Raw genomic sequence first — 57,671 nt, forward strand, 5'->3', positions numbered from 1 at the left:
TCTAAAGTAGTTTGAAACGCGAAATAGTTGGCCGGCCAGGTTGGCAATAGTCCATAACCTATCCTTGAATCTTTTAGGCCGTCGTCAATGAGTTTGTCAAAATGATTTGAAAATGAAGAAGTATTAAAATCACCGATGATGATAAGGTGCTGGGCAAAGGTGCTGCGGTTGTTCACAATATAATGCAACTGTTCATTACGGCTTTTAAAGGCGTAGTTGCTAAGCGGAGCATCAGGATGCATGGCAATAATGGAAACTGGTTTTTTATGGAGTTCAAAATTGCCCACAATGGAAGGTTTGCTAAGGGGGCTAAATACTACTACATCAGATTTCATTTCAATTTTACTCAGTAGGGCGATGCCAAAATTATCAGATCGCGGCAGTAGTTTTTTATAGCGATACTTCTCAAGTATGGGCTTTAAGTTCTTTTCCCAAAACGGATTGAATTCCACTAAGGCAAGAATATCAGGATCTTCCTTTAAAATATAGTTTTGTACCGCATTAAAATCTGTATTGCCAGACCATAAATTAATACTTCCTATTTTTAAATCCGCTTGGTCTGTTGCTTCAACAGGATCCTGATGGAAATAGTAAGGATAGAGAAAGCCAATGTTCCAAAGGAGTGTGACGGTTAATAAAACGACGGCCAATCTTTTTTTCTGAAATAAGAAAAGAACTACCAGCAGTAGTAAAAATGCCGCGAGCGCGTATTGTAGTTTATAATGGGAAAAAAGATCAAAAAGCCAGTAGGTTGAAATTAAATTGGGCAAAACCGACAATACCCAAACAGCAATAATGCAAATCCATACGAACTTTATTAAATAGGATTTCATCATATAATATAGTTTAAGCCTAATGTAAACTTATGAATATCTGATTCCTAATGATAACTTCCAAAGAAAAATAAAATTGAAAAAAAGCTTTTGCGGCTTAAAACCTGGGCGTAAAAACGTCCAAAACACGCTATATTTAGGGTTAATTGGATCATTTTTGACCTTTAGCTTTCGTAATATTAATACTTGGATTCCCGCAAAATTCTATGTTCTAAACCTTATTTTTGCAAATGATTTTGGGGTTTATTTGGTAGAAAAAACTTCAAAAGTATGTTTTTGACTGAATTTCTAAAAATGATGGTTTCCAAGTAATTTTTAATCGAAAAACGCGCTGATTTTGATACACGCTTTTTACGTCACGCATGCGATCTGACCTATTTTCCGAAATAAAATTCCGGTCAAGTTTAATAAAAATAGTAAGATCAATAACAATAACAATACATAGAAATTGATATCAAAAACCACCATAGACAATGTGTTTGAAGCCGCCCGGGTAGAGGAGGTGATTGGTGATTTTGTACAGTTAAAAAAATCAGGCAGTAACTTTAAAGGCTTGAGTCCTTTTAGTGATGAGCGCACCCCCAGTTTTATGGTTTCTCCCGTAAAGCAAATCTGGAAAGATTTCTCAAGCGGAAAAGGGGGTAATGCGATTGCGTTCCTTATGGAGCATGAGCATTTTAATTACCCGGAAGCCATTAAATATTTGGCTAAAAAATACAATATAGAAATTGAGGAAACTGAGCAGACTGATGAGCAAAAAGAAGCGGCAGATGAGCGCGAGAGCATGTATCTGGTCAGCGAGTTTGCAAAAGACTATTTTCATAAAATTCTTCTAAACGCTGAAGAGGGCAAAGCCATAGGGCTTAGTTATTTTAAGGAGCGCGGTTTTACGTTAGAGACGATCAAGAAATTCCAGCTGGGCTACTCGCCAAATATCTGGGACGCTTTTACCAGTGAGGCGCTGCGAAAAGGCTACCAACTGGAATTCCTGGAAAAAACCGGGCTCACGATCGTAAAGGACGATGCTTCAACAGGTTCAGCGACCAAGCAGTTTGACCGTTTTAAAGGTAGGGTGATGTTTTCCATACAATCGCTTTCCGGCAGGGTTTTGGGTTTTGGGGGGCGTATTTTGACCAATGAAAAAAAAGCGGCCAAATACCTCAACAGCCCAGAAAGTGATATTTACCATAAAAGCAAAGTGCTTTATGGGATCTATTTCGCCAAGCAAAGCATCGCAAAAGAAGATAACTGTTACCTCGTAGAAGGATATACTGATGTGATCCAGATGCATCAGCTGGGCATCGAGAATGTCGTGGCTTCCTCGGGAACCGCGCTCACCCCAGAGCAGATTCGACTTATTAATCGCTTAACGCCAAATATCACCGTGCTTTTTGATGGTGACGCGGCCGGGCAGCGTGCTTCCCTGCGCGGTATAGACCTTATTCTTGAACAGGGGATGAACGTAAGGGTGTGTTCCTTTCCGGAAGGGGAAGACCCTGATAGTTTTTCAAAAAATAATACCCTGCACGAAGTACAGGAATATTTAAGTGAAAATTCCAAAGATTTTATTCAGTATAAAGCTTCATTGCTTGTAGCGGAAGCGCAAGGGGATCCTATCAAAAAAGCCGGACTCATACGCGATATGGTAGAGAGTATAGCTAAAATTCCAGATACGATCAAACGGGAGATTTACGTGCAGGAATGCGCCCGGATTATGGATATTAAGGAAGATGTCCTTTTTAATACCCTGGCCCAGATCAGAAATAAGGAAAGTAAGGGTGGTGAGCCTAAAAGCGCTGCTAAACAGGGCAAAACCATGGAAGTGGTGGCTAAAGAAAAGGTTGAAAAAATTGACCGCCAGTATGTACTGGAGCGTAAAATAATCGAGTCTTTATTACTGTATGGTTCCCACAAAGAAACTTTTGAAGATATCGTAATACAGGAAAACGAGGCCGGCGAACTTGTTGAAAAACATATAGAATTGGAACTCTTCGTTTATGAAAAAATCTATCTGGAACTGCAACAGGACGAGATTGAATTTGCTAACGATACATTTAAAGAACTCTACTCAAAAATCATGGATTCACTCAATATAACGCGTGAGGATTTTAAGATCGAGGAATACATCAATAGTCTTGAAATGAGCGAGTCTAGCGAAGTATCAACTATTATAATGGATTATGACAAGTACCACCTTCATCGCTGGGATGCCCATGAAATTTATGTCAAGTTAAAAGAACAGACCATAAGTCAGTATGTGATGCAGACTATTCTGTACCTTAGAAAGTTCTACATCAATGAGCGTATTCTAAAATTGCTTGAAAACGTAAAAGCTGCAGGTAGCAGCAGGGAAATTATGGAAGAAGTGATGGATTATAAAAAGCTGGATAAGATCATTTCTGAAAAACTGGGAAGTACGATTTAACCTCGCAATATCCAGTTGCAGTGCATAGAATCAATAGAATTAAATTGAACAAAAAAGTTCAAAAAAGACAATTTAAAGCGCTTTTTCAGACCTAAACCCCCTACTTTTAGGGACAATTTGGTTAAAAATATCAAGCGAAATTAAAGGTCTGAAGTTTGCAACAACCGCGCCTGCTGAATCAATTCTGCCAAACTACCTGCATCCAGTTTACGTAACAAACGTGTTTTATAGGTGCTTACCGTTTTCTCGTTAATATCAAGTGACTGTGCGATATCTTTGTTCCGTTTGCCGGAAGAAAGCATATTGAGCACTTCGGTTTCACGACTGCTCAATCGTTTGTAACGATAAGCAATATTGTTTGAACTGTTCTCATTTTTGGCGAGCATGCTTGAAAGCTCTGTATTGAGATAAATACCACCCTTATTGACCTGCATGATGGCCGTTCGTACGGTTTTTATGGGCGCAAGTTTCCCCACATAGCCCATGGCGCCCGCTTTGATAGCGCTCAGTGCATACATTTCTTCAGGATGCTGGCTAAAGATAAGTATCTTGATACCGGCGAATTTTCTCCGTAAGGCCTTTATACTTGAAAGACCCTGTAAATTAGGGAGGTCAAGCTCAAGAATCAGTAGATCAGGAACTGTCTTCTCCAGTGATGCGTTGAGGTCTTTGCCATCTACTACAACATTTGAAATTATAAAATCATCATCGCTTAGAATGTGCTGTAAGCCTTCTTTGACGATGGGGTGATGGTCTGCTATTGTAAGTTGGTACATTGGAAATTTGAACTTCGGTAGAGTAAATATATCTGCTTTCTACCAAAGCACATAAAAATTCATAATATGTTCGGCATACTTACAATTTTATGCGTTTAAACGTAATTTATTTAAGATTTTTGGGAATTTCGCATACTGGAATGGGAAGCATTTTATGTTTATTGGCCCTATTAAACCCTGAATAAATTTCGAAAATGGTTCGTTGTCTGTCTTTAAAGTCCCCTGCGTTCATGCCTTTTTCCTGCATTTTCATGGCCCATTCCAGTTCGTCATAACTTGCACCTATCTGGTCTTCGTCACTGCGATCATCTTTCCACAGGCCATCAGAAGGTTTTGCAACTTGTATTGTTTCGGGTACGCCCAGTGCTGCGGCAAGTGCATACACTTCAGACTTCATAAGGTCTGCAATAGGGCTAAGGTCTACGCCGCCATCGCCATATTTAGTATAAAAACCCACTCCAAAATCTTCCACTTTATTACCGGTGCCGGCAACAAGGTAACTGTGAAGGCCGGCGAAATAATACAGGGTGCTCATGCGCAGGCGGGCACGGGTATTGGCCAGGCTAAGATTAAGGGTTTCATTTTCCTGAGTGACGGGAAGCGCCATTTTAAACGTCTCAAAAGATTCCGTAAGGTCCACCCGTACGTTGCTTACATTCGCAAAGCGCTTTTTAAGCTGCTCAATATGCTCCTGGCCGCGGCTTACATGCGATGGTGGTTGATGAATAGGCATCTCCACGCACAAGGTGCGCAGACCGGTCTTTGCACAAAGGCTAGACGTAACCGCGCTGTCTATGCCGCCGCTTATCCCCACAACAAAACCGCTTACATTAGCGTTTGTGGCATAATCCTTTAACCAGTCTACAATATGATCGATCACTTTTTCAGTTTGCATAGAATCCTTGTTTTTAAATAGTATGACTACCTTTGCGGCGCAATTAAGAGATGTGAATTTACAAAAAACTAAAATGTATAGGGAGCAGGGAATGCCTAAATGCGCCTTTATTATGCTTTTTGCTGTTCTGCTGGCAGTTTTTTTTCAAAGCTGTAAAAAAGATGCGCAAATTCCAGAAGCTATCGCATCTATACCCATGCATCTTCAGGTAAAACGTTTTGATCAGCGTTTTGCGCAGGCAACGGCAGATAGTATACCCCGGTTGATAAAACAGTTTCCTTACCTTTTCCCTGAACAATATGACGCTGCGTTCTGGCAGGCCAAAATTGAGGATACCATTCAAGTCGCGCTCAACCGTGAAGTAGCGAAAAGCTTTCCAGATTTTGAGGCTCAACGTGCAGATCTGGAGACGCTCTTTAAACATATTGAATATTATTACCCTAAAACCCCTTTGCCCACCGTGGTCACGGTAACTTCAGAAGTGGATTATCGCAATCCCGTGATTTTAGCGGACACCTTGCTTATTGTTGCGCTAGACAATTATCTGGGAAGCGAGCATGAATTTTATGGCGGGATTCAAAAGTACCTCACGCAGAACTTTAGAAAAGAGCAAATAGATGTTGCTGTAGCTTCCGCTTTTGCGGAAAAAATACTGGGAAGCAGACCACGGGGAAGACGTTTTCTTGATGAAATGATCTTTCAGGGAAAGCGACTCTATCTTATGCAGCATTTGCTTACACTTAAAGATAAGGCAGCTGTCATGGGTTATACGGAAGAACAATGGCAATGGGCACAGGAAAATGAGGTGAATATCTGGACCTATTTTGTGGAAAACGAACTTTTGTTCAATACAGATGGCGAACTTCTAAACCGTTTTATAAATCCGGCGCCTTTTTCAAAATTCCAGATGGAATTTGACCGGGAATCGCCGCCGCGCCTGGGCAGGTTTATAGGCTGGCAAATGGTGAATGCCTATGCCGAAAAAAAAGACATAGCGCTGCAGGAATTGATGCAGCTATCAACTGATGAGATTTTTAATAACGCAACATACAAACCACGTAAATAATGGCTAAAATCATAAAAACGCAGATCAATATAAATGTAGACCTTGATGAAAACAGGGTGCCAGAAACTATTTCCTGGACCGCAGAAGATGGCGGCGTAAAAATGGAACCTGCCAAAGCGATGCTGCTTTCCCTCTGGGATCACAAAACGCAGGAGGCTGCGCGAATAGATTTATGGACGAAGGATATGCCGGTAGATGAGATGAAAAAGTTTTTCCACCAGACGCTTGTGGGTATGACCCAGACATTTCACCGCGCGACAAATGATGATAAAATGACTGCGACGATGCAGGATTTTTGCGATTATTTTGCAGAAAAACTGGAACTGAAGAAGAGTTGAAAAAACGTATCGTGTATACTGTTTGTAGCTAAAACAATGTATAATCTACATTTTAAAATAATGAAAACGTCAAACTTTATAGCATGAAACTCATCTTCATTTATAACGCAAACTCTGGTAAGCTGAATCTTTACAAGGATATTGCGCATAAGATTTTTAGTCCGCAGACATATCCCTGCAGTTTGTGCGCAATAACTTTTGGGGTTCTTAAAGAGGAAGAAAACTGGAAGAAATTTAGGGAGCAATCGGCTATTACAATGGAATTTCACCACATTGATGAATTTACCTCAAAATACCGTTCTAAATGGCTGAGAAAGTTCGATTTTCCGGTGATTTTAGCTGAAAATGGGGAGAATTTAGAGATTTTTGCTTCTAAAGAGGAATTGGATGCGCTGAAAGATTCTGGGGAGTTGATAGCATTGATTGAAGAAAGGGCAACTACTGTAGAATGAAATTTGTATGCTGTAGATTGAATAGCGTAAAAATGTTTTGACCTTTAGGGTACAATATACAGGTAACGTTATGGAGTTTTCAAATGTTTTTCTAACTCCAGTTTGTGTTGCATACGCGCTATAGAAAAATCTTTAGATCTATCATCAAGAATTTTAATCAATATAAGATCGATCGAAATTAGTTTATGGAGGTTTGCTGAATGTATAGTAGTGAACTCTGATTTATTAATCAAGATATAAAGGAGATCGATTAATTTTTCAAGATGTGCCGGGTGTATTTCTTTTAATTTCTCGTTTAAGTCCCGTGGAGTTGCATTAATAAGTTCTTCAATAGAAAAATCGAAATTGATATTCAAAATCGTATCGATTTCATTGAAATTATCCTGAGGAATTTTAGAACTGGCCCCGGTGATTTTCTCAATTAAGGTTTGGAGAACTAAAGAAAGCCTCTGAATCTCACGTTGTATATAATCTTTTTCATATTCCAAAGTGTCGCTTTTCTAACTTTCAAACGAAGAAAAATTGTACTGTATGTTATAAAATATTTTGGTTTTATCCAATGCATTTTACATTATTCAAAACCTGTAAGCTGCAACATTGAACCTGCAACGAAAGTTACTCCTTCATTCCTTCATTAATCCCATCAATGTAAGCTAGAATTTCATCCCGGCCTGTAGTATTTGTAGCGCTGCTCACAAAATAATTTGGCATTTCCAGCCAGACGCCTTCTAGTAATGTCGCTTTATAGACTTCAATATTGCGCTTCAAAGCCATAGGTTTCAACTTATCAGCTTTTGTGAAAATAATGGAAAAAGGGATTTGGTGCTCGCCCAGATATTCCATAAACTCGAGGTCTATGGGTTGGGGTTCATGACGGCAGTCAATCAATACAAAAGCAGAAATCAACTGCTCGCGCTGTTCAAAATAATTGGTTATGAATTTCTGAAATTCTTTCTTGGCCTTTTTGGAAACGCGGGCATATCCATAACCAGGTAAATCTACCAGAAACCAGTTTGAATTAATGGTAAAATGATTGATAAGTTGGGTTTTTCCTGGTCTTCCCGATGTTTTTGCAAGGTTTTTTCGCTGGGTGAGCATATTGATCAGGGAAGACTTGCCCACATTGGAGCGGCCTATAAATGCGTATTCCGGTAAGCGCTGCTGCGGGCATTTATCTACCTTAGAGTTGCTTATGAGAAATTCAGCCGATTTAATCTGCATCGATAGGTTTTAAAAGGAATAAAATAGGTTTAGGAGCTAATAATTACGCTCCTTGAGCCAATTATGAAGAATTTCGTTAAACTCGTTTGGTCGTTCCATCATCGCGGCATGACCGCATTTGTCTATCCAATAGAGGTTAGAATCTGGTAAGAGTTTATCAAAATCCTGTGCAACCTCTGGTGGGGTCACATTGTCATTTTTTCCCCAGATTATACAAGTGGGCGTATGCATGCTGGGCAAATCATTTCCCATATTGTGGCGAATCGCGCTTTTTGCAATTGCAAGTGTCTTTACAAGTTTGTTGCGATCATTGACCACGGCATAGACATCGTCCACGATTTCTTTAGTGGCCACTGCAGGGTCATAAAAAACATCTTCTGCTTTTTTCTTGATGTACTCGTAATCCCCGCGCTTGGGATAGCTTTCGCCCATGGCATTTTCATAAAGGCCAGAGCTGCCCGTAATGACCAGCGCCTTCATGTTTTCGGGGTACATTTTTGTGTGGTAAAGACCTATATGACCACCAAGGGAATTTCCCAAAAGAATCACTTTTTCAAGTTTTTTGAACTTAAGAAAGTCGTTGAGGTACTTTGCGAATGTTTTGACACCCGTTTTAAGGAGAGGGGTAGAATAGATGGGCAACATGGGGATCACCACTTTGTAACCCTGCTGGGAAAAATAAGAAGTAACGGAATCAAAGTTGCTCAAACTACCCATTAGCCCGTGTAGAACCACGATAGGTGTGCCTTCACCAACTTCTATGTACGTGTATTTCTTTTCCTTTTTTAAATCGTGAGTCATATGCGGTGAGCGTCAAGCTTAGTCACAAATATAGACATTTACACTAAATCGCACCGCAGTACAAACTACTTAAAAAGAATAGTTTTTTAAAATACTGTAATTGAAATAGTAGGCAATCGCCTGACCCTTAAAAAATAGAATTTTAGGGATGAATAGCGATCTTTTTAAAATAAGATAGCCCGCTCTTCTCCACTTTTTACCACACGTCTGATTACTGTAGATCCAGACTTTGTGAAAAGTAGCGGTATCTATATCCTAGAGGGAGCTGCGACCTTCTTTGACTACGGAATAATGTCAAAAACCTAATTTGTTGATAACTAAAAGATAGTCAACAAGTGACGTCATTTATCAACAAAGTGGGTAAAAGTGGTAAAATGTGGTAATAATTTCTCTATATTTGAATTTGTAACGGTCAAAAGCTAACCCCCTCTTGCTCAATATAACAGGAACATATGAATGCAAAATGGACGCTAAAGGTAGGCTAATGTTGCCTACTGCGCTCAAAAAGCAGCTCGCTCCAGAGCTTCAGGATGGTTTTGTGGTAAAACGAGCGGTTTTTAATTCTTGTTTAGAGTTGTATCCCATGGCACAGTGGGATTTATTGATGCAGCGCATGAATAAACTCAACCGTTTCAATAAAAAAAACAACGACTTCATAAGGAAATTTACCGCCGGGGTAAAAATTGTAGAAATAGATACCGCAGGGCGTTTGCTTGTTCCTAAAGACCTTGTTGAATTTGCCCAACTCGAAAAAGAGATTGTTCTTTCCTCAGCCATAAATATTGTAGAAATATGGGATAAAGAGAGCTATGAGAACATCATTGCTGCCGGTGGGGAAGATTTTGAAAATCAGGCTCAGGAAGTTATGGGCGATATAATGGAAATACCAGATGGATTATCATAACCCTGTACTGCTGCATGAAAGTGTGGACGGCCTGGCGATAAAGCCAGATGGCGTCTATGTGGATGTCACCTTTGGTGGTGGTGGGCACTCGCGTGAAATATTAAAGAGATTGGGCGATAAAGGTAGATTGTATGCCTTTGACCAGGATCGTGATGCGTTGTTGAACAAAATCGATGATGATCGTTTTGTGCTTATAGGAGAGAATTTTAGGCATATGAAGCGTTTTTTGCGTTTTAATGGAGCGGGTAAAGTTGACGGTATTTTGGGGGATTTTGGTGTTTCCTCACATCAGTTTGATGTGGCAGAACGTGGTTTCTCAACGCGTTTTGAGTCTGATCTTGATATGCGTATGGATCAGACCCGCCCGCTATCTGCTTTTGAAGTCGTGAATACGTACGGTGAGAAAGAACTGGGCAGGGTTTTTATAGACTATGGCGAACTGCGGAACGGGCCTAAAATAGCCCGTACGATCATTTCAAAGCGTAAAGAAGAACCTGTAAAAACCTCTGAGCAACTTAAAGAATTGCTTGCGCCGTTTTTGCCCGTTAACCGGGAGCATAAAATACTGGCACAGGTTTATCAGGCGATTCGGATTGAGGTCAACCAGGAACTGGAAGCGCTTAAGGAATTTTTACAACAAACCGAAGGCGTGCTCAAAACAAATGGCCGTCTAAGCTTGATCTCCTATCATTCGCTCGAAGATCGATTGGTGAAACGCTATATCCGTAATGGATTGTTTCAGGGAGAACCGGAAAAAGATATGTTCGGGCACTTTGAGGTTCCTTTTAAAAAAGTTGGGAAGCTCATTGTGCCAGGTAAAAAAGAAATAAAAGAAAACAACAGGGCGCGCAGCGCAAAATTGCGCATCGCAGAAAAGGTTGATAATAAAGACAACAATTAATAATAATAACAGTATAACAGCAATAGCAAGTAGGATTTGAAAAACGGCATTTACCACATATTGAAAGGCAAATTTTTGGTAAGCGATGACGCTATGAAAAACTGGCGCATGATCATATTTCTTTCCGTTCTGGCAATTGTTATGATTGCAAGTTCGCACCGCGCAGATCGCAAAGTGCATCAAATTGCTGAATTGAATACAGATGTTAAAGCCCTGCGAAGCGAGTTTGTAGATACCCGCTTACAGGTACGTCGTCTTATTATGGAAAGTGCCGTAACGCGTAAAGTTGCAGATCAGGGATTGCGTCCACCGCTTGTACCACCTAAAAAGATAAGAGTAAAGAAGAATAAAGCCCAGTAGGGCAGCTATATGGCAATAAGTGAAAAAAACATATTGAACCGTATGTACCTGGTCGCCGGGGTGCTTTTTCTTGTCGCTGTCGCAGTGGCCATAAAGCTCGTCGACATACAGGTAGTAGATGGTGATAAATATCGGGAACTTGCTGAAGAACGTACCGAGCGTATGTTTACCATTCCGGCAAACCGCGGGAATTTGTATGCTGGTGATGGTAGCCTGCTGGCAACTTCAGTGCCTAAATATGATATCCGCTTTGATGCCCTGGCACCTTCCGATACTGATTTTGAGGAAAATATAGCGGCATTGGGTAAAGGACTTTCTGGTGCCCTGGGAAGGGAATCGTCGTACTACGTAAACCTCATGCGCAGGGCGCGGGCAAATAAAAACAGATACCTGCTAATCACACGCAACCTTGGTTATTCGCAGTACATGAAAGTGAAAAACCTACCTCTTTTCAACAAGGGGCCATACAAAGGCGGTATCATTACAGAGCAACATATAGAGCGGGAGCATCCTCTCAATAAAATGGCGGAACGCACCGTGGGTTACGAGCGACGTGATGAGAATGGTTACTATACACGTGTAGGGCTTGAAGGGGCTTTCGGTACGTATCTGCGTGGAAAAGAAGGCAGAAGGCTTAAACAGCGTATCGCCAAAGGCCAGTGGAAGCCTATGGGTCTCAACAATATAGTAGAGCCGGAAGATGGTTATGACGTGATCTCTACAATAGATGTGAATATTCAGGATGTGGCGCACCATGCACTGCTGGGAACGTTAGAGAAATTTGAGGCAGAACACGGTTGTGTTGTGGTAATGGAGACTAAAACCGGTGAGATCAAGGCAATATCTAATTTGGGCCGCACCAGTGATGGCACCTATTATGAAGACCGCAATTATGCCGTTTATGAATCGCACGAGCCAGGTTCTACGTTTAAGCTCATGGCACTCGCAGCGGCTCTTGATGATAAAGTCATTGATAGCAGTACGGTAGTGGATACCGAAAACGGCCGTGTAAAATTTTACAATCGTACCGTTTATGATTCCCACTGGGGCGGCTACGGAAAAATTTCAGCTGCGAAAGCTTTTGAACTTTCTTCAAATACTGCTTTTGCAAAACTCATCAATGAGAGTTATAAGGACAATCCAGAACGGTTTATCAGAAGCCTTCAGGATATGGATATTGATCATAAAATAGGTCTTTCCATAAAAGGGGAGGGCAATCCACATATTCCCATTCCCGGCGATAAAGACTGGTACGGTACCACCCTGCCGTGGATGGCATTTGGATACGGGGTTTCCCTGACGCCATTACAGATCCTTACGTTTTATAACGCTATAGCAAACGATGGGGAGATGGTAAAACCACGCTTTATCCGTGAGATTAAAAAGTGGGATGCTTCCGTAGAAAAATTTGATAAAGAAGTAATAAATCCGCAAATCTGTTCGCAGGAAACTATTGATGAGGTCAAGGTGATGATGAAAAACGTTGTGGAACGCGGTACAGCATCCAATATTTATTCGCCCAACTTCTCAATGGCCGGAAAAACGGGAACCTGCCAAACGGAATACTGGATAGAGGGAGGTAGATATATTGCCTCATTTGCAGGTTATTTCCCCGCTGAAAACCCTGAATATTCCTGTATCGTGGTGGTTCATAAACCCAACAAAAAACTAGGCTATTATGGTAATGTGGTCGCTGCACCGGTTTTTAAACAAATTGCCCAGAAAATCTACAGTGATACACCGCTCGTTGATGAGGTAGAATTGCCCAAAGTAAACACGACCGCCGTAGATCAGGATTATGAAGCATATTACAAAAAAGTGCAAAAGGGGTACGCCACGGTGCCAAATGTAAAAGGAATGAGCGGTATGGATGCAGTTTCCCTTTTAGAAAACATGGGCCTTAAAGTTCATTTTAAAGGAACTGGAAAAGTAGAGCTACAATCCCTAATACCGGGTGAAAAAGTAGCTAAAAACCAACAAATAACACTGCAATTGTCATGAATATACTAAAAGACATATTGTACAAAGTTACCCTTGATTCTGTCGTAGGGAGTACTATCGTGGCGGTCACTTCTATTCATTATGACTCACGACAAGTCGGTTTGAATGACGTTTTCGTAGCCATTAAAGGTACACACAGTGATGGACACGATTATATAAAAAAGGCAGAAGACGCCGGGGCGATTGCTATTGTTTGTGAAACCTTGCCAAAGCGTTTTGTAAATGGGATTACCTATATAAAGACAAACAATACGCACAGTGCGCTGGCGATCATGGCGGCCAATTTTTATGAACATCCTTCAGAAAACCTGAAACTGGTGGGAATTACCGGTACTAATGGTAAAACGACCATCGCTAGCCTTTTGCACCGTCTTTTTGCTGATGCAGGTTATAAAACGGGACTGCTTTCCACCGTGAAAATTGTTGTTGGCGATACAGAACATAAGGCAACGCATACCACGCCAGATCCACTTGTGATCAATAAATACCTAAGCGAAATGAACGCTGCCGGGGTAGAATTCTGCTTTATGGAAGTGAGTTCGCACGGTATCCATCAGAAGCGCACCGAAGGTTTGCATTTTGCCGGCGGAATTTTTACCAATCTTACGCATGATCACCTGGATTACCATGACACCTTCGCAGAATATCGCGATGTTAAAAAAGCATTCTTTGATAATTTGCCCAAAACTGCTTTTGCACTGGTAAACGTAGACGATAAGAATGGTCAGATTATGGTGCAAAATACCAGGGCTAAAAAAGTGACCTACGCATTAAAATCATATGCTGACTATAAAGCACTGATTTTAGAAAATCAATTTTCTGGCTTGCTGCTCAAAATTAATGGCAATGAAGTCTGGTCAAAGTTGATAGGCACTTTCAACGCGTACAATCTTTTGGCCATTTACGCCACGGCAGATTTGCTGGGTCTTGAGGAAATGGAGGCCCTCCAGCTTATTAGCGGACTAAAAAGTGTGAGTGGCCGGTTTCAATATTTTATTTCTGAAAGAAAAATTACCGCGATCGTTGATTATGCCCATACGCCAGATGCGCTGCAAAATGTGTTGGAGACCATAAATGACATTCGTACAAAAAACGAAGAACTTATTACCGTTGTGGGTTGTGGTGGCGACCGCGATAAGACAAAAAGGCCAAAAATGGCAAATATAGCCTCAACGCTAAGCACAAAGGCGATTCTCACCAGTGATAATCCCCGTACCGAAAACCCGGAAACCATTATTGAAGAAATGGAAAATGGTGTGGAACCTTTAAATGTAAAGAAAATTCTAAGTATCACAAACAGGAAGCAGGCCATTAAAACGGCTTGCCAGATGGCGCAGGAAAATGACATTATCCTCATAGCCGGTAAAGGCCACGAGACCTATCAGGAAGTAAATGGCGTGCGCAGTGATTTTGACGATTACAAAATAGTAAAAGAGCTTTTAAGCGAACTTAATAAATAGCAGTTTCCGGCAGTTGGCGGAACAATGATTAACACTTATGTTGTACTACTTGTTTGATTATTTAGAGCAGCAATATAACCTGACGGGAGCCAGTCTTTTTGGTTTTATCTCGTTCCGGGCATCCCTTGCTATTCTACTTTCCCTTGCGATTTCTACCATCTGGGGAAAGAGGATCATACTGTATTTACAGCGCAAACAATTGGGCGAATCCATACGCGATCTAGGCCTTGAAGGTCAGGTAGAAAAAGCGGGAACCCCTACCATGGGCGGTCTGATTATTATTATAGCTACGCTGATCCCCGTAGTGCTTTTTGCCAGGCTTGATAATATTTATGTGCTCCTGCTTATAGTCACTACTTTGTGGATGGGAGCTATAGGATTTCTGGATGATTATTTAAAAATCAAGCAAAAAAACAAAGAAGGCCTTGCCGGAAAATTTAAAATCATAGGTCAGGTAGGATTGGGCGTTATTGTGGGCGCAACCATTTTCTTTCATCCGGATATCACGATAAAAGAAGAGATGGCAAATTCAAAAAATAAGCAGGAACTCCTTACCCAGAACAGTGAAGATGAATTTTCTGGAGAAGAAAAATCGCTTACCACCACCATTCCTTTTGTAAAGAACAATGAAGTGGATTATGCCAAGATCGTGAGTTGGCTGGGGGATGAATATGTGAAATATGCATGGCTCATTTTTATACCTATCGTAATTTTTATAGTTACGGCGGTTTCCAATGGAGCAAACCTTACGGATGGTATTGATGGGCTGGCGGCAGGATCTTCGGCAATAATTGTATTGACGCTGGGACTTTTTGCATGGATTTCGGGTAACATTATATTCAGTGATTACCTCAATGTAATGTTTATACCGCGTACCGGTGAAATGGTGATTTTCATTACCGCTTTTGCGGGAGCATTAGTAGGTTTTATATGGTACAATACGTATCCCGCCCAGGTTTTTATGGGCGATACCGGCAGTCTTACCATAGGTGGTGTCATTGCGGTAATCGCGATCGCTATAAGAAAAGAATTGCTTATACCCATTCTCTGTGGAATTTTCTTTATGGAAACGCTTTCGGTGGTTTTGCAGGTTAGCTGGTTTAAGTACACAAAGAAAAAAACGGGAGAAGGCAGGCGTATTTTCCTGATGTCACCTTTACACCATCATTATCAAAAACGAGGATTGCACGAGAGTAAAATCGTTGTGAGGTTTTGGATTATTGGCATTTTACTGGCAATTATCACCATTGTAACCTTAAAAATCAGGTAAAAATGGCAAAAAAATTGATCATACTTGGTGGCGGTGAATCTGGGATTGGTGCCGCTTTATTGGGTAAAAAGGAAGGTTTTGAAGTGTTTGTATCTGATTTTGGTAAAATCAAAACCAAGTACAAAGATGTTCTTATAAATAATGCCATTGAATGGGAAGAAGGTGGTCATAGTGAATCCCGAATCCTAACGGCTGATGCGGTAGTTAAGAGTCCGGGGATTCCTGATAAAGCCCCGCTTATCGTTTCGCTTAAAGCGGAAGGAATCCCAGTGATTTCAGAAATTGAATTTGCTTCAAGATATACGAAAGCGAATTTGATCGCGATCACGGGCAGTAACGGGAAGACCACGACCACCTCAATGGTAGCGCATATTTTAAAGGTAGCGGGCTTAAAAAGTATTGCTGCCGGAAACATAGGAGATAGTTTCGCAAGAGGAGTGGCAGAAAAGGATATTGAAAATTATGTGCTTGAAATCAGCAGTTTTCAGCTGGATGGGATCGTTGATTTTGCCCCGCATATTGCAATAATCACAAACATTACCCCAGACCATCTGGATCGGTATGAGTACAAATTTGAAAACTACATCGCATCAAAATTCAGGATTGCGATGAACCAGACCGAAAGTGATTATCTCATCTATGATGCAGATGATACGGTGATCACAGACTGGCTTGAAAAGCATCCCGTCAAGGCACGGCTGCTTCCATTTTCGGTATTAAAAAAAGTAAAAGAAGGGGCTTATTTGGCCAACGATAAAATAATAATAGAAATAGACAATAACCAACTTACTATGTCAACAGCAAATCTATCCATGAAGGGTGTGCACAATACAAAAAACGCAATGGCAGCAGCAACGGCCTCGCGCCTGCTTAGTATCCGCAAGGCGACCATACGGGAAAGCCTGGAAGGTTTTCAGGGTGTTGAACACCGCCTGGAACAAGTTTTAAAGATCAATAATGTTTCCTATATCAATGATTCTAAGGCGACAAACGTAAACGCAACTTTTTACGCGTTGGATAGCATGACCGCACCTACCGTCTGGATCGTGGGAGGGACAGATAAAGGCAATGATTACAAAGACCTTTTTCCACTGGTAAATGAGAAAGTGAAAGCGATCATCTGCCTGGGTGTAGACAACAGAAAGCTGATGGACACTTTTTCCAATATGGTAGATGTGATCATTGAAACGCAGAGTGTGGTAGAAGCCACTAAAATCGCCTACAAATTGGCCAACAAAGGCGAAAATGTTTTGCTTTCACCAGCATGTGCAAGTTTTGACTTGTTTGAAAATTATGAAGACCGGGGCAGACAGTTCAAAGAAGCGGTAAGAAACCTCTAGTCCCACTAACCCCCAAAGGGGGAAGTTTAAAGTAGGGTTTAAAAAATGACCTGAAAATGTAGAAAATCCAAGTTTTCGGAACAAATAATAATAGCAATAAAAATAGTAATACGGAGTACGTGAGCAAATCGTGGAACATCATAACAAATTTAAAGGGAGACCGTGCGATCTGGGCCATAGTGGCTTTTCTTGCACTGTTTTCTTTTTTGCCTGTTTATAGTGCCAGCAGTAACCTGGCCTATTTATATGGGGATGGGGATACCATTGGTTTTTTGGTGCGGCATTTTATGCATTTGGTACTTGGTTTTGCCATAATTTATGGTGTTCACCGCGTGCCTTATCACTATTTTAAAGGATTGTCCATTATCCTGCTACCGGTAATTCTTATTTTATTGATCGTGACCCTGGCGCAGGGAACGACCATAGATGGGGCGAATGCCAGCCGGTGGATACAGGTACCATTCGTGGGGTTCACCTTCCAGACATCAACGCTTGCGGCAGTAGTGCTTATGGTTTATGTGGCGCGTTACCTGTCTAAAATTCAGGATAGGGAAATAACTTTTAAGGAAAGCCTGTTGCCCTTGTGGTTGCCGGTAGGTGTTATGTTGGCCCTTATATTACCGGCCAACTTTTCCACGACCGCCATCATTGCTGCGATGACCTTTACCTTATTATTTATAGGGGGTTATCCGTTAAAATATTTGGGATCTATGTTGCTCGTTGGTTTCTTTTTACTTGCGTTTTTTGTGGTTGCTGCAAAAGCGTTTCCGAAGGCCTTTCCCAACCGGGTGGATACCTGGATGGCGCGGGTAGACAGCTTTACGGATAATGTAGATACTGAAGCAGATTATCAGATTGAAAAAGCGAAAATCGCGATTGCTACAGGCGGAGTCATGGGGCTGGGACCTGGGAAAAGTGTTCAGAAAAACTTTTTACCACAAAGTACCTCAGATTTTATTTTTGCGATCATTGTTGAAGAATGGGGACTTCTGGGCGGTATGACGTTAATGCTGCTCTATTTATTGCTGTTATTTAGGATTGTCATCGTAGCATTTAAATCCCCCAGCGTTTTTGGGAAACTGGTCGCGCTGGGTGTAGGGTTGCCCATTGTTTTTCAGGCGTTGATCAATATGGCGGTTGCGGTAGAATTATTTCCGGTAACCGGGCAAACCTTACCCATGGTGAGTAGCGGTGGTACCTCCATATGGATGACCTGCCTGGCGATAGGCATTATATTAAGTGTAAGCGCAAAACGGGAAGAAATCAGGGCACAGGAAGAAAAGGCCGAAGAAGAAATGAATCCGCTTGAGGTATTGAGTGAAGCGCTGTAATCCCCCTAACCCCCTAAGGGGAATTGAAAATTTGGTCAGTTAATAATCAGTTTTCAGCTGAAATAATAATAGAAATAACAATAATAATAATAGTTTGAAACCCTACAGATTCATCATATCAGGCGGCGGTACCGGCGGGCATATTTACCCGGCGCTGGCAATTGCCGATGGTCTCAAAGTGAAATATCCAGATGCGGAATTTCTCTTTGTGGGGGCACGTGACCGTATGGAAATGGAAAAAGTACCCCAGGCTGGGTATACTATTAAAGGTTTGTGGATCACCGGGATCAAGAGGGAACTTACCCTTTCCAACCTTATGTTTCCATTGAAGTTGATAAGTAGCTTATTGGCTTCGGTAAAAATTATAAAAACGTTCAAACCTGATGTGGTAATAGGGACGGGAGGTTTTGCCAGCGGTCCATTGTTGCAGGCGGCAAACTCTAAAAATATACCCACGCTTATACAGGAGCAAAATTCGTATGCGGGGGTGACCAATAAGTTGCTGAGCAAAAAAGCCAAGAAAATCTGTGTTGCCTATGACAATATGCAGGCATTTTTCCCTAAGGAAAAGATAGTAAAAACGGGAAATCCCGTACGTCAGGACCTGCTTGAAATCAATGATAAGCGAAGAGACGGACAGATAAAATTTAGATTAGAAGAAGGAAAACAAACCCTTTTAGTTCTTGGCGGAAGCCTTGGAGCACGAGCGATCAATGCGTTCGTTTCAAAAAATTTAGACTATATCCTTGCGCAGGGAGTGCAGGTGATCTGGCAGACCGGTAAATTATATTATGAGCAATATAAAGAGAATGACACGTTAGAAAATGTAACCGTGCTGGCGTATATAGATACAATGAATTTGGCCTATGCCGCTGCAGATCTTATCATCAGCAGGGCCGGGGCAGGATCTGTTTCTGAACTTTGTATAGTGGGCAAACCGGTGATTTTTATACCCTCACCTAATGTTGCAGAAGATCACCAGACTAAAAATGCCCAGGCGATCGCAACAAAGGATGCTGCTATTTTACTGGCTGAAAAAGAACTTGAAACGCAGTTCAAACCCATATTTGACGAACTCGTAAAAAATCCGGAAAAGCGCCGAAAATTAGGTGAAAACATAAACAAATTGGCACTTCCCCATGCTACAGATGACATTATTGAGGAAGTGGAAAAGATGATTTTACGAAAAGAATAGAGAATAGAGAATAGAGAATAAAGAATAAAGAGAAGAGAGAGGAAAATAAATTAGAATGTCACTTCGAGTGTTTTCGGTCGGAGCGTTAGCGAAGATCGAAAAAGTATCGAGAAGGAGTTTTTTTGAGTGAAGCGATAGTGGAAATCAAAAATGTATCGAGAAGTGATTTGGAAAACAACATTAGAAAGAACAATAATAAAGTGAACAGCCTGAACCACATAAAAACGTATTATTTCATCGGTATTGGTGGGATAGGTATGAGTGCGCTGGCCCGCTATTTTAAAGCGGCCGGCCATGCGGTTTATGGCTATGATAAAACGCCCAGTACGATAACTAACCAACTGGAAGCCCTGGGGATTTCAATACATTATGAAGATTCGGTTGAGGCGATTCCCGTACATACTGCGGATAAAGAAAGCGTACTTGTTGTTTACACGCCTGCAATCCCTAAAAATCACAAAGGCTTCGCCTATGTCAAAAATCAGGGTTTTAGTATCAAAAAGCGGGCGGAAGTACTGGGGTTGTTGACCAAAGACAAATTTTGCCTGGCCGTTGCGGGAACGCACGGTAAAACGACCACATCAGCAATCCTGGGTCATTTACTGGCCGAAACCGGCGTTCCCGTGACCGCTTTTTTAGGTGGGATCGCAACCAATTATAACAGCAATCTCATCCAGAAAGGCGAAGAGGTCATCGTGGTGGAAGCTGATGAATATGACCGCTCGTTTTTGCAGTTGTATCCTAACATTGCCAGCATCAGTTCTATGGATGCAGACCATCTGGATATTTACGGTGATGTTTCGGTGATGGAAGAAGGTTTTAGGGAGTTTGCCCAGCACGTACAAAAAGACGGAACCCTTTTTATAAAAAATGGACTGGACCTCTCGGGAATTACGGTTGCCGTAGAAGAAAAAGCTGAATTTTCGGCAAATAATGTTACCATAAAAAACGGTGCTTTTCACTTTGACCTGCACTATCCTGACGGGATTTTAAAAGATATTAAAATACAATTACCAGGAAGGCACAACGTGTTCAACGCGGCAACCGCCCTGGCAATGGCCATAAAATATGGTGTTGCGGGTGGAGAATTAAAGTCGGCACTGGGCAGTTTTTCAGGTGTAAATAGGCGTTTTACGTATCGAATCAACAGGGAAGATCTTGTTCTTATTGACGATTACGCACACCATCCCACAGAGATTGATGCGGTGCGGCAATCTGTACGGGAATTATATCCCAACGAGGAGGTTTTAGTGGTTTTTCAGCCGCATCTTTTTAGCCGTACGTGTGATTTTATGGAGGATTTTGCAAAAAGTCTATCCCAGTTTGATGAAGTGCTACTGCTTGATATTTATCCTGCACGCGAAGAACCTATAGAAGGTGTGAACAGTGAATTATTACTGAAAAAAATAACGCTTCCGCGGAAGCGGAAAATTGCCAAAAATGAGCTAAAATCGGCAATAAATGCATCAAAACCGAAGATAATCGTTATGCTTGGTGCAGGTGACATTGGCGTGGAAATAGAAAAATTAACCAAAATACTTACGGCATGAAAGTTAATTGGTTTTACATAAAAATGACTGTTTTAGTCGGTTTTTCGGTGTTTTTGTTCAGTTTTTCGGCCAGAAGAAGCGGTGCGCGCAAGGTGGAAGGGGTACAGGTCAATTTTGAGGCTGGTGATAATCTTTTTATTACTGCCGCTGCGGTTAACAAATTGTTAATACAAAGTAATCAGCACCTTACGGGTCTGGACAAAGAACGTTTAGCTTTGGAAACATTAGAAAAACGTTTGGACAGCAACGCAATGATTGCAAATGCAGATGTTTATCTTACCCTTAATGGCATTGTAGGGGCAAATATTGAGCAACGCAAGCCACTGGCACGTATTGATGCGGCGATACCCTATTACCTGGATAAGACCGGTAGTGCCATGCCATTGTCCAGTAATTATTCGGCACGGGTTCCCATTGTGAACGGTGTGAACAAAGATCAACTGCACGAAGTTTTTCCGCTTTTGCAATATATAAAGAGTGACGCCATGCTTGATAAGCAGATTATAGGCCTTACACGTACTAAAAATGGAGGGTATTTGCTAACGCCCCGGGTGATGGAATATCGTATAAACCTCGGTAAGCCTGAAACATTAGCTTCAAAATTCAATAATTATAAGGCGTTTTATCAAAAAACGTTAAAAGATAAAAGTTTAGAAACATACCGCCTGGTGGACCTTAGGTTCAAGGGACAGGTAGTAGGTACTAAAAAGTAAGTTATGGAAGATAAGGATATAGCGGTAGGACTGGATATAGGCACCACTAAAATCGTAGCAATGGTGGGGCGCTATAACGAATACAAGAAAATGGAGATCCTGGGCATAGGGAAGTCTAAAAGCCTGGGTGTGCACCGCGGTGTGGTGAACAATATTACGCAGACCATACAATCCATTCAGCAAGCTATCCAGGAGGCCGAAAGTGCTTCTGCCATCAAAATAGAAGACGTGGTGGTGGGCATCGCTGGCCAACATATACGGAGTTTACAACATAGCGATTACATAACGCGTGCAAACCCAGATGAGGTGATTGACGGGAAAGATATCGATCTGTTGTGCAACCAGGTTCACAAACTTGTCATGTTGCCCGGGGAAGAGATCATTCACGTGCTTCCGCAGGAATACAAAGTAGACGGTCAGGCCGAAATAAAAGAACCTATTGGGATGTATGGTGGTAGGCTAGAGGCCAATTTTCACGTGGTAGTGGGCCAGGTTTCCAGTATTAGAAATATAGGGCGTTGCGTAAAAAGTGCCGGACTCAATCTGGACAGAATTACGCTGGAACCGCTTGCGTCAGCCAATGCGGTGCTTAGCCAGGAGGAAAAAGAAGCCGGGGTGGCGCTGATTGATATAGGTGGTGGCACCACAGACCTCGCCATTTTTAAAGATGGGATCATTCGTCATACGGCGGTAATTCCCTTTGGCGGAAATGTGATTACCGAAGATATTAAAGAAGGCTGCAGTATTATTGAAAAGCAAGCTGAACTTCTTAAAATTAAGTTTGGTTCGGCCTGGCCAGGGGAGAATAAAGACAATGAGATCGTTTCGATACCGGGTCTGCGTGGTCGCGAACCCAAAGAAATTACCCTAAAAAACCTTTCCAAGATCATCCATGCGCGCGTGGTGGAAATCGTAGAGCAGGTATATCAGGAGATTAAAAACTACGGGCATGAAGAACAGAAAAAGAAACTGATCGCCGGCATTGTATTAACTGGTGGGGGATCGCAATTGAAGCATTTAAAACAACTTGTGGAGTACATCACGGGGATGGATACCCGTATAGGATTTCCCAATGAGCACCTTGCCGGTGACAGCACCTCAGAAACTACGAGCCCACTTTATGCGACTGCTGTAGGCCTTGTCATGAACAGCTTGCAGACAAAAGATGAGAAAAGTAGACGCCCTAAGGAAAAAGAAGAACTTATAGAAGATTTTGAGCAGAAAATAGAAGAAGAACAGGACTTTCAAGAAGATCATCAGGCACCAGAACCCACGAGCCCACGCAAAAGTATTTTTGATAAATGGGCCGAAAAATTCAAGGATTTCCTGGATAATGCGGAGTAGGAAATAAGAGAAAAAGCACAAGGAACAAAGAAAAGTATACTATAAAATAGAATGCGGCTGCTTTTAGGATGTAGAAATACGGATAAAAAGAAGACGTTTTAATCAGTAAAAGAAGATAAAAAATGGATTTTTGCCGTGATTTTTCTTCGGAGTTAGAATAAAAGCAACCCAAATAATAAGAACAGTCAAAACGATTGATTATGAGCAATACAGATTTTGAGAACATTTCGTTTGATCTACCCAAAAACCAAAGCAATGTCATTAAGGTGATAGGCGTAGGCGGCGGGGGCAGCAATGCCATTAACCATATGTTTCAGGCCGGTATCAAAGGTGTAGACTTCGTGGTCTGCAACACAGATGCACAGGCCTTAGAAAATAGTCCGGTACCCATAAAAATTCAGTTGGGCGTAAGTCTTACGGAAGGTCTGGGTGCAGGGGCAAATCCAGAAGTAGGGGAAAAAGCAGCCATAGAAAGTACAGAAGAGATCAAGCAAATGCTTGGTGTAAGTACAAAAATGATATTTATTACCGCTGGTATGGGTGGCGGTACGGGTACAGGAGCCGCTCCGGTTATTGCAAAAATGGCCAAAGAGATGGACGTCCTGACGGTGGGTATCGTTACCATTCCTTTTCAGTTTGAGGGAAAAACACGTAACGAGCAGGCACAGTTGGGTGTTGAAAAATTGCGTTCGCATGTAGATTCCCTTATTGTGATCAACAACAATAAATTGCGGGAAGTTTATGGTAATCTTGGCTTTAAGGCAGGTTTTAGCAAGGCAGATGAAGTACTTGCCACTGCTTCCCGTGGTATCGCAGAAGTAATAACCCATCACTATACACAAAATATTGACCTTCGGGATGCTAAAACGGTTTTGAGTAATAGTGGTACCGCAATAATGGGTAGTGCTCATGCAAGCGGTGGCACCCGTGCCACAGACGCTATTATGAAAGCGCTGGATTCCCCGTTATTGAACGACAATAAAATACGCGGATCTAAAAACGTGCTGTTACTTATCGTTTCGGGAGAGGAAGAGATCACAATTGATGAAATAGGGGAAATCAACGACCACATCCAGGATGAAGCTGGCCATAGCGCAAATATCATTATGGGTGTAGGTGAAGATGAGAGTCTGGGTGACGCTATATCTGTAACTATTATCGCCACTGGTTTTAACGTAGAGCAGCAAAACGAAATCGTAAATACCGAAACAAAAAAAATCATCCATACCCTGGAGGATGAACAAAAGGCACAGCACGAGCTTTCTCCAAAAAAACTGGGAGGAAGTATAAATTTCCCCGCGACCTCAAAAAAGGATGATGAAAAAAAGGAAGATAAAATCGTTAAGCATACCCTGGATGATGCGGTAGATCCTATGGAAATCATGATGCCGTCGCCCAAGAAAGAAGAGCCCCGGGAATTGAAGAAACCAGATTTTATAGCTACCACTTCCGTGATCAGGGATATTATGGTAGAGTATGAAGAAGTATTTGCCCCGCAGGTGCAAGAGCTTTTTATGGAAGAAGAGGATGATGATGACTTTGAGATCGTGAGCATAGATGCACCCGCCCAGGAAGAAGAGGTAATGGATATGTTTGAAGAAGAGGAGGAGCAGTTTACACTTTCTTTTGATATGCCCTTGAACGACAATGCTAACGAAGCAGGAGAAAGAGAAGATGAGGCAGAGATTGTTTATGATCTTGCCGATGATGACCTTCGGAATATAGAGGTTAAAAACCCCATCGAGATCATATCAATGACCGAAGTGGATAGGGAGGGCGAAAAGCGCTACAGCCTAGATGATTATATGGATTTTGAAGAGCAAATGAACAATGCGAAACCAAAAGCCACTGCGAGAGAAGAAGAACCTATGGTTTTTGAGAAAAAAACCATAGCCCCGCAAAAGGAAGAGGATACCGAAGAAGATAAAGATGAGGATCCCATGAACAGTCCTATCTCAAAGTTAATGAGCGAGCGCGCGGCAGAGCGTAGACGTATGCTAAAAGAATTCAATTATAAATTCAGTAATAATCATACTCGCATTGATGAAATAGAAAGACAGCCAGCGTATAAAAGAATGGGCGTGAATTTAGACGATAAACCTTCTGGTCACTCAAATATTTCCAGAACCTCTTTAAGTTCAGATGAAGATGGTATCAAATTGAGAAGCAATAATTCTTTTTTGCATGATAATGTAGATTAAAGAAGGAAAACATAGTAGAAAATCACTCATTTTCTATTTACGTTTTTTCCTTAGAAAAGCATATCTTCGCACTCCGAATTTAAAATGAAGGCCATGAGTTTGCAGACCAGTATAATGAGCGCAATGAAAGAAGCCATGAAGGCCAAGGATCAAAATGCCCTGACTTCATTGCGTGCCATCAAGTCTGAAATTTTAAAGGCGCAGACCGAAACAGGATCTAAGAAAGAGATCTCTGAAGATGAAGAATTAAAACTACTTCAAAAGCTTGTTAAGCAACGTAAGGACAGTGCCGCCATATACAAAGAACAAGGACGCGAAGATCTTGCAAAAGATGAGCTGGACCAGGTTGAGGTGATAGAAGGTTTTCTGCCAGAGCAGCTTAGTGAGGAAAAAATTGAAGCAGAAGTTGACGCGATAATTGCCGAAACTGGAGCTTCGGGAATGCAGGATATGGGTAAAGTTATGGGGATCGCTTCTCAAAAACTGGCCGGTAAAGCAGATGGCAAGACTATTTCTGGTATTGTAAAGAAAAAACTGGCTTAAAAGGCTTTAAAAATGCCCTTTTAGGTATGATTTTAGAATAAATTACCTGATTTTAAAAAATCAGGAGTAATAAAATTTCCGTTTGACGGAAATAGTGAGGCCTCGTGGCGCAACTGAATAGCGCATCAGATTTCGGCTCTGAGGGTTGGGGGTTTGAATCCCTCCGGGGTCACATAATTATCAAAACCACGCTTTTTTAAGCGTGGTTTTTTTATTGTATTCAACAAAAAAGACCGAGGTCTAGGTCGGTCTTTCTTAGGCTAATTCAAAACAAAACACTCAAGCTTACAATTAGGGCAAAGCTAAGGAGCATAGGTTTTTTTGATATCATGTCAACTTTAGCCTTGGGTTAAGATTAAGTAAAGACAAAAGAATTGGGACTGAGCGAAATATAGTTCTGTAAAGAATTTAAAAATCTTTAATTTTTATTTACATTTAAGTGTTTATTATTTCATTTAGAATAAGGATGAATTGGGCAGTATTTTTGATAGCCTTATAGATGAATCCTTAAAAACTGTGTAGCACTAAAATTGATTTGTATATGAAAACTTCCTTTAGGCTTGAGAATGCAATCACAAAATTATATACTGCTTTTCACAACGGCGATTTACATCCTGAATGCTGTAAAAGTTGCGCGGTAGGCAATATCCTGGATAATACGGATAGCTGGAAACACCTTAGCGATACCCACGGTTCAGTGAACTTAAATTATGTAGGTAAGGTAAATGAAGCATTTGGACGTCGCATGAATGGATATACGCCCAGCGAACTTCTACGAATCGAAGCTACTTTTTTACAGGGTTGTGGATACGTTTTGCCCTTGGGAAGAAAATCTAAAAGACCTAAAGACCCCACTTCAAAAGATATACTTTTTAACGGTCTTTGTGCGGTTATTTCTTTTTTGTGCGCTCTTGACGGTATTGATAATGTCATGGATTACTCAAGATTGTTTGAATTTGAAAATGATGCGCCTATATATGCCCTCGCAGAAATGAAGTCGTAAACCCTATTTACACTAAGATAATTGTGTAGACGATCTGTTAATAGTGCCTATCACCAATTAGTAACCACCGAATTTATGAAACATGTTCTCATTTTATGGTGTAGTTTCATGTTCGTGTCGTGTATTCCTTATGCTATTGCCCCAAAACTTGAAGAAAATCATGTTTCTATAGCAAAGCGCTTTCAGAAAGACCTACCTAAAGCGTATGCCTACATTTTTGAAGATCCCAAGAGCGCTTATGAATTTTTTCAGTATATAGAATACAAATTCAACCCAAATCCTGATTATTTTTCCTCTAATATTCCCATTACTGTCAACAAATCAAGCTATTATCTTTCATTCTATGAAGTAGAACGTACCACAAAAACGATCAATCTTGTTCCCGTTATGCTGGATAAAATTTTAGAGAATAAAGGAGTGGAAAACTCGCTTGAAAATTTTTATGAAAGTAGAAGTGGTAATTGGTATTTTGCTATTACCATAACAGACGAGCAGGTGGTAGATGCGCTTAATCCTGATTATAAAAAAAAGGACGAGATTGTTGACTACCTAAAACAGCTCAAAGAAGAATATTTGCGTACCTATAATTATAATAATTTACTCCTTTCTACTAAGTAAACCTTAGGCTTGAGTGTGCTTCTAATCCTAACTTAGTCTTTATCAAATAAGCTTCTGCCAACCCAGAAATAGGTTGGTCTTTTTTCTTTAAGGTTAATTATCGTCACGATTGTGTTAACCATATTCGTACCCAAATCTCATCTTTATCTATTCTTAATAATATTATAATGTCTAAAACAATTCTGAATGCTGCATATAAATATTAACGACTCAAACCCCTTCGTGGAATTTCTAGAAGCTTTTCAGAAAGTCTTGGGGGGAGAGCTCAAAATGTTTGATAATGAACAGCTTCTTTCAGTATTCAATAAGAAAGCCCAGGGCCATCTCAAGTGTGTTCCCTGTAATGGGGGCGTAGGGTTGATAGAATTTGATATTTCTTTTAAAGAGGATTTATGTTTAGATATCAATACCTCAGAGCTAAACTTTCTTTACTTTATTTATAGCCTCGACGGTCAATTCAAAGTGGAGTCCAGGGCAGATAACGATGATAAGATTTTTATTAAAAAGTTTGAGTCTGTGATTATTAGTCTGGAACGCCCTAGCGGAAACCGTATATATTTTGAAGCCGGCCAGAAATTAAACCTCACTATTATTGCCCTAAATGGTCAGCTTTATAGGGAGAGGCACAAAATCACTATTAAGAACAAAGATCCTTTAAATGAACTTTTTGCCAGCGGAAAAGAGAACCCCATTGCTTTCTTGGGGAATTGCGATCTAAAGATCGCAGAATTTGTAAAAGAATTACAGGCGATTACGGCAGATGGGCTTATTAGAAAAATATTGATAGAGAATAAGATAAACGAAATTCTTGCATTACACCTGCAGCATTTTCTTGATTATGGAAATTCAGAAAAGCTAATTGACCTTTCTAAAGGCGAACTTACCAAGGCAATGGATATTTCAGATTATATAAAGGAACAACCGGTACAGCCACACAGTATAGATAGCCTCAGTGCAAAAAGCGGTTTATCACCTGCTAAACTGCAAAAATCTTTCAAATATCTTTACGGCTATACGGTCTCTGATTATGTGCGACACTTACGTCTTTTAAAGTCCGAAGATCTAATCAAAACAACAGATCTCAGCATTTCTGAAATTGTCTATGCCGTAGGCTTTAATAGTAGAAGCTATTTTTCCAAGATCTTCAAGGAAAAGTATCAATACAGTCCTAAACAATATCAAAAACTTTTCAGGGTGACCACCGTATAAAATAGGGGTTTTAATGGCTATTGAGATTAAATTTGAAGTAGTTCCCTAATTCGGTAAGCAATAGATGCAACCCTATACTTTCCATTTTACCTAAATAGGCGGTTGTACACTCCATAGTGAATAGTACTGCGGAATATCTTTTCTATCCTCGCATCCCCTTAAATTTATCGCGATTCATCATTTGCCACATTATTTTACCAAAAACGCAAGGCATTCCATAACTTAAAAAATGCGTAAATTTGGATTCTATTTTAGATATACATGTTAGAGAAATTAAATATAGTAAAGCAACGTTTTGATGAAGTGAGTGATTTGATCATCCAGCCAGATATCATCAGCGACCAGAAAAGATATATAGCCCTCAATAAGGAATATAAAGATTTAAGGGCGCTAATGGATGAGCGTGAAAAATACCTTAAGCACAATCAGCGTATCGAGGAGGCAGATGAGATCATTAAAGACGGTGGTGATGATGAGATGGTAGAAATGGCGCGTATGCAACTCGAAGAAGCAAAAGGGGAAATCCCGAAGCTTGAAGAGAAAATTCGTATGATGCTCGTTCCTAAAGATCCTGAGGATAGCAAGAACGCGGTAATGGAAATACGTGCCGGTACCGGGGGCGACGAAGCCAGTATTTTTGCAGGTGACATCTACCGCATGTACATGAAATATTGTGAGAGCAAGGGCTGGAAAACCAGTACCATAGATTACAGTGAGGGAACCAGCGGCGGTTTTAAGGAAATCCAGGTAGAAATTACTGGTGAAGAAGTTTACGGTACACTTAAATTTGAAGCGGGCGTGCACCGCGTGCAGCGTGTACCGCAGACAGAAACGCAGGGTCGTGTACATACAAGTGCTGCTACGGTAATGGTTTTTCCGGAGGCCGAAGAATTTGATGTGGAGATCGACCCCAAAGATGTGCGAATTGACTATTTCTGTTCTTCTGGTCCGGGTGGTCAGTCGGTAAACACGACTTATTCCGCAGTGCGTTTAACGCATACGCCCACAGGGCTTGTTGCGCAATGTCAGGATCAAAAATCCCAACATAAAAACAAAGAGAAAGCATTTAAGGTTTTACGTTCCAGATTATACGATATGGAACTTGCCAAAAGACAGGAAGAGGAGTCGGCCAAACGTGGATCTATGGTTACCAGTGGTGACCGTAGTGCAAAAATACGTACTTACAATTACCCACAGGGACGCGTTACAGATCACCGTATCAACCTTACGCTTTACGATTTGTCAAATATTATAGATGGCGATGTGCAGCGTATTATTGACGAACTCCAACTGGTAAGCAACACCGAAAAATTAAAAGAAACAGGGGAAACCTTCTAAAAATCGGTCGTTTTTGACCAATAAATGACCATTTTTCGTGAAAATTGATGACCTTATCCAACAAATTCAGCTGAAAAAATCCTTTCTATGTATTGGTTTAGACACAGATCTGGATAAAATTCCGAAGCATTTAAAAGACGGCGAAGACGCACTTTTTCAGTTTAATAAAGCTATTATTGATGCCACACACCATCTGGCTGTTGCGTACAAACCCAATATAGCATTCTATGAAGCCTACGGTCTTCAGGGCTGGGAGGCACTCAAAAAAACCATTGAATATCTTAATGAAAATCACCCGGAAATTTTTACGATCGCTGATGCGAAGCGCGGCGATATAGGGAATACTTCTACACGTTACGCAAAGGCGTTCTTTGAAGATCTCGCGTTTGACTCCGTAACCGTGGCGCCTTATATGGGCAGCGATTCCGTTGAGCCTTTTCTGGCTTTTGAAAACAAGCATACGATTATGCTCGCACTTACCTCAAACCCTGGGGCGTTTGATTTTCAAACGAAAGAAATGGAGGGGGAAGAATTGTATAAAAAGGTTTTAAAGACTTCAAAAACCTGGAAAAACACTCAAAATCTTATGTACGTCGTGGGCGCTACAAAGGCTGAATATTTTGCTGAAATCCGAAAAATAATACCAAATTCTTTTTTGCTTGTACCGGGAATTGGGGCCCAGGGCGGAAACCTACAGGAGGTTTGTAAATTTGGAATGAACGAGAACGTGGGGCTCCTGGTAAATTCATCCCGCGGAATTATCTATGCTTCAGCCGAAAAGGATTTTGCAGAAGCCGCCGCCATAGAAGCTGAAAAAGTACAGCAGGAAATGGCTCAAATCCTATCAAAAAGGGGTATTTAAAGACTGTTTTTCGACCTTTTTAGCGGTTTTTTATCCAGTTATAAAGCCTTAGTTTAGTTTTATCCAAAATCTGTTTTGATGGAATATAAAGATCAGTTGGGCAGAACGTTGAAGTTGGATAGCACTCCCAGAAAGATCGTTTGCCTTGTTCCTAGCCTTAGTGAATTACTTGTAGATCTTGGTTTGGAAAATACGTTGGTAGGAGTCACCAAATTTTGTGTCCACCCAGAGCACCTGCGTGCAGAAAAAACAGTCGTAGGAGGCACAAAAACGGTTCATTTTGACCGAATAATGGATCTAAAACCAGAAATTATCCTCTGTAACAAGGAAGAGAATACACAGGAAATTGTATCAGAATGTGATAAAATTGCCCCAACGCATGTTTCCGACCTTAAAAATCTAGAAGATGTTTATGCGCTGATTATTCAATATGGAAAACTATTTGACGTGCTTGAAAAGTCCCAAATATTGATAGAAAATATAAAGCAAAAAGCGCTCAATTTTCAAGGGAATTTATCAAATACAGTACGTTTAAAGACCGCGTATCTGATATGGAAAAATCCCTATATGGTTGCCGGAAACGATACTTTTATTGACTTTCTTCTGGAGATCAACGGTTTTACTAACATCTTTGCTCAAAAACAAAGCAGATATCCCGAAATTGAACCACAAGAGTTAAAGGAAGCCGATCTGGTTTTGCTTTCTTCAGAACCTTTTCCTTTTAAGCAAAAACATATTGACCTATTGAAAGCACATACTTCTGCCAGGATTATGCTGGTGGATGGGGAGTATTTCAGCTGGTACGGCAGCCGTCTGCTGGGCGCATTTGCGTATTTTGAAAAACTACAAAACCTAATCAAAACCGACTCTTCATCTAAAGGATTGCAATCCCATTAGACCGTATCGTAAGTTTTTTTTCTGATTGTTTCGGTTTCTTCTGCATTTTTAAATACATCCCAGTCCTTGCCCTGCGTACGTCGTGCCCCCAGAATATTAGCAAATTGACCTGCTTTTATGGCATCATTGTAGCGCGCAAAACCATAGGCAAGTCCGCCGGCAAAAGAATCGCCACAACCTGTAGTGTCCACGACCATCCCCACGGGAACAGAAGCGATCCATTCTTTTACGGTTTCACCATTTTTACGTTGGTAGAGAATACACCCACGGGAATCCATAGTGATATAAAAATAAGAGACGCCTTGATCCAGAACATGCTCAGCAAGTTCTTCAAGGTGATCTGTATGATTTTCATCATAAATAGATGGGATCTCATGATCATATTCCCTGGAAAACCACATGCACTGCGATTCTTCCAGGTTCATCTTTAATACATCAATATAGGGAAGCCACTCATCACGATCTACCCAAAATTTGCGATGTCTTTTTCCGGTTACGTCCATGGCAGTCGTGGCGCCATGAGCGTCAAAAACGATAATGCCTTCACTTTTTTCTTTAATGGTACGCAGCGTGCTCAACGATATTTCAAAATCTGTTATGGGAACAAACACAAACGCATCAGCATCTAAATGTTCCTTTATATGTTTCGGTAAAATAGGGTTCATGCAGGCGAGCTGCTTTTCCTCTCGGTTGTTTTGATCCTTAAAATCCAGCATAATCACCGTGCCCCGGTCTTCTAACGTGTTTATTCCGGAAAGATCGATGTTTTCCCATGGCTTAAATTCAGAAGCTATTCCGTCGAGATCTTTTTTATGGATATTGGTCACGGGAGCAACCACGCCCTTGCCATCTAATAGTTTTGCCAGGGCGATTACGGGATGGGTTACGCAACCGTAACGCATGATAATATCATTCGTATAGGTAGAAATGGTATCGCGCGGTATAGGGCCGGCTACGACTATTTTTAACTGATTTGCCATATAGTAAATTTAATCTTGCAATGCGAAAACACGCTGCAATACGGTGGTTGTACGGGCGACGGTAGAGGTGCGGATGTCTTTTTCTTCTACGGCGATCATATTGAAAACCCCATCTAACGCTTCTTTTGTAACATAATCTATCAAATCTGGATTCACATTTGTGGTCAATGGTACATTATTGTAGCGTGTGATAAGGTCGCTCCATATTTTTGCCGCTCCCACTTTTTCAAAAGAAGATTTTATAGTTGGGTTGAATTTTGCGTATAGCTGCTCTCTCGTACGCTCTTCAAGATAATTTGTGGCACTACGGTCCCCACCCAGAAGAATATTTCGGGCATCTGTAAAGGTTATGTCTTTTACGGCGGCCACAAATATAGGTGTTGCCTGTCCCACAGCATCTGTGGCAGCACTATTGAGTGCTTTGATCCCCTCGTCAGCAAGACTTCCCAAACCTATGGTGCGCAAGGTTTTATCCACTTTTTGTAACTCTGGCGGTAAAAGGATCCGTGCAAGTTCGTTGTTGTAAAATCCGTTTTGTTCCGTGAGTTTATTTACTTGTTCTTCAATACCTTTATCAAGTGCCTGGCGCAGGCCAGTTGCAATAAGTTGATTGTCAACGCCTATTTGTGGCATACCGCCAACTACGCTCTGTAATTCGGCACAGCCGTAAAGGGTAAATACTAAAAGAATCGCGAGTATTTTTTTCATCATAATGGTGCTTCTTTCAAATATACTAAATTACAGAGGCTTTCTGAACTATTTTAAAGTGTAGTTACGACCTGATATAAGGTGTTTATAGATCACTAAAATTATGATCCTGAAATTGATCAGTCTGTGAAATTTAAATAGGTATTTAATGAGTAATCGAAAATAATTAAAAAAATAGTGGTTTGCTTGTTAAATCCGTAAATTAGCAACCATATAACGAAGAAATATTACGAATGGAACAACCAAAGCCTTATAAGCCAAAACATAAAGTACGTATTGTAACCGCGGCATCCCTTTTTGATGGGCACGATGCGGCGATAAACATTATGCGCCGTATTATACAGTCTACCGGTGTGGAGGTTATCCATTTGGGTCACGATAGAAGTGTGGAAGAGGTGGTGAATACCGCCATTCAGGAAGATGTGAACGCTATCGCAATGACCAGCTATCAAGGTGGTCATACCGAATATTTCAAATACATGTATGATCTCCTTAAGGAAAATGGAGCGGAGCATATCAAGATTTTTGGTGGCGGTGGCGGTGTAATCCTTCCAGAGGAGATCAAAGAATTACAGGATTACGGCATTACCCGTATTTATTCGCCAGATGATGGCCGGGAACTGGGTTTACAGGGAATGATCAATGATTTGGTAGAACGAGCAGATATAATCCCCCCGGCCCCCGAAGGGGAAGCGCTCCCTCAGGCATTGAAAAGGAAAGATGTAAATACCATTGCACGTTTGATTTCTTTGGCAGAAAACAACCATGAGGAGTTCGTCCGGGTATTCCCCCCTTCGGGGGGCAAGGGGGGAACCCCGGTTCTGGGAATTACCGGTACCGGTGGTTCGGGTAAATCTTCGCTCGTAGATGAGTTGGTACGCCGTTTTTTATCTGATTTTGAAGATAAAACCATTGGGATTATCTCGGTTGATCCTTCAAAACGCAAAACTGGTGGCGCGTTATTAGGGGATCGCATTCGTATGAATGCCATTAATTCACCGCGTGTTTACATGCGCTCGCTCGCTACGCGTCAATCCAATCTGGCATTGTCAAAATATGTGCAGGAAGCCGTTGAGGTTTTAAAAGCCGCAGCATATGATCTGATTATTCTGGAAACTTCTGGAATAGGCCAGAGCGATACCGAAATACTGGATCATTCTGATATTTCGCTTTATGTAATGACACCAGAATTTGGTGCCGCTACCCAACTCGAAAAGATCGATATGCTTGATTTTGCCGATCTTGTGGCGATAAATAAGTTTGATAAACGGGGCGCGCTGGATGCCCTGCGCGATGTCAAAAAACAATACCAGAGAAACCATGGACTCTGGCATTCTGATCCCGAAAAACTTCCGGTTTACGGTACGATTGCTTCCCAGTTCAATGATCCTGGGATGAATACCTTGTACCAGAAAATAATGGGCGCTCTAGCAGAAAAAACCGATGCTGGTTTGATAAGTACCTATGAGATTTCCGAAGAAATGTCTGAGAAGATTTACGTGATCCCGCCGGCACGCGTACGCTATTTGTCTGAAATCGCCGAAAGTAATCGTGGTTATGACCAGACCGTAGCAGCGCAGGTAGAAGTCGCACAGAAACTCTATGGTATTTATAAGACGATAGAATCAATAACGAACACTTCAATAGGCCTTACCAAAAATGGCCTGGAAGAAGAGGTGATCCTGAACGATGTTCAGGAGGACACTGATAAACAGTTGGTAGATTTGCTTATCGCCCAGTTCAATAAAACCAAAATGGATTTTGATCCTTACCATTGGGAAGAGATACTTAACTGGGACAACACGGTAAAAAAATATCAGGACCCCGTTTATTCCTTTAAGGTACGCGATAAGGAAATCAAGATCGACACGCATACCGAGTCGCTTTCCCATACGCAGATCCCAAAAGTTGCCCTGCCTAAATATAAAGCCTGGGGCGACCTGCTGCAATGGATCTTGCAGGAAAATGTACCTGGCGAATTCCCATATACTGCGGGGCTGTACCCTTTCAAACGTCAGGGTGAGGATCCCACGCGTATGTTTGCCGGTGAAGGTGGGCCAGAACGAACCAACCGCAGGTTTCATTATGTAAGTCTGGGGCTGCCCGCAAAACGGCTTTCCACCGCATTTGATTCCGTTACTTTATATGGTAATGATCCTGACGCGCGCCCTGATATTTATGGGAAGATAGGTAATGCCGGTGTTTCTATATGTTGTCTTGACGATGCTAAAAAGCTCTATTCTGGCTTTGATCTCGCCCATGCGATGACTTCCGTAAGTATGACCATTAACGGTCCCGCGCCTATGTTGCTGGGCTTTTTTATGAATGCCGCTATAGATCAGCAATGTGAAAAATATATAAAGGAAAATAATCTTGAGGCCGAAGTTGAGAACAAAATAAAGAAGATTTATCAGGAAGGCGGACTGGAACGTCCACAATACCGCGGCGAGCTTCCGGAAGGAAATGATGGTTTAGGTTTAATGTTGCTGGGTGTTACCGGTGATCGCGTTTTGCCAGAAGATGTTTACCATAATATAAAAACAGAAACCATGGCCGTGGTTCGCGGTACCGTTCAGGCAGATATTTTAAAAGAAGACCAGGCGCAGAATACCTGTATTTTTTCTACGGAATTTGCCCTGCGGTTGATGGGCGATGTGCAGGAATATTTTATTGAGAAGAAGGTGCGCAATTTTTATTCGGTTTCCATTTCTGGATATCATATTGCCGAAGCGGGAGCGAATCCCATTACACAGCTGGCACTTACCCTGGCAAACGGTTTTACATATGTAGAATATTACCTGAGCAGGGGGATGGATATCAATAAATTTGGGCCCAACCTTTCCTTCTTTTTTTCCAACGGAATCGACCCGGAATATGCCGTTATTGGCCGCGTTTCCCGTAAAATTTGGTCAAAAGCGCTAAAATTGAAATACGGTGCTAATGCCCGTGCACAAATGTTGAAATACCATATACAGACTTCGGGTCGTTCCCTGCATGCACAGGAAATTGATTTTAACGATATCAGGACCACGTTGCAGGCGCTTTATGCCATTTACGACAACTGTAATTCACTCCATACCAATGCGTATGATGAGGCGATCACAACGCCTACGGAAGAATCTGTGCGCCGGGCGATGGCCATTCAATTGATCATCAACAAAGAACTGGGACTTGCAAAAAACGAAAATCCCATACAGGGTTCTTTCATTATCGAAGAACTCACAGATCTGGTCGAAGCAGCCGTTTTAACCGAATTTGACCGCATCACCGAACGCGGCGGGGTGCTGGGCGCTATGGAGACCATGTACCAGCGCAGCAAAATTCAGGAAGAAAGCCTGTATTATGAAACGCTTAAGCACAACGGTGATTTTCCTATCATAGGTGTAAATACCTTTTTGAGCAGTAAAGGTTCGCCCACCGTAACACCTGGCGAAGTCATCCGCGCTACGGAAGAGGAAAAACAATTTCAGATCACCACGCTTGAAAAGCTGCATATAACCTATGAAGACAGCGCTGAGGAAGCTTTACAAAAAGTGAAAAATGCGGCCGTTCATAATGAGAATATTTTTGGTGAATTGATGGAAGCGACCAAAGTCTGCTCCTTAGGCCAGATCACCGAGGCCTTGTTTGAAGTTGGTGGACAGTATAGGAGGAATATGTAAGCAGAAGGTTCATTATTCTATTTTCCGAGAAATAAAAAGGTGTATTTAGCATAAAATAGTAGGTTTTTTGACCCATTTTCTGAGCTAAAATGCCAGATATCGTATCGATTTACAGCTTTATTTTAATTGTTCTATAAAGTTGGTCTTTGCTATTCCAGTGGTAAGTAGCCTATAATTTTGCAGGGTTAAGGTTTTTGTAAAGTATTGTATTTGATAGGAAAATTCAGTTAAATTGGTGCCTACCAAGACTTTAAAAAATGAAAAAATTCATACTATTTATATTTATAACGTTTTTTTTTCTTGCCTGTAAAAACGATAATACGGATTGTTGTGTAATGCCCAATGAATTACCCAATGTAGACGGACTGGCTATTTCGCAGAGCGAAAACAGTTTTGATAATACCTATAATGCTATACGCTCTGCATTGCAAAACAATGATGCCATAGGAATTGTTGCTGAAGTTGATCACGAAGCTAACGCTGAATCCGTTGATCTGGAGCTTGGTCATAGCAAAGTAATACTTTTCGGTAATCCCAATCTGGGAACGCCTCTAATGCAGGAAAATCAGTTGGCCGGGCTGGATCTTCCTCAAAAAATACTGGTTTACGAAAAAAATGGGAATGTTTTTGCCGCTTATAATAGCACGGGCTATCTATCTAATCGCTACAACCTGACTGCAATGACCCTGGAGCAAATTGAAATAGCGCTGAGCGATCTGGTCACAAATGCAACGAATGTTGTACCCACAATTCCAGGAGATGATACTGTTGATTTTCAAGAAGGGGTAGTTACGGTAGATAGCAATAAACCCTTTAGCGCAACTTATGATGCGTTAAGATCTGCGATTGCTGACAATAGCAATCTGAAAATTATTGCTGAACTTGATCATCAGGAGAATGGCACGTCTGTGGGTAAAACGATTCGCCCCACACGGTTGATTGTTTTTGGAAATCCCAGGTCAGGTACGCCCCTTATGCAAAACAAACGTAGCATCGCTATAGATCTCCCTCAGAAAATGCTGGTTTGGCAAGATGATGCAGGAATCACCCATATTTCGTACAATGACCCAGATTATTTGGCCAGCAGGCACGCTATTGATGGAAATACCGAGATTTTAAAAACTATTTCAGATGCGCTCAGCAACCTTAGCGAAGCAGGAGCAAAATAGAAAAATAAAATCAGCCTTTTAAACAAAAAGCCTTCCCTTTACGGAAGGCTTTTGTTTGGAATAAAACAATTATTTGGGATAATAAAGGGTAGAAAACATCTTTTTTACACCAAAAATCACCCCTATTTCAATAGTTTTTCTCCCTGGAAACGGTGTTTTTCAATTCCTCTCCGCTTTGCAATCTTTTGTAGTTTTCCACGACCTGATCTGCAATAGAAGAGGGATCGCTTTTACTGGCTGTGTGGGGTGTGATCAGAATCTTTTCATTATCCCAAAATGGATGGTCTTCCGGTAGAGGTTCTGTATGAAAGACGTCAAGGGCCGCGCCGCTTAGTTTTCCATTTTTCAGGGCTTCTGTCAAATCATCATCTACCACATGTCCACCACGTGCGACGTTGATTATATATGCATTATCGGGAAGTTTTTTAAAGAGATTTTTGTTCAAAATATTCTTGGTTTCTTCGGTAAGAGGTAGAAGACAAACCAAAATTTCCGTGGTAGCCAGGAAATCATCCAACTGCTCATCACCTGCAAAACTTTCTAGTCCGTCAATATCTTTTTTAGAATTTGCCCAACCTGTAAGTTTAAAATTATTTCTGTGCAGTGTTTTTGCGACCGCTTCTCCTAAAACGCCAAGACCCATGATACCTACGGTTACATCTGGAGCGCGTTTATAGGGGATAGGTTTCCAATTATGTTCTTTTTGAAAAGTCGTGTATGTATTTAGGTTTTTAATGGCGTTTAGTGTTTGAGCCAATACAAATTCCTGCATATCGCCTATCAGGTTTTCATCAACAATGCGGGTCATCTTAATATTTTCAGGCAGGCTGGGGTCCTCAAAAAGGTGATCAACCCCGGCTCCCATTGATCCAATTACCTTATTGTTTGGATAATTGTCAAAACTTCCGTGGGGAGCTTTCCAGGCCAGGATCATATTCACATCTTCCTTATTTTTCAGGCTTTCTGGGGTAAAAACCGGAAAATCTGGATCTATTTTTTTTATGGCTTTGAGCCATGGTTCGTAATTTTTATCGTTACGTATAAGTAGTAGGGACATAGTACTTTGATTCTGAGAGGTTAAAATTGTAGTTTATCTAGATTGTTTCAAATTTATAGATAAAAAATCATTAGTGCGGGTAGATGGTTTGCAAATCTATTTTTCAAAGGTGGCCTAGTGTAAATGAAGGTACGCATTAGCCTTAACTGGTCAATTAAAAGTATAGATCATACGTTATTTATGATTTTAAGCGGTTTTCCAGATATTTTTGATTTGATCGCCGCATAAAAAAACAGCATCCTTTGAGGGATGCTGTTTTACCATGGAGACTGGGGGTATATTTATATCCCGAAAGTTTCCTTTACCTTATCTACGTAATCAAGTTTTTCCCAGGTAAACAATTCAACTTCTTTCGTTACTTTACCGCAATAGGGGCTTTCAAATATTTTTGTAATCGTTTTTGGTGACTTCCCAAGGTGACCGTAGGAAGCGGTTTCCCTATAAATTGGGTTACGTAATTTCAAGCGTTTTTCAATTGCCGAAGGCCGCATGTCAAATAGCTCACGTACTTTTTTTGCAATTTCACCATCCGTAGCATCTACATGAGAAGAATTATAGGTCTCTACATAAATGGAAGTTGGCTCCACCACACCAATGGCATAAGAAACCTGAACCAAAACTTCATCAGCAACACCGGCCGCAACAAGGTTTTTTGCAATATGACGCGACGCATAGGCAGCAGAGCGGTCCACTTTACTGGGGTCTTTGCCTGAAAAAGCACCACCACCGTGCGCACCTTTTCCACCGTAGGTATCAACGATGATTTTGCGTCCGGTTAGGCCGGTATCGCCATGCGGGCCACCTATTACAAATTTACCCGTTGGGTTTATGTGGTATGTGATCTCCTCATTAAATAGTTTTCCCAATTCTTCTGGGAGGGCATTTTTAACACGGGGAATCAAAATTTTGATTATATCCTCCTTGATTTTTTTTAGCATTTTCTCATCATCGGCATCAAAAGGATCATGCTGGGTAGAAACAACAATGGCGACAATTTTTTGAGGCACATTATCATCCGAATATTCGATGGTGACCTGCGATTTTGCATCTGGGCGCAAGTATTTGATCTCGTTGTCTTCCCTGCGCAATTTTGCAAGTTCGATCATGATACGGTGTGAGATATCAAGTGCAAGCGGCATATAGTTTTCGGTCTCTTTTGTCGCATAGCCAAACATCATTCCCTGATCGCCCGCGCCTTGCTCTTCTTTAGATTCCCGGTCTACACCCTGATTGATATCCTGCGATTGCTCATGAATAAGCGAAATCACGCCACAGCTATCACCACTGAACTTATAATCCCCTTTTGTGTAACCAATATCATTGATTACCTCACGGGCAATAGTTTGTACATCAATGTAAGTATTGCTTTTCACTTCGCCGGCAAGTACCACCTGACCTGTAGTTACAAGGGTTTCGCAGGCAACTTTGGCCTCTGGGTCAAAAGCCAGGAAATTATCTAGAAGCGTATCACTAATTTGGTCTGCAATTTTATCTGGATGTCCTTCAGAAACACTTTCCGAAGTAAATAAATATGGCATAAAAATTCAATATTAAATGTGTGAAAACAGTGCAAAGGAAGAAGACTTTTAGCCTGCCAGGGGAGTGGATACTGCCTTTAGCATTTTTAAGGTTCCCTTGTGGAGCCTCGAGGTAGCAATCAGTCAAATCTTTCCTCAAAATCAGAACAAATGTATATTTTTAATGAAGAATATAAAATTTAATACGTCGATTTTTGAATAATTTATGAATACTGAAAATATTGAGATATAGGACTAACGTCAAACTCTCATTTTAACCCCTGTATTTTACTCCTTCTCAAAAAACGTATTTAAATTATTAGTTTCTATCATTTTTTTGATATTTCCCTTGCAATTCTCAAAAACGTTTTGCAACCTTTACTTCAACGTTCAAAAGCATATTGACGATGTTATCAAGAAAGGCCGAGGGATTAGACCCTTTGACGCCTTAGCAACCCTTTCCCTGTGAAAGAAGGTGCTAAATTCTACCCAGTGCAGGTTTTTGCCATGGATAGATAACGAATGAATTTTTCTTTTTCAGAAAATATTCAACTCCTTAATTCTTTATAACATTTTTGGCTTTTTGATTTTAATCAACCACATTGGGTCAAGTCCATGAGGTATGATTAGGAAATTTTTTTTAGAATTTCAACCTAACAGGTCGGGGAATAAAACCCTCTGGAGGGATTTATTAATTCAAAAACTTAGAAAATGAGCACACAAAAATTCTCGACCCAGGCCTTGCACGCCGGTCATGACACCACAAAAAATGGCGGTACAAGGGCGGTGCCCATTTACCAGACCTCTGCGTATGTCTTTGACAATGCAGACCATGCCGCGGCACTGTTCAACCTTTCCCAACCGGGCAATATTTATACCCGGCTCAACAATCCCACAAACGATATTCTAGAGCAACGTCTTGCCGCAATTGAAGGCGGTATTGGCGCTGTGGTTACGGCTTCGGGAGCGGCAGCGATCAACACAGCTTTACTTACCTTATTAAAAACTGGCGACCACATTGTATCTTCCAGCAGTCTTTATGGAGGCACTTATAATTTACTGAGTGTCACCTTACCCCGGTTTGGGATTGATACTACTTTTGTAGATCCAGGCGATGCCTCTAACTTTCAGCATGCCATAAAGGAAAATACCCGCGCGATCTTTATAGAATCCCTCGGGAACCCAAAACTCGACGTGCTGGATATTGAAGCTATTTCTGCGGTAGCAAGAGCGAACAAGATTCCGTTGATCGTTGATAATACGGTGGCAACGCCGGCATTGCTCAACCCTATTAAACACGGCGCAAATATCGTAATCCATTCGCTTACGAAATATATAAATGGAAACGGGACGTCACTTGGCGGAGCCATAATCGACGCCGGGACTTTTGACTGGTCCAGCGGAAAATTCCCTGAGTTTACAGAACCTTCAAAAGGTTATCACGGTTTAATTTACCACGATGCCCTGGCAGAAGCTGCATTCATCGCAAAAGTTCGTGTAGAAGGTTTGCGCGATCACGGTGCCGCTTTGAGTCCGTTTAACGCTTTTCAGATCATTCAGGGATTGGAAACGCTGGAGATCAGGATGAAAAAACACAGCGAAAACGCACTTGATCTCGCAAAATGGCTACACAATCAGGAAGAAGTAGAATGGGTAAATTATCCTGGTCTGGAAAATAGCGAGTATAGCGATCTGGTTAAAAAATATTTGCCAAAAGGCCAAAGCGGGATTGTGACTTTTGGTGTAAAAGGCGGTTTTGAAAGTGCAAAAACCATTGCAGATGAAACCAAGATCTTTTCACTACTGGCAAATATTGGCGATACAAAATCACTCATCATTCACCCGGCAAGCACCACGCACCAGCAACTGGACGATACTGCGCAGGAAGCAACCGGTGTGACAAAAGACTTGATTCGGCTTTCTGTGGGAATTGAAGATATTGAAGATCTGAAAGCCGACTTAATTTCTGCTTTTTCCCATATAGTAAAAGTTTAATTACAGCAGAAAACTGGCTAAAAGGCCAAAAAAATCAGTAAAAATGCCGAAAATCGGCCTATAAACAGCATAAATTGAAAACACTTTCAATACAGAATTTTAAGACACAATCTGGCCATACGCTTGATCTTCCGTTGAGTTATGAACATTTTGGGCAGCCCTTGCACAGCGCTCCCATTATTCTCGTCAACCATGCCCTTACGGGAAACTCGCACGTTGCCGGCGACGATGGCTGGTGGAACAGTATCATAGGCGAGGGGAAATGTATTGATACGCGCAGTTATAGCGTGCTTTCCTTTAATATTCCCGGGAATGGCTACGATGGTTTCTTGATTGAAAATTATAAAGATTTTGTCGCTCGCGATATCGCGGAGATCTTTATTGTAGGACTTGAAACGCTTAAAATTCAGAAGCTTTTTGCCATTATAGGCGGTTCTCTGGGTGGCGGTATATCCTGGGAAATGGCGGCACTGCGGCCCAAACTGACCCAGCATTTGATTCCCGTGGCTTCTGACTGGAAATCTACGGACTGGCTAATCGCAAATTGCCAGATCCAGGAACAGATTTTGTTGAACAGCAGCCAGCCCGTGCACGATGCGCGCATGCATGCCATGTTGTGCTACCGCACGCCAGAATCGTTCAAAAATAAATTTCAGCGCAGCACGAATGCAGATCTTAAGATATTTAATGTCGAAAGTTGGCTGGACCACCATGGTACTAAACTCAAAGATCGTTTTCAGGTTTCTGCCTATAAACTGATGAACCAGTTGCTCAAAACAATTGATGTGACGCGCGATCTTGATAATTCTTTTGAAATTCTTGAAAAAGTAGCCGCTAATATTCATATCGTTGGGGTAGACTCTGATTTGTTTTTTACTCCGGAAGAAAACCGGGAAACGTATAAGCAGCTCGCTCAGGTAAAAAATAATGTAACCTACGGCGAAATTAATTCCGTGCACGGCCATGATGCTTTTTTGATTGAGTTTGAACAACTGGAACAATTACTGGCACCAATTTTCAAGGAAAATAATGCCAATAAGAAGCTAAAAGTGGTCAAATTTGGCGGTAAATCGCTTGCTAATGGAGAAGGTATCGCCACGGTAGTAAAAATCCTGGAGCAAAAAGTGCAGAACAACGAGCGTATAGCGGTAGTACTTTCTGCACGTGGAGGCGCTACAGACGAGCTCGAAGCTATACTGAACCAGGCGCGCGCCGGTGAGGAATATCAACATCAGTTAAAGGCTTTTAAAAAATATCAAAAGGGCGACTACGAGGTAGATCTCAAAGAAGAATTTGAGAAGCTTGACAAACTTTTTGAAGGCGTAAGCCTGCTGCATGATTATAGTCCGCGGGTGAAGGATGAAGTGCTTAGCTATGGCGAACTTATTTCAGTAAAGCTGATTACGCAATTGCTTCAAAATAAAGGGATAAAAGCCCGTTTTGCCGACTCCCGAGAGCTTATCAAAACGAATGATGTTCATGGCAATGCGCATCCGCTGGATAAGGTTTCCAAAGAAAATGTGATACGCCATTTTGCAAAATACAACGGTGATACGGTAAATATCATTACTGGTTTTATAGGCTCAAATGCAGATAATCACACCACCACACTGGGCCGCAATGGCAGTAACTATACCGCGGCACTTTTAGCGAATTATCTTGACGCTTCTGAATTGCAGAATTACACGCACGTGGATGGTATTTATACCGCAAACCCAGAACTGGTCCCTGATGCGCAGAAAATCAGTCAGCTGAGTTTTGGCGAGGCGAATGAACTGGCCAATTTTGGGACGACTATTTTGCATGCAAAAACGATTATTCCGTTGCTGGAAAAGAATATTCCGCTGCGCATTCTCAACACGTTCAATCAGGATGATACCGGTACATTGATTACCGCGCAGACTGAAAGTGAAGGCATAAAATCGCTTTCGGTGCTTGAAAATATGTCGCTGATCAATCTCGAAGGCCGCGGCCTTCTAGGAAAAGCGGGGATTGATGCCCGTATATTCAGGGCGCTGGGAAGCCAGAACATTAGTGTGAGTATCATTTCACAGGGCTCATCAGAACGCGGGATAGGACTGGTCGTTGCTGCCGGGGATGCCAACCGTGCGGTGATCGCGCTGGAGCAGGAATTTGAAAGTGATTTCTACAACCGCGATGTGAATCGTATAGAGGTCATTGACTCTGTTGCGGTGGTGAGCATCATAGGTCAGGATCTGAGTACGTTCCACAAGCCCTACAGTGCCCTTATAAAAAACGGCATTGTACCGCTACTTTTCAACAATACCATTACCGGAAAAAACGTGAGCGTGGTCTTAAAACATAAGCAACTTCACAAAGCGCTCAATGTGATGCATGGTGAGATTTTTGGCATTGCAAAACGGGTGAACCTGGGGATTTTTGGGCATGGTAATGTGGGAAGCACGCTCATTGACCAGATTTTAAATTCAACTGAAAAACTAAGCGCGCGCAAAGGAATAAAGCTGCAGGTTTTTGCAGTTGCCAACTCTAAAAAAATCCTTTTAAATCGGGATGGAATTGATTTCCACTGGCAGGAAAAATTGGCTGAAACGGCAGAAAATGGCGGAGTTGCTGAGGTTATCGCTTTCGCGAAAGCGAACCACCTGGCAAATCTGATCGCAATAGACAATACCGCAAGCGCTCATTTTATTGAAAATTATACTGCATTGGTAGATAACGGTTTTGACCTTGTTTCTTCCAATAAAGTGGCCAATACGGTAGATTTTGAATTTTATACGCAATTGCGAAAAACACTTGCCGAAAATCAAAAGAGATATTTATATGAGACGAATGTAGGTGCAGGGTTGCCACTCATAGATACCATACGTTTACTGCATCTTTCCGGAGAAAATATCACACGGATAAAAGGTGTGTTTTCGGGGTCATTAAGTTATCTTTTTAACGCGTTTTCAGAAGAAAACAGGCCATTTTCCGAAGTTTTACTGGAAGCGATTGACCGGGGTTATACAGAGCCAGATCCACGCGAAGATCTTTCAGGAAACGATGTGGGGCGCAAATTATTGATCCTGGCGCGTGAACTCGATCTTCACAATGAATTCAATGATGTACAAATTGAAAACCTGATCCCTGAAAAACTTGCCAGTGGGGATGTGGATAACTTTATAAACCGTCTGGGCGAACTGGATACAACTTTTGAAAAATTTAAAAAGGAACAGGATGAAAATCATGTGCTGCGTTATGTAGGCGAACTTTCTGGTGATCTTACCCATGAAAATGGCGGGAAATTGGAAGTAAAACTGGTCTCTGTGCCTAAAAATTCGGCGTTGGGGCAAGTAAAAGGCAGTGATTCCATATTTGAGATCTATACGGAATCTTACGGGGAAAACCCACTTGTCATTCAAGGCGCTGGTGCCGGGGCAGCGGTAACCGCCCGGGGCGTTTTTGGTGATATTCTAAGATTGGCAGAACGGGAATGAGTTGGCAGTTTTCAGTTTCAGTTGGCAGTAAATAGTTTTTGACCTGCAAGGTGTTGTTTTTCCGAGGAACGAGTAAAAACCTCCTTGTAGGTTTATAAGATGCTCGCCTGAAACTAGACTCAATTGCCGATTTAAATGCTTAATTTTAGAAAATAAATACTAAAGTCATGATCATAGAACGCACAGAAGACGAGGTCATTTTCAGACTTCCGGCAGATACTGATATTTCAAGTTTGCAGCGCATTCTGGATTATTTGAAATATAAAGAAGCCATAAGTAAAAGTCAAGGGACGGAAGAGCAGGCGCAGGAATTGGCGCGCGAATCAAAAGCTAGGTGGTGGGAAGAAAACAAAGAACGTTTCATTAAGTGAGGCTCGTTGTAGATACCAATATTGTATTTAGCGCTTTATTGAATCCAGATTCGGAAATAGGAGTTTTGCTTTGGATCTAGATGATCGATTCGATTTCTATGGCCCAGAACTTCTGCTGGAAGAAATCGAACGTTATTCGGAAAAACTAATGCGGTATACTAAAATTGATTTGGATAACTTTTATAAAATCAAAACATGGCTCTTGGATTCCATAAATATAATTGAAGAGGAACTAATTTCAAACAAAAGTTGGAAGGAAGCATTTGAATTGGTCAAGGATGTGGATGTAGATGATACACCTTTTGTTGCTTTAGCAATACAATTGAATTGTCAATTATGGACAGGAGATAAAAAACTTGCAGGATCAATTTATCATAAAAATGAAAAACTTATACTAAATACTCAAGAAGTTCTAAAATTACTTTAGATAGAGAAACAACGTTTCCAAAGTTTGAAGCTTTGGAAACGTTAGGACGAAGAGATTAGAAATAGGAATAATAATAGCAATAATCAATAGTTAAGCATGAAAGTACACTTAAACCGCATCAACAACGATTATCTTTTTGAAGCTAAAGGCGCTTCGGGCATCCCGGTGATGATCGATAATAAAACGGGCGATGAAGTAAAAGGTTCAAGCCCCATGGAATTACTGCTCATGGGTGTGGGAGGTTGCAGCGCGATAGATATCATTTCGATTTTGAAAAAGCAAAAACTGGAAATTGATTCTTATGCGGTAGAGGTGGAGGGCGACCGCAAAGAAGTGGGCGGTGCAAAACCGTTCAAGGCAATGGTGGTCAAAGTATTTTTAGAAGGTGAAATTCCGCCAGAAAAAGCCCTTCGCGCCGCAAAACTTAGTTTTGAGAAGTATTGTTCAGTTTCCATTACAATGCAGGCTGGAGTGGATATTATCTATCAGGTTTTTCTAAATGGGGAAGCACTGGCCTGAAAAATAACTTAAGACAAGCGCAAGAATAAAAATAGTAACAAGAATAGTAATAAAAGAGAATGAGCAAGCATTTTGAGACCGAAGCCATACGCACACAAATAAACCGAACCGAATTTCAGGAGCATTCCATGCCCATGTATTTGACTTCGAGTTTTGTTTTTGAGGATGCCGAAGATATGCGCGCGTCTTTTTCTGAAGAGAAAGAACGCAATATATACAGCCGTTTTACCAACCCCAATACCAGCGAATTTGTGGATAAAATCTGCAAAATGGAAGGCGCCGAAGCCGGTTATGCGTTTGCCACAGGGATGTCTGCCGTATTTTCCACCTTTGCTGCGCTTTTAAATAGTGGCGATCATATCGTTTCCGCACGGTCGGTTTTTGGCTCTACACACTCCCTTTTTACAAAGTTTTTACCTAAATGGAATATCACAACCTCTTATTTTAAAGTAGATGAGGTTGACACTTTAGAAAGCCTGATCACACCCGAAACCAAGGTGCTTTATGTGGAATCGCCAACCAATCCCGCGGTTGATGTACTGGATCTCGAACTTCTGGGGGAAATTGCCAAAAAACACAACTTAATTTACATTGTAGACAATTGCTTTGCAACTCCGTATTTACAGCAGCCTATCAAATTTGGTGCAGATTTGGTCATTCATTCTGCGACGAAAATGATTGATGGACAGGGACGCGTTCTGGGCGGTGTGACTGTTGGGAAATCAGAATTGATTCGTGAAGTTTATCTTTTTGCACGCAATACGGGTCCGGCGCTTTCTCCTTTCAACGCCTGGGTACTTTCCAAAAGTTTGGAAACACTGGCGGTTAGAGCCGAAAAACACTGTGAAAATGCCTTAAAAGTGGCAGAATTCCTTGAAAAACACGATAAAATCAACAAGGTCAAATATCCGTTCCTAAAGTCGCATGCAATGTATGAAGTTGCTAAAAAGCAGATGAAGCTGGGCGGAAATGTGGTCGCTTTTGAAGTAAAGGGCGGTATTGATGCGGGCAGGAAATTTTTGAATACTATTAAAATGTGCTCGCTTTCGGCTAATCTGGGAGACACCCGTACCATAGTTACCCACCCTGCATCGACCACACATAGCAAACTCAGTGAAGAAGATCGTAATGAAGTAGGCATCACTGATGGTTTAGTACGTATTTCTGTAGGTTTAGAGCATGTAGATGACGTTATTGAAGATCTTCAGCAAGCATTAACTGCGGTATAGCCTGAATTTGCTACAAGTACCAAGTTAAATATTTTGTCTAATTTACATGAAAATTCAAACCATGGTCAATTTTCAAGAGTATTCAGACACAAATCCCAACGTAAGATTTAAAAAACCCAGTCAAATTGGGTACAGAGCTGGCAAAAAAAGTATTGAATTAACAGGAAAACGAGAAGTTATTGAAAAAAACTACATCTAGACCGTTAATTAATTATCCAAATAAAAAAGGCATTCATTTATAGTTCATTATAAAGGATGCCTTTTTTTATTTTTTTTCACCTTAAAAACAGAACGATCCGAGCGGAGCTGTTGGCATATTATAATTTCGTTCTGCAAAAGAGATGGCTTCTTTATATTAGCCAAGCGCTATTGTTTTCTTAAAAGGAGCAACTATTTATTAATTTAGCGAACATTAAGAATACTTCAACTAAAATTCGCCAGGTTTCATTTTTTATTCCGAAAATAAATGCTTTCCAAAAAAACCAAATACGGTATTAAGGCCCTGAGTTACATTGCACGACAACAATGTGATAATCAACCTGTGCAAATAGGTGCAATTGCAAAAAGCGAAAATATCTCACAAAAGTATTTGGAAAGTATTATGCTCACCTTAAAAAAAGCCGGATTTCTAAGTAGCCGAAAAGGAAAAGGCGGGGGCTATTATTTACGACGGGAAGCTCAAGAAATAAAAATGGTCGAAGTCATGCGCACACTTGAAGGGCCAGTTGCAATGCTGCCGTGCGTGAGCCTTAATTATTATGAACGTTGTGCAGATTGTCCAGAAGAAGAAGCTTGTTCTGTATACAGTTTAATGATACAGGTCAGGGACAACACACTAAAAGTTTTAAATAATAACACCCTTGCAGATATTATAGAGAAAGACACAGAACTTTCTTGAAAATGAAAATTGCTTCGTTTAATAGCTACAGAATTCAATAATCCTTAATTCCTGTTTATTTTTTCATAAAAGCCTTGTGAGGTTTGACGTTGGGGTTTACATTTGTTTTAAATCCTATTAATCCGATAGGATTTAATAGAAATAAACAAAAACCTTCGGGTATTATGATATTAGATCAAGTACTTACCGCCAGAGAAACGAATGAAAAAGTTTCTTATAAAAAGGATGCAAACTCAGAAAAAGCCGTGCGAAGTATTGCAAAATCAATCAGTTGGCGTATTGTGGGCACCATAGACACGGTACTTATCTCCTGGGTAGTTACCGGTGCGCTTACACTTGCTTTTAGCATAGGTGCCATAGAACTGGTGACTAAAATGGTACTGTACTTTTTTCACGAACGTATTTGGAATACCATAAAATGGGGCAGATAATGAAATTCACACAAGAAAATATCAAGCAATTTAATGAAAGCCTTCGCCATCAAAATCCGCTGGATATTGCGATTTGGGCAATAGAAAATGCTGAAAAGCCTGTGGTAACGACCAATTTTCGACCTTACGAGGCGGCAATTTTATTTGTTTCGGCGAAAGCCAAAAAAGATATTCCGGTAATCTGGTGCGATACGGGTTACAATACGCCAAATACCTACCGGCACGCGGAAGAAGTGATTCAGCTCTTCGATTTAAATGTTGATTTGTACGTTCCCCGTCAAACTGCCGCGCACCGCGATGTGGTGATGGGAATTCCCGGTATTGATGATGAGAGGCATAAGCTTTTTACGCAGCAGGTAAAGCTGGAGCCTTTTCAAAGGGCCATGGCGGCACATAAACCTGACGTATGGTTTACGAATTTGCGTAAAGGGCAGACCGCGCACCGCGATAACCTGGATATACTGAGCCTGAGCGCAGATGGTGTTTTAAAGGTGAGTCCGTTTTATTATTATAGTGACGACGATCTTGATGTTTTCCTAACTGAAAATAAGTTACCTAACGAGCATAAATACTTTGATCCCACAAAAGTGTTAGAAAACAGGGAATGTGGCCTGCACGCTTAAAAACCAATAATGATGAGTACTATTTTAAAGCCAAATGCCCTAGAAAGCGAGTCGATTTATATTTTTCGGGAAGTTGTCGCGCAGTTTGAAAACCCTGTGTTGCTTTTTTCTGGCGGTAAAGACAGCATTACCCTTGTACGGCTTGCGCAAAAGGCATTTTATCCCGCGCCTATTCCTTTTCCGTTACTGCATGTAGATACAGGGCATAATTTTCCAGAAACGATCGCTTTTCGCGATAAACTGGTAGAAGAACTTGGTTTGAACCTGATCGTTCGCCATGTACAGGACGCCATAGATGAAGGAAAAGTAACCGAAGAAACCGGAAAATATTCTAGTCGGAATATTTTACAGACCACGACGCTTCTTGATGCTATTGAAGAATTTAAATTCGATGCATGCATTGGCGGGGCACGTCGTGACGAAGAGAAAGCGCGTGCGAAAGAACGCATTTTTTCGGTGCGGGATGATTTTGGGCAATGGGATGAAAAAAACCAGCGCCCCGAGCTTTTTGACCTTTTAAATGGTAAAATAGAGCACGGTCAGAATGTTCGTGTTTTTCCTATTTCGAACTGGACCGAACTGGATGTATGGAACTACATCCACACAGAAAATATTGAAATCCCTTCTATATATTTTTCGCATCCGCGGAAGACATTCGTTCGTGACGGACTCATCTGGAGTGCTTCAGAACATGTGTACAAAGAGGAAGATGAGCAGGTGCTAGAGCGTATCGTTCGTTTTAGAACGGTAGGGGATATGACCTGTACCGCAGCAGTAGAATCTGAAGCGGAAACCATTCTCCAGATCGTTGAAGAGATAAAACTCAGCACCATTTCAGAACGTGGCGCGCGTATAGACGATAAACGTTCAGAAGCTGCCATGGAAAAAAGAAAGCAGCAGGGATACTTCTAGTCCCCCTAATCCCCGAAAGGGGAATTTTAAGCAGCGTGATTACTAATTACGCTTTTAATAATAATAAGAATAGCAATAAAAAGTAAAGGGATGGACGTTTTAAAAATAGCAACAGCAGGGAGTGTAGATGATGGCAAAAGCACCTTGATAGGCCGCCTGCTGTATGATACGCAGTCGCTTACAGACGATAAATTGGAGGCCATTGAACGCAACAGTAAGAGAAAAGGTTTTGATTATCTCGATTTTTCACTGGCTACAGATGGTTTGGTCGCTGAGCGCGAACAGGGAATCACCATTGATGTGGCGCACATTTATTTTTCGACCAGAAGGCGTAGTTATATCATCGCAGATACTCCCGGGCATGTGGAATACACCCGTAATATGGTCACCGGCGCTTCGACCGCACAAGCTTCTATTATTTTGATCGATGCGCGTAAAGGAGTCATCGAGCAGACGTATCGCCATTTTTTCATCAACAATCTGCTCCGCGTTAAACATATCATTGTAGCGGTGAATAAAATGGATTTGGTGGATTATGACCAATCCGTTTTTGATAAGATCAAAGCAGATTTTGAGGCTCTAAATGCTAAAAGCAGCTATGTGGAACAGGAAATAACTTTCGTCCCCATTAGTGCTTTAAAAGGGGATAACGTAGCTAAACATTCTACGGAAATGCCCTGGTATAACGGAGAAAGTATCCTTGCACATTTAGAACATCTAAAGCCTGAGGTGCAACAGGACAGTGCGATGCGTTTTCCTGTTCAAACTGTGATTCGGCCTAAAAAGGATGAGTTTCACGATTATCGCGGCTATGCTGGTAAAATCTATGGAAACAGCCTAAAAGTTGGCGATGCTATCACCGTTTTGCCTTCGCTCACACAATCTAAGATCAAAAGCATTCAATTCTTTGATAAGGAATATAGCGAAGCGGTCGCGGGTAGTTCTGTGACCATTTCCCTGGAAGACGATATCAATGTTGCCCGTGGCGATATGTTTGTAAAATCTGACGAAGTGCCACAGCAAAGTAAAGAATTGCTGGCTTCCATTTGCTGGATGGACGGTAAAGCGCTCGTTCCGGGCAGCAAATATGAAATTCAGCACAACAGCAACCGGATTCTGGCAAAAATTGATAGCATTCAGGGTGTTGTTGCAACCGATTTTTCAGGGGACAAAACGGATGCCGGCAAACTTACGATCAACGAAATTGGTCAGGTGCGCCTCAAGTTGAGCAAACCTCTTTTTCATGATTCGTATGAAAAGAACAAGGCAGCGGGATCTTTTATTCTAATAGATACCCAGAGCAATACCACCGCAGGCGTGGGATTTATCAATTGAAAAAGCATAAAAAGCGGTAGAAAACGGTCAAAAATCACTCAAAATCAGGCATTATTTAGCTAAAAACGCTGTTTTCCGAAAGAAATACTAAAGAATACGAATAGCAATAACAATAGAATTCATGCAAAGCTTCAGAACAGAAATAGAGAACCCAGTTGTAGAAAGAGATATTCTGGAGCTGGAAAAGAAAATTCACCTTTTTAAAGAAGGAAAGATTGATGAAGAGCGTTTCCGTAGTTTGCGTTTGGCACGCGGCGTTTATGGCCAGCGGCAGGACGGTGTACAAATGATACGTATCAAATTGCCATACGGTAAAGTTAGCGGCGATCAGCTCATACGCATTGCAGATGTTGCAGATGAATATTCTACCGGAAAACTGCACATAACCACCCGTCAGGATATTCAGATTCACTATGTGAGCCTGGATCGTACACCAGAACTTTGGGCGCAATTGGAAAAAGACGATGTTACCATGCGTGAAGCCTGTGGTAATACGGTGCGTAACATTACCGCAAGTGAAACCGCTGGTATAGATCCCCAGGAGCCGTTTGATGTTTCCCCTTATGCACACGCAACTTTTCAGTTTTTTCTACGGAATCCTATTTGTCAGGAAATGGGGAGAAAGTTCAAAATTTCGTTCTCTGCAACTGAAGAAGATACTGCACTTTCTTTTATGCACGATCTTGGCTTTATAGCGAAAATCAAGGATGGTCAAAAAGGTTTTCAGGTTATGCTGGGCGGTGGTCTGGGTTCCCAGCCTCGCCAGGCGGATCTGTTGTATGATTTTATGCCAGAAGATCAATTGATCCCCACGGTAGAAGGTGTACTTCGCATTTTTGATAGGTTGGGCGAACGTGCAAAACGTCTTAAGGCGCGCATGAAATACCTTATCAAAGATCTGGGGAAAGATGCTTTTATGGAGCTGGTCAATGAAGAGCGCAAAGCACTTTCCTATAAAACCTATCCCATAGATGTAGAAGCTTACGAATCTAAATTAGGGATGCCAACGGCAGGAACCCCTGACGTGGAAATTAATGAAAAAGCGTTTGAAGTTTGGAAAAGTACTAATGTATTTCCACAGAAACAGAAAGGTTTATTTGCTATCGGAATTAAGACGAAATTAGGCGATTTTTCTACCGAAAAAGCCCGAAAATTGGCTGATTTGGTCAAAAAATATGCAGCTAACGAGCTCCGACTTTCCCTTCGTCAGAATATTCTATTGCGTCATATTCCAGAATCGTCGCTGCGGTTTTTTTACAGCGAATTGGAAAAGCTTGATTTTGCTAATCCCGGTTATAATACTACGGTAGATATTACCGCCTGCCCGGGAACTGACACCTGCAACCTGGGGATTGCCAGCAGTACGGGGATGGCTGATATTCTTGAACAGACTTTGCTTGCAGAGTATCCTGAGTATATTAACAATAAAGATATCACCATTAAAATAAGCGGTTGCATGAATGCCTGTGGGCAACATAATATGGCTAATATCGGTTTTCAGGGCATGAGCATTCGCACTCCTGAAAAACTGGTTGCACCGGCAGTACAGGTTTTGCTGGGTGGTGGCGTTCTGGGCAATGGTCAGGGTCGTTTTGCCGATAAGGTAATTAAAATGCCCAGTAAACGTGGACCACAAGCCTTGCGCAATATCCTTGATGATTTTGCTGAAAATGCAAACGGAAAAGACTTTTTGTCCTATTACGATGCACAAGGACAGAAGTATTTTTATGATATATTAAAACCACTTTCTGAAACTGATAATTTAGAACCTTCAGACTTTGTAGATTGGGGGAATACAGACAGATATGTGCAGGAAGTAGGTATAGGAGAGTGCGCAGGGGTCGTTATTGATCTTGTACAAACATTACTTCTTGAAGCAAAAGAAAAACTGGCACTTTCCATAGATTCTTTTGAACAGCAGAAGTGGGCAGATAGTATTTACAATACGTACACGGGACTTGTAAATGGAGCCAAAGCGCTTCTGGTTTCTGAAAATATCAACACGAATACACAAGCCAATATCATTGCCGAATTTGATAAAACCTTCGGTGAAAATCCAGCGATCGCTGGACATAAGCCATTTCCTGCCTTAATTTATCAGATAAAGGAAAACGAACCTACAAAGGAGTTTGCGGAAACTTATTTAGAAGAAGCCAACGCTTTTTTTAATCGCGTAGATAGCTACCGAAAAAAACAATTGAGCCATGCCAACTAAAACAGCTAAACTTACCGTAGTGGGCGCGGGTCCCGGGGATGCAGATTTAATTACATTAAAGGCTGTAAAAGCCCTGCAGAGCGCAGATGTTGTACTTTATGACGCGCTGGTAAATCCAGAATTACTGGACTACGCCAGCAGTGCCGAACTCATTTTTGTGGGAAAACGCAAAGGATGTTACGCTTATCAGCAGGAGCAAATCAACGATCTAATCGTGAGCAGGGCACATTCACACGGGCATGTGGTACGCTTAAAGGGAGGTGATCCCTTTATTTTTGGCCGTGGTGCCGAAGAAATGGAAACCGCAGCGCAAGAAGGTATCGAGGTGGCCATGGTGCCAGGTATTTCATCATCTTTTGCAGTGCCTGCCTGTCAAAATATCCCACTTACAAAAAGGGGCAGTTCAGAAAGTTTTTGGGTAATTACCGGAACGACAAAAGAGCATAAAATTTCTGGTGATGTAGCACTTGCGGCTCAATCTAGCGCTACTGTTGTTATTCTTATGGGAATGAGTAAATTAGGTGAAATATGCAATTTATTCCGTGCAAGCGGTAAAAATGACACTGCGGTCGCTATAATCCAGAATGGAACGACTCTTGAGGAAAAGATTGGTGTGGGAAAGATAGATACAATAGAACATGTTGTTGCTGAAAATGAACTTTCAAATCCCGCGATCATAGTGATAGGTGATGTTGTGAACCACAGGCAACAGTTGGCAGACATTGAACAGCAAATCGCAGAAAAAGTAGCATAATGATAGGCGAAGAACGCAATACGTTATATCCCGTTTTTTTGAAAGTACGCAATCTTCAAATCCTTATTGTGGGTGGTGGAAATGTCGCCCTGGAAAAACTGACTTTTTTGCTCAAATCAAGCCCTGATGCACAAGTTGAAATGGCCGCGCCTTTTTTTAGGGAAGAAACCATTGCACTTGCCTCTGCGCATAATGTAAAAATTACCAAAAAGAAGTACAGTCCTAAAATGCTCAAAAAGCGTCATATTGTTATTGCTACGACAGATAGTCCAAGGGTGAATAAAAGAGTTTATAAAGGTGCAAGAAAGCGTTATATTCTAGCTAATATTGCTGATGTTCCCGAACTTTGTGACTTTTATATGGGTGGTATCGTGACTAAGGGACACGTGAAAATTGCAATATCAACAAACGGTCAGTCCCCCACCACGGCAAAACGCCTTCGGCAGTTTTTTGAGGAAGTAATTCCTGAAAATATTGACGATATGGTCAAAAATCTGAACGAATATAGAAAAACCATCAAGGGGGATTTTGAACAAAAAGTAGAAGCGCTCAACGAATTTACCAAAGGCCTGGTAGTCCCAGTAACCCCCAAAGGGGGAATTTTCAACACTACTGTTAAAAATAGTAATGAAAAAGAGAATACTAAATCTAAAAGCGAAGTATAATTAAAAAAAGCCTTAGCCTCCCCTCCTTTCGAGATGGGGACTGAGGGGAAGGAATTATGATAAAGACAGATATTTTAATAATAGGAGCAGGGCCTACAGGGCTATTCACGGTATTTGAAGCAGGATTACTTAAATTAAAGTGCCATATTATCGATGCGCTTGCAGAGCCCGGAGGGCAGTTGGCAGAAATATACCCAAAAAAGCCTATTTATGATATTCCCGGTTTTCCGGAAGTATTAGCGGGTGACCTTGTTGATAATCTCATGGAGCAAGGAAAGCAGTTTCAGCCAGGTTTTACACTTGGGGAGCGCGCGCAGACTATTGAAAAACAAGACGACGGTAGTTTTATAGTTACAACAAATAAAGGTACACAGCACCATGCGCCCGTTGTTGCCATAGCCGGAGGATTGGGTAGTTTTGAACCCCGTAAGCCACCCATTCCAAATATCCAAAAATTTGAAGATAAGGGTGTAGCCTACATGATCAAAGATCCTGAGGTTTATCGCGATAAAAAAGTAGTGATTGCAGGTGGTGGGGATTCTGCTCTTGACTGGGCGATTTTCCTGGCAGATGTTGCTGAAGAAGTTACCTTGATCCATCGTAGAAACGAATTTAGGGGAGCGCTTGATTCCGTGGAGAAAGTCCGTGAACTCAAACTGCTGGGGAAAATAAACCTGATCACTCCTGCCGAAGTTATAGGTCTTGCAGGTTCTGACAAGTTGGAGGCCATTATCGTTAAGCAGGGTGAAGAAGAATTAAGTCTTAAGGCTGATGCTTTTATTCCATTGTTTGGACTTTCACCAAAATTAGGTCCTATTGCCGGCTGGGGTCTGGAAATTGAAAAGAACGCCATAAAAGTGGATAATACACTTGACTATCAGACTAACATTCCAGGTGTT

General features: G+C 41.4%; 51 protein-coding genes, 1 tRNA gene and 1 riboswitch (2 of these 53 running past the window's edge). Of the genes, 42 read left to right on the top strand and 10 right to left on the bottom strand.

Features of this window, described 5'->3' with window-relative positions:
* On the bottom strand, positions 1–836 hold the 5' portion of the coding sequence (locus tag P162_RS10500; protein ID WP_031427357.1) for an endonuclease/exonuclease/phosphatase family protein. The gene continues 103 nt to the left of window position 1, outside the view; the window shows 836 of its 939 coding nt (coding positions 1–836); it begins with the start codon at positions 834–836; its stop codon lies off the left edge, out of view.
* 445 nt (positions 837–1,281) lie between these two features.
* Between P162_RS10500 and dnaG the strand changes: the two genes are divergently transcribed.
* Positions 1,282–3,258: a DNA primase gene (gene dnaG, locus P162_RS10510; protein WP_031427359.1), complete on the top strand. Its 1,977-nt coding sequence runs from the start codon at positions 1,282–1,284 to the stop codon at positions 3,256–3,258.
* 140 nt (positions 3,259–3,398) lie between these two features.
* Here the strand turns inward: dnaG and P162_RS10515 are convergent, their stop codons facing one another.
* Both P162_RS10515 and nadE read right to left on the bottom strand, forming a co-directional pair.
* Positions 3,399–4,034 carry a LuxR C-terminal-related transcriptional regulator gene (locus tag P162_RS10515; RefSeq protein ID WP_031427360.1) on the bottom strand — a complete coding sequence of 212 codons (636 nt, stop codon included), beginning with the start codon at positions 4,032–4,034 and terminating at the stop codon, positions 3,399–3,401.
* A 106-nt stretch (positions 4,035–4,140) separates the two neighbouring features.
* Complete coding sequence (gene nadE, locus P162_RS10520) at positions 4,141–4,929, bottom strand: NAD(+) synthase (RefSeq protein ID WP_031427361.1); 789 nt, start codon at positions 4,927–4,929, stop codon at positions 4,141–4,143.
* 22 nt (positions 4,930–4,951) lie between these two features.
* Here nadE and gldB point away from each other — a divergent pair, with 22 nt between their 5' ends.
* From gldB to P162_RS10535, 3 genes are all read left to right on the top strand, one after another.
* Positions 4,952–5,995: a gliding motility lipoprotein GldB gene (gene gldB, locus P162_RS10525; protein ID WP_051907859.1), complete on the top strand. Its 1,044-nt coding sequence runs from the start codon at positions 4,952–4,954 to the stop codon at positions 5,993–5,995.
* Positions 5,995–6,333: a gliding motility protein GldC gene (gldC, locus tag P162_RS10530; protein ID WP_031427363.1), complete on the top strand. Its 339-nt coding sequence runs from the start codon at positions 5,995–5,997 to the stop codon at positions 6,331–6,333. Before gldB ends, gldC begins: the two co-directional genes overlap by 1 nt.
* 83 nt (positions 6,334–6,416) lie before the next feature.
* Positions 6,417–6,785, top strand: a complete 369-nt coding sequence (locus tag P162_RS10535) for a hypothetical protein (RefSeq protein WP_031427364.1) — start codon at positions 6,417–6,419, stop codon at positions 6,783–6,785.
* A gap of 68 nt (positions 6,786–6,853) precedes the next feature.
* Here the strand turns inward: P162_RS10535 and P162_RS10540 are convergent, their stop codons facing one another.
* The 3 genes from P162_RS10540 to P162_RS10550 form a co-directional block, all read right to left on the bottom strand.
* Positions 6,854–7,273, bottom strand: coding sequence for a hypothetical protein (locus P162_RS10540; protein WP_031427365.1), 420 nt, complete (start codon positions 7,271–7,273; stop codon positions 6,854–6,856).
* A gap of 127 nt (positions 7,274–7,400) precedes the next feature.
* Positions 7,401–8,006 (bottom strand): ribosome biogenesis GTP-binding protein YihA/YsxC, encoded by a 606-nt coding sequence (gene yihA, locus P162_RS10545; RefSeq protein WP_031427366.1) that lies wholly within the window; start codon positions 8,004–8,006, stop codon positions 7,401–7,403.
* Positions 8,007–8,042: 36 nt separating this feature from the next.
* Complete coding sequence (locus P162_RS10550; RefSeq protein WP_031427367.1) at positions 8,043–8,807, bottom strand: alpha/beta fold hydrolase; 765 nt, start codon at positions 8,805–8,807, stop codon at positions 8,043–8,045.
* A gap of 430 nt (positions 8,808–9,237) precedes the next feature.
* Here P162_RS10550 and mraZ point away from each other — a divergent pair, with 430 nt between their 5' ends.
* The 21 genes from mraZ to P162_RS10655 all read left to right on the top strand — a co-directional run bounded on the left by mraZ (position 9,238) and on the right by P162_RS10655 (position 31,847).
* Complete coding sequence (mraZ, locus tag P162_RS10555; protein ID WP_081868411.1) at positions 9,238–9,711, top strand: division/cell wall cluster transcriptional repressor MraZ; 474 nt, start codon at positions 9,238–9,240, stop codon at positions 9,709–9,711.
* Positions 9,698–10,612 (top strand): 16S rRNA (cytosine(1402)-N(4))-methyltransferase RsmH, encoded by a 915-nt coding sequence (gene rsmH, locus P162_RS10560; protein WP_031427369.1) that lies wholly within the window; start codon positions 9,698–9,700, stop codon positions 10,610–10,612. The genes mraZ and rsmH overlap by 14 nt, the downstream gene beginning before the upstream one ends.
* 36 nt (positions 10,613–10,648) lie before the next feature.
* A complete protein-coding gene (locus tag P162_RS10565) occupies positions 10,649–10,972 on the top strand; it encodes an FtsL-like putative cell division protein (protein ID WP_031427370.1) in 324 nt (107 codons plus the stop codon).
* A 9-nt stretch (positions 10,973–10,981) separates the two neighbouring features.
* Entirely contained in the window at positions 10,982–12,973 is a 1,992-nt protein-coding gene (locus tag P162_RS10570) for a penicillin-binding protein (protein WP_031427371.1), read from the top strand.
* A complete protein-coding gene (locus P162_RS10575; RefSeq protein ID WP_031427372.1) occupies positions 12,970–14,433 on the top strand; it encodes a UDP-N-acetylmuramoyl-L-alanyl-D-glutamate--2,6-diaminopimelate ligase in 1,464 nt (487 codons plus the stop codon). The genes P162_RS10570 and P162_RS10575 overlap by 4 nt, the downstream gene beginning before the upstream one ends.
* 37 nt (positions 14,434–14,470) lie before the next feature.
* On the top strand, positions 14,471–15,703 hold the full coding sequence (gene mraY / locus P162_RS10580; RefSeq protein ID WP_031427373.1) for a phospho-N-acetylmuramoyl-pentapeptide-transferase: 1,233 nt from the start codon (positions 14,471–14,473) through the stop codon (positions 15,701–15,703).
* A 2-nt stretch (positions 15,704–15,705) separates the two neighbouring features.
* Entirely contained in the window at positions 15,706–17,043 is a 1,338-nt protein-coding gene (murD, locus tag P162_RS10585) for a UDP-N-acetylmuramoyl-L-alanine--D-glutamate ligase (RefSeq protein ID WP_031427374.1), read from the top strand.
* A gap of 119 nt (positions 17,044–17,162) precedes the next feature.
* The gene (locus P162_RS10590; protein WP_031427375.1) at positions 17,163–18,374 is read left to right on the top strand and encodes an FtsW/RodA/SpoVE family cell cycle protein; all 1,212 of its coding nucleotides are present in this window, start codon (positions 17,163–17,165) and stop codon (positions 18,372–18,374) included.
* A gap of 94 nt (positions 18,375–18,468) precedes the next feature.
* A complete protein-coding gene (gene murG, locus P162_RS10595) occupies positions 18,469–19,569 on the top strand; it encodes an undecaprenyldiphospho-muramoylpentapeptide beta-N-acetylglucosaminyltransferase (RefSeq protein WP_031427376.1) in 1,101 nt (366 codons plus the stop codon).
* A 257-nt stretch (positions 19,570–19,826) separates the two neighbouring features.
* Entirely contained in the window at positions 19,827–21,119 is a 1,293-nt protein-coding gene (gene murC / locus P162_RS10600; RefSeq protein WP_051908054.1) for a UDP-N-acetylmuramate--L-alanine ligase, read from the top strand.
* Complete coding sequence (locus P162_RS10605; protein WP_031427378.1) at positions 21,116–21,832, top strand: cell division protein FtsQ/DivIB; 717 nt, start codon at positions 21,116–21,118, stop codon at positions 21,830–21,832. The genes murC and P162_RS10605 overlap by 4 nt, the downstream gene beginning before the upstream one ends.
* A 3-nt stretch (positions 21,833–21,835) precedes the next feature.
* Positions 21,836–23,176 (top strand): cell division protein FtsA, encoded by a 1,341-nt coding sequence (ftsA, locus tag P162_RS10610; protein WP_031427379.1) that lies wholly within the window; start codon positions 21,836–21,838, stop codon positions 23,174–23,176.
* Positions 23,177–23,376: 200 nt separating this feature from the next.
* Positions 23,377–25,377 carry a cell division protein FtsZ gene (gene ftsZ / locus P162_RS10615; RefSeq protein ID WP_031427380.1) on the top strand — a complete coding sequence of 667 codons (2,001 nt, stop codon included), beginning with the start codon at positions 23,377–23,379 and terminating at the stop codon, positions 25,375–25,377.
* A 93-nt stretch (positions 25,378–25,470) separates the two neighbouring features.
* Positions 25,471–25,920: a GatB/YqeY domain-containing protein gene (locus tag P162_RS10620; RefSeq protein WP_031427381.1), complete on the top strand. Its 450-nt coding sequence runs from the start codon at positions 25,471–25,473 to the stop codon at positions 25,918–25,920.
* A gap of 98 nt (positions 25,921–26,018) precedes the next feature.
* Positions 26,019–26,092: transfer RNA gene (locus tag P162_RS10625), tRNA-Arg, on the top strand.
* A gap of 369 nt (positions 26,093–26,461) precedes the next feature.
* Complete coding sequence (locus tag P162_RS10630; protein WP_031427382.1) at positions 26,462–26,923, top strand: hypothetical protein; 462 nt, start codon at positions 26,462–26,464, stop codon at positions 26,921–26,923.
* 75 nt (positions 26,924–26,998) lie between these two features.
* Positions 26,999–27,541 (top strand): hypothetical protein, encoded by a 543-nt coding sequence (locus P162_RS10635; RefSeq protein ID WP_164076245.1) that lies wholly within the window; start codon positions 26,999–27,001, stop codon positions 27,539–27,541.
* Between the two features lie 186 nt (positions 27,542–27,727).
* Positions 27,728–28,750, top strand: coding sequence for a helix-turn-helix domain-containing protein (locus P162_RS10640; protein ID WP_031427384.1), 1,023 nt, complete (start codon positions 27,728–27,730; stop codon positions 28,748–28,750).
* Between the two features lie 261 nt (positions 28,751–29,011).
* Positions 29,012–30,088: a peptide chain release factor 1 gene (gene prfA, locus P162_RS10645; protein ID WP_031427385.1), complete on the top strand. Its 1,077-nt coding sequence runs from the start codon at positions 29,012–29,014 to the stop codon at positions 30,086–30,088.
* A gap of 37 nt (positions 30,089–30,125) precedes the next feature.
* Positions 30,126–30,950 (top strand): orotidine-5'-phosphate decarboxylase, encoded by an 825-nt coding sequence (gene pyrF, locus P162_RS10650; protein WP_031427386.1) that lies wholly within the window; start codon positions 30,126–30,128, stop codon positions 30,948–30,950.
* 78 nt (positions 30,951–31,028) lie between these two features.
* Positions 31,029–31,847 (top strand): ABC transporter substrate-binding protein, encoded by an 819-nt coding sequence (locus P162_RS10655; protein ID WP_031427387.1) that lies wholly within the window; start codon positions 31,029–31,031, stop codon positions 31,845–31,847.
* Here the strand turns inward: P162_RS10655 and P162_RS10660 are convergent.
* Complete coding sequence (locus P162_RS10660; protein ID WP_031427388.1) at positions 31,844–32,827, bottom strand: carbohydrate kinase family protein; 984 nt, start codon at positions 32,825–32,827, stop codon at positions 31,844–31,846. The two genes, P162_RS10655 and P162_RS10660, sit on opposite strands and share 4 nt — an antisense overlap.
* A gap of 9 nt (positions 32,828–32,836) precedes the next feature.
* Entirely contained in the window at positions 32,837–33,535 is a 699-nt protein-coding gene (locus P162_RS10665) for a DUF4197 domain-containing protein (protein ID WP_031427389.1), read from the bottom strand.
* A gap of 233 nt (positions 33,536–33,768) precedes the next feature.
* Between P162_RS10665 and P162_RS10670 the strand changes: the two genes are divergently transcribed.
* Together P162_RS10670 and P162_RS10675 are read left to right on the top strand one after the other, a co-directional pair.
* A complete protein-coding gene (locus P162_RS10670; protein WP_031427390.1) occupies positions 33,769–37,197 on the top strand; it encodes a methylmalonyl-CoA mutase family protein in 3,429 nt (1,142 codons plus the stop codon).
* A gap of 257 nt (positions 37,198–37,454) precedes the next feature.
* Entirely contained in the window at positions 37,455–38,366 is a 912-nt protein-coding gene (locus tag P162_RS10675) for a DUF302 domain-containing protein (protein WP_031427391.1), read from the top strand.
* A 127-nt stretch (positions 38,367–38,493) separates the two neighbouring features.
* Here P162_RS10675 and P162_RS10680 read toward each other — a convergent pair whose 3' ends face one another.
* Together P162_RS10680 and metK are read right to left on the bottom strand one after the other, a co-directional pair.
* Entirely contained in the window at positions 38,494–39,423 is a 930-nt protein-coding gene (locus tag P162_RS10680) for a 2-hydroxyacid dehydrogenase (protein WP_031427392.1), read from the bottom strand.
* A gap of 281 nt (positions 39,424–39,704) precedes the next feature.
* Positions 39,705–40,961, bottom strand: coding sequence for a methionine adenosyltransferase (metK, locus tag P162_RS10685; protein ID WP_031427393.1), 1,257 nt, complete (start codon positions 40,959–40,961; stop codon positions 39,705–39,707).
* A 386-nt stretch (positions 40,962–41,347) separates the two neighbouring features.
* A riboswitch (SAM riboswitch) is annotated at positions 41,348–41,462 on the top strand.
* 189 nt (positions 41,463–41,651) lie between these two features.
* Here metK and P162_RS10690 point away from each other — a divergent pair.
* The 15 genes from P162_RS10690 to P162_RS10760 all read left to right on the top strand — a co-directional run.
* Positions 41,652–42,935, top strand: coding sequence for an O-acetylhomoserine aminocarboxypropyltransferase/cysteine synthase family protein (locus P162_RS10690; protein ID WP_031427394.1), 1,284 nt, complete (start codon positions 41,652–41,654; stop codon positions 42,933–42,935).
* 74 nt (positions 42,936–43,009) lie between these two features.
* A complete protein-coding gene (gene thrA, locus P162_RS10695) occupies positions 43,010–46,393 on the top strand; it encodes a bifunctional aspartate kinase/homoserine dehydrogenase I (RefSeq protein WP_031427395.1) in 3,384 nt (1,127 codons plus the stop codon).
* A 167-nt stretch (positions 46,394–46,560) separates the two neighbouring features.
* Complete coding sequence (locus P162_RS10700; protein WP_031427396.1) at positions 46,561–46,764, top strand: hypothetical protein; 204 nt, start codon at positions 46,561–46,563, stop codon at positions 46,762–46,764.
* 37 nt (positions 46,765–46,801) lie between these two features.
* Positions 46,802–47,191, top strand: a complete 390-nt coding sequence (locus P162_RS10705) for a PIN domain-containing protein (RefSeq protein ID WP_081868412.1) — start codon at positions 46,802–46,804, stop codon at positions 47,189–47,191.
* A gap of 96 nt (positions 47,192–47,287) precedes the next feature.
* Entirely contained in the window at positions 47,288–47,710 is a 423-nt protein-coding gene (locus tag P162_RS10710; protein ID WP_031427397.1) for an OsmC family protein, read from the top strand.
* Between the two features lie 59 nt (positions 47,711–47,769).
* The gene (locus P162_RS10715; RefSeq protein WP_031427398.1) at positions 47,770–48,939 is read left to right on the top strand and encodes an O-succinylhomoserine sulfhydrylase; all 1,170 of its coding nucleotides are present in this window, start codon (positions 47,770–47,772) and stop codon (positions 48,937–48,939) included.
* Positions 48,940–49,405: 466 nt separating this feature from the next.
* A complete protein-coding gene (locus tag P162_RS10720; protein WP_031427399.1) occupies positions 49,406–49,837 on the top strand; it encodes an RrF2 family transcriptional regulator in 432 nt (143 codons plus the stop codon).
* Positions 49,838–50,001: 164 nt separating this feature from the next.
* Positions 50,002–50,268, top strand: coding sequence for a DUF2061 domain-containing protein (locus P162_RS10725; RefSeq protein ID WP_031427400.1), 267 nt, complete (start codon positions 50,002–50,004; stop codon positions 50,266–50,268).
* Positions 50,268–50,891, top strand: coding sequence for a phosphoadenosine phosphosulfate reductase family protein (locus P162_RS10730; protein ID WP_031427401.1), 624 nt, complete (start codon positions 50,268–50,270; stop codon positions 50,889–50,891). The genes P162_RS10725 and P162_RS10730 overlap by 1 nt, the downstream gene beginning before the upstream one ends.
* Positions 50,892–50,903: 12 nt before the next feature.
* Positions 50,904–51,803 (top strand): sulfate adenylyltransferase subunit CysD, encoded by a 900-nt coding sequence (cysD, locus tag P162_RS10735; RefSeq protein ID WP_031427402.1) that lies wholly within the window; start codon positions 50,904–50,906, stop codon positions 51,801–51,803.
* 90 nt (positions 51,804–51,893) lie between these two features.
* The gene (locus tag P162_RS10740; protein WP_031427403.1) at positions 51,894–53,138 is read left to right on the top strand and encodes a sulfate adenylyltransferase subunit 1; all 1,245 of its coding nucleotides are present in this window, start codon (positions 51,894–51,896) and stop codon (positions 53,136–53,138) included.
* Between the two features lie 121 nt (positions 53,139–53,259).
* Entirely contained in the window at positions 53,260–55,353 is a 2,094-nt protein-coding gene (locus tag P162_RS10745) for a nitrite/sulfite reductase (protein ID WP_031427404.1), read from the top strand.
* Positions 55,343–56,107 (top strand): uroporphyrinogen-III C-methyltransferase, encoded by a 765-nt coding sequence (gene cobA / locus P162_RS10750; RefSeq protein WP_031427405.1) that lies wholly within the window; start codon positions 55,343–55,345, stop codon positions 56,105–56,107. The genes P162_RS10745 and cobA overlap by 11 nt, the downstream gene beginning before the upstream one ends.
* Positions 56,107–56,772 (top strand): bifunctional precorrin-2 dehydrogenase/sirohydrochlorin ferrochelatase, encoded by a 666-nt coding sequence (locus P162_RS10755; protein WP_081868413.1) that lies wholly within the window; start codon positions 56,107–56,109, stop codon positions 56,770–56,772. The genes cobA and P162_RS10755 overlap by 1 nt, the downstream gene beginning before the upstream one ends.
* Positions 56,773–56,828: 56 nt before the next feature.
* Positions 56,829–57,671, top strand: partial view of an NAD(P)/FAD-dependent oxidoreductase gene (locus tag P162_RS10760; protein WP_031427407.1) — the 5' portion only. It continues 210 nt past the right edge of the window; only the first 843 of its 1,053 coding nucleotides appear in the window; the start codon lies at positions 56,829–56,831; its stop codon lies beyond the right edge, outside the window.

Source organism: Flavimarina sp. Hel_I_48 (genome assembly GCF_000733945.1).
Classification (GTDB): Bacteria; Bacteroidota; Bacteroidia; order Flavobacteriales; family Flavobacteriaceae; genus Leeuwenhoekiella.

Coding starts and splice junctions, on each gene's coding strand:
- P162_RS10675 (WP_031427391.1), top strand. CDS start 37,455: ATGAAAAAATTCATACTATTTATATTTATAACGTTTTTTTTTCTTGCC.
- murD (WP_031427374.1), top strand. CDS start 15,706: ATGGCAAAAAAATTGATCATACTTGGTGGCGGTGAATCTGGGATTGGT.
- rsmH (WP_031427369.1), top strand. CDS start 9,698: ATGGATTATCATAACCCTGTACTGCTGCATGAAAGTGTGGACGGCCTG.
- nadE (WP_031427361.1), bottom strand. CDS start 4,929: ATGCAAACTGAAAAAGTGATCGATCATATTGTAGACTGGTTAAAGGAT.
- P162_RS10670 (WP_031427390.1), top strand. CDS start 33,769: ATGGAACAACCAAAGCCTTATAAGCCAAAACATAAAGTACGTATTGTA.
- P162_RS10680 (WP_031427392.1), bottom strand. CDS start 39,423: ATGTCCCTACTACTTATACGTAACGATAAAAATTACGAACCATGGCTC.
- P162_RS10755 (WP_081868413.1), top strand. CDS start 56,107: ATGATAGGCGAAGAACGCAATACGTTATATCCCGTTTTTTTGAAAGTA.
- P162_RS10620 (WP_031427381.1), top strand. CDS start 25,471: ATGAGTTTGCAGACCAGTATAATGAGCGCAATGAAAGAAGCCATGAAG.
- ftsZ (WP_031427380.1), top strand. CDS start 23,377: ATGAGCAATACAGATTTTGAGAACATTTCGTTTGATCTACCCAAAAAC.
- P162_RS10630 (WP_031427382.1), top strand. CDS start 26,462: ATGAAAACTTCCTTTAGGCTTGAGAATGCAATCACAAAATTATATACT.
- P162_RS10665 (WP_031427389.1), bottom strand. CDS start 33,535: ATGAAAAAAATACTCGCGATTCTTTTAGTATTTACCCTTTACGGCTGT.
- murC (WP_051908054.1), top strand. CDS start 19,827: ATGAGTGCGCTGGCCCGCTATTTTAAAGCGGCCGGCCATGCGGTTTAT.
- P162_RS10710 (WP_031427397.1), top strand. CDS start 47,288: ATGAAAGTACACTTAAACCGCATCAACAACGATTATCTTTTTGAAGCT.
- gldC (WP_031427363.1), top strand. CDS start 5,995: ATGGCTAAAATCATAAAAACGCAGATCAATATAAATGTAGACCTTGAT.
- metK (WP_031427393.1), bottom strand. CDS start 40,961: ATGCCATATTTATTTACTTCGGAAAGTGTTTCTGAAGGACATCCAGAT.
- ftsA (WP_031427379.1), top strand. CDS start 21,836: ATGGAAGATAAGGATATAGCGGTAGGACTGGATATAGGCACCACTAAA.
- P162_RS10725 (WP_031427400.1), top strand. CDS start 50,002: ATGATATTAGATCAAGTACTTACCGCCAGAGAAACGAATGAAAAAGTT.
- P162_RS10605 (WP_031427378.1), top strand. CDS start 21,116: ATGAAAGTTAATTGGTTTTACATAAAAATGACTGTTTTAGTCGGTTTT.
- yihA (WP_031427366.1), bottom strand. CDS start 8,006: ATGCAGATTAAATCGGCTGAATTTCTCATAAGCAACTCTAAGGTAGAT.
- P162_RS10740 (WP_031427403.1), top strand. CDS start 51,894: ATGGACGTTTTAAAAATAGCAACAGCAGGGAGTGTAGATGATGGCAAA.
- P162_RS10715 (WP_031427398.1), top strand. CDS start 47,770: ATGAGCAAGCATTTTGAGACCGAAGCCATACGCACACAAATAAACCGA.
- P162_RS10660 (WP_031427388.1), bottom strand. CDS start 32,827: ATGGCAAATCAGTTAAAAATAGTCGTAGCCGGCCCTATACCGCGCGAT.
- P162_RS10535 (WP_031427364.1), top strand. CDS start 6,417: ATGAAACTCATCTTCATTTATAACGCAAACTCTGGTAAGCTGAATCTT.
- P162_RS10550 (WP_031427367.1), bottom strand. CDS start 8,807: ATGACTCACGATTTAAAAAAGGAAAAGAAATACACGTACATAGAAGTT.
- P162_RS10515 (WP_031427360.1), bottom strand. CDS start 4,034: ATGTACCAACTTACAATAGCAGACCATCACCCCATCGTCAAAGAAGGC.
- P162_RS10635 (WP_164076245.1), top strand. CDS start 26,999: ATGAAACATGTTCTCATTTTATGGTGTAGTTTCATGTTCGTGTCGTGT.
- P162_RS10690 (WP_031427394.1), top strand. CDS start 41,652: ATGAGCACACAAAAATTCTCGACCCAGGCCTTGCACGCCGGTCATGAC.
- prfA (WP_031427385.1), top strand. CDS start 29,012: ATGTTAGAGAAATTAAATATAGTAAAGCAACGTTTTGATGAAGTGAGT.
- P162_RS10575 (WP_031427372.1), top strand. CDS start 12,970: ATGAATATACTAAAAGACATATTGTACAAAGTTACCCTTGATTCTGTC.
- mraY (WP_031427373.1), top strand. CDS start 14,471: ATGTTGTACTACTTGTTTGATTATTTAGAGCAGCAATATAACCTGACG.
- cysD (WP_031427402.1), top strand. CDS start 50,904: ATGAGTACTATTTTAAAGCCAAATGCCCTAGAAAGCGAGTCGATTTAT.
- P162_RS10700 (WP_031427396.1), top strand. CDS start 46,561: ATGATCATAGAACGCACAGAAGACGAGGTCATTTTCAGACTTCCGGCA.
- gldB (WP_051907859.1), top strand. CDS start 4,952: ATGACTACCTTTGCGGCGCAATTAAGAGATGTGAATTTACAAAAAACT.
- P162_RS10730 (WP_031427401.1), top strand. CDS start 50,268: ATGAAATTCACACAAGAAAATATCAAGCAATTTAATGAAAGCCTTCGC.
- P162_RS10655 (WP_031427387.1), top strand. CDS start 31,029: ATGGAATATAAAGATCAGTTGGGCAGAACGTTGAAGTTGGATAGCACT.
- P162_RS10720 (WP_031427399.1), top strand. CDS start 49,406: ATGCTTTCCAAAAAAACCAAATACGGTATTAAGGCCCTGAGTTACATT.
- P162_RS10745 (WP_031427404.1), top strand. CDS start 53,260: ATGCAAAGCTTCAGAACAGAAATAGAGAACCCAGTTGTAGAAAGAGAT.
- cobA (WP_031427405.1), top strand. CDS start 55,343: ATGCCAACTAAAACAGCTAAACTTACCGTAGTGGGCGCGGGTCCCGGG.
- P162_RS10570 (WP_031427371.1), top strand. CDS start 10,982: ATGGCAATAAGTGAAAAAAACATATTGAACCGTATGTACCTGGTCGCC.
- P162_RS10640 (WP_031427384.1), top strand. CDS start 27,728: ATGCTGCATATAAATATTAACGACTCAAACCCCTTCGTGGAATTTCTA.